The sequence below is a fragment of the Mucilaginibacter sp. genome (assembly GCF_039925265.1).
Classification (GTDB): Bacteria; Bacteroidota; Bacteroidia; order Sphingobacteriales; family Sphingobacteriaceae; genus Mucilaginibacter.
Map to the genome: position 1 here is coordinate 1 of NZ_JBDSZG010000013.1, position 57,671 is coordinate 57,671.

Sequence of the window (57,671 nt, forward strand, 5' to 3'; positions counted from 1 at the left end):
TCAGCTCTTCCCGTAAACCCTTCGGGAAATGAACCCCTGCGAAGAGCCGACCCGATCTTATTAAATCTTCATCCTCTATTTTCATACACCTTTTTTTAGTGTATAGTTATTTCAGGACGGGTCACAAGCCGGTCGCGGCTACCGATTTTCGTCGGTGTAACAGGGGAAGGAGTGTCCTGGAAAAATTTGGCAAAGTAATTGCATAGCCATTGGTGCTATGAAGAACATTACATTCCAAAACATATCCGATTCTTACCAGCTGGTAAGCGGCGCAAAAATAAAAAGCAAAAATTACGATGAAGTATACGAGTTGGGTGAGTATGACGGCAACAAACGCGGTTATACCCTGTTCGCTTTTGAAGATGGCCTCCGTTTTGAAGATTTCAGCGTGATCATATCCGAATACGAACTGATGAACAACTACATGATAGAGGTTGTGAAAGTAAACCGGATGGCGGCGTAATGCATACCTTTCCCGCGTCATCCCGAACTTGTTTCGAGACCCCACGAGGCAGGTAACCACAATGCATGGTGATTAGCATAGCTCGCTACTTTGCGTATGGGCGCCGAAATAAACGGTATGACGGATTGGTTGCATCCGTCATTTGAAACCGTGTATCCTTCGCCCTCTTATATTTGATATTTATCGTGTTAATCTTCAAATCCTTTAATCGTGTAAAATTGGATTTGCTTATATCCTTCATCTTCTGTACTTTCGCCACAAATAATAAAAGATGCTATTAAATAAAGTTTACTCCACCACCTATATGCGGCCCCTGGGCACGCAGCAGGAGAGCTTTGCATCAAGGATACATTTCTCTTCATAGTTATTCGGACCTACTACCGAAACAATAATTAATTTTTATCGAACACAACACCTGAAGGCCTATGCCCTCGGAATACATATTTCATTTTTATGAACACATATTATACTATCGAAGAGAAGTATTTACATGCGGTTGATAAGCTATACTTCAACACGCCGAAGGGGCTTAAGATGCTTAGCGCCATTATTGCCGACGACCCATTTTATGCACGTGCACATTACCAAATAGGTAAAATATACTATCGCGACCTAAAGGACTACCAAAGCGCAGGTTACCATTTTAAAACCTGTATGGAACTGGAGCCCTTATTCCCTGATAATTATTTTGAATACCTAAGCCTGGTGGTATTTCTTAACATGGCCATGCAGGTGGAGGTGGTTTCTGCAAAGGCATTAACAACACCCGGTGTACACATTTCGGAGATTCACGAATTATTGGGGCTCTACGCCGAAAAAAGCCGCCAGTACGCCAAAGCATTGGAAGCTTACCGTAGCGCTTATATGGAAGCAACTACAAAAGAACAGCGCGATAACAGCGAAGAAGCGGTCGACCGTGTTAAGGAGAAGATGCAACAAAGCTTCGCATATCAATATACGCTGAGCGGATAAAAGGAGAGGGGCGGACTTATTTAAGTCAGCCCCTCTTGCTTATATGGCATAGCTACTGTTATTGCAACCGTTACTTCCCTTATTTTTTATAGCTTATCTTATAAATATTTCCTTTTACATCATCCGTTACATATAGCGAGCCATCGGGGCCCTGGGCGAGGCCGCAGGGGCGATGTGTAGCGCTGCCTTTGGCGGTGTTTTCTGCCGAACCTGAAAAACCATCAGCAAATACTTCCATTGGACCATCTGCTTTGCCGTTTTTCAAGGGTTGGAAAACTACAAAATAACCTGCCTGTGGCTCCGGTGCGCGGTTCCATGAACCGTGGAAAGCGATGAATGCACCGTTCTTATATTTCTCGGGAAACTGGCTGCCGGTATAAAATAACAAGCCGTTAGGGGCAAGGTGGCCCGGGAATGCTGCAGCCGGTTCCAGGTATTTGCTGTCGCCTTCTTTCTTGCCATCTCCACCATACTCTGGCATTACAATTTTTTTCTTTTGTTCCTGGTCGTAATATACGTACGGCCATCCGGCGTTGTCTCCTTTGTTGATAGCAAACATACACTCTGCAGGTAATATGGCTGACTGTTTTTCGGTATACATATCGGGGAAAATGTCGTGCAATTGGTCGCGGCCGTGCTGCATTACAAATAGTAGGTTGCTGATTTTATTCCAGTCCATACCCACAACGTTGCGCAGGCCGGTAGCATAGCGAATGCCATCTTTATAAGTTTGGTTTAGCTTATCGGCCTTAAATTGCCATATACCGCCCGCCGAATCTAAAATAGGGCAACCGGGCTGGCCCATCGAACCCTTTTCGCGGTCTTTTACCTGGCAGGAGTTTGAGTAAGCGCCAATGTTTACGTATAAATTGCCGGCATCATCCAGTAAGATTGCCTTTGCTTCATGCTCGTTACGTGATATTAAGCCCGTTACAATTTTCTCAGGCTTATCCGGGCTTTCTACCTCGTTATTGGCATTCAGTTTAAAACGGAAAACCTCCTCATCCGAGGAAGCGTACAGGTAGCCGTTCTTTACATAGATCCCCGTACCATCAAAAGTGCCGAAAGATGTTTTTACCGTAGCGGTGCCATTAGCTTCGGTTAAATACAAAATGCCCGCGTTGCCACCAGCGCTTTTATGTTTTACATAGATGCCTCCCTGCGGCGTAATGGAAATGTGCCTAACGCTGCCCAGATCTTTAGCGATAACCGCCGCGCTGAAGCCCGCGGGAAGAGTTAAGCCTGCACCCGAAGAATCGGTAGCGGTGCTATCGGTTTGGGCCGTTTTGGTTTTATCGCTGTTGCAAGCCGTAAATAAAAAGCCAAGGCAAGCCATGGCGAGCATAGGCAAAATGTGTAGTTGTCTTATATTCTTCATGGTGAATGTGTTGATGCTCAAATTAACTGATAATACCCTACATACGGAAATCTGTTTGGCTTCAGCAGGGAATAATCACCATACTTTTACCGAATTGGGCAGAATATTTTTTATCGCGTAGAAAGAAATCTTTATTTGCTAAACCGTTATTAACTTTGATTAATAAAAATATAGTTCTTATTTTTTATTATTTAAAAGAATTATATTCTGTTTTAATATTGTGCTGTGATATTATTGCTATCGCGCATTAAACTTTCGTTTACAGAAGTCGTCATAGATGTATAAAATTTGAAACGAAATGAAAAAGATATATTTATTGTCCGCAATGGTTTTAGCCGGGTTGTTTGCTAACAAAGCCCAGGCACAAATATCGGTACATATTGGCTTTAACGTCCCCGTAAGGCATGTATATGTGCCTGCGCCACAGCCCGAAGTTATTTATAACGACGACTTCGACGACAGCGACGATTACTATTACTTACCCGAGGTAGAAGCCTACTACAGCATACCTTTACAATGCTACTTTTATAACGATGGTGGCCGCTGGATAAGGGCACAATATTTACCGGGCGCTTACCGCAACTACGACTGGCGCAATGCCCGCAGGTTTGAAGTACGTGGCCGCAGGCCGTATATGAACCACGATGTTTACCGTGGCCGTTGGGGAGGTAATGCTAACCGTGGCGACTGGAACAGAAGAGATAATACTTATGCCAACCGAGGCAATAGCAACAACGGCCAATGGGGCCGGAACAATAACCAAGGAAGCTACGGCCAACGTGATAGAGATGACCGTGGCCGTGGTGGCTATAGCCAGCCAAACAGAAACCAAGGCGGTGGCCGTGGCGGATGGGGTGGTCAAAATGGTGGCGGGCAACAACCACAGCAACCATCTAATGGCGGTAGAAACCAGGGCGGTGGCCGTGGGGGCTGGGGTGGTCAAAATGGTGGCGGGCAACAGCCACAGCAACCATCTAACAGTGGTGGAAACCAGGGAGGTGGCCGTGGTGGCTGGGGTGGTCAAAATGGTGGCGGGCAACAACCACAGCAGCCATCTAACGGTGGTGGAAACCAGGGCGGCCAACACAGCGGCTGGGGTGGACAAAACGGTGGTGGCCAGCAGCAACAGCCTTCGCAACCTACCAACAACGGTGGCCAACACGGAAACGGCGGTGGTAACCAAAATGGCGGTGGACGCGACAGAGGTAACGGTGGCGGCGGACAAGACAGGGGTAACGGTGGTAGCGGGCAGGTAGCCCAAAACAACGGTGGCCACATGGTAAGGCAAAGCGGCTTTATGCGCCCGGCCAGATTCTAAGCAATTACATCCCCAATATATATAAATGCAGAAGCCTCCCGATATCCGGGAGGCTTCTTTTTTTGTTTTATTTTTTAGTAGCTGCTGGCAGTGGTGAGCAGTTCAATCGCATCGGGGCTGAGGGTAAGTTCGGCGGCTTTCGCAATTTCCTTTAACTGCAGTATGCTGGTTGCGCTGGCAATTGGCCCGGTAATGCCCGGCCTTGCCATAACCCATGCAATTGCCACAGCAGCAGGGTTGGCGTTGTATTCGCCGGCAACTTTGTCCAGAGCAGCCAAAATCTTATAGCCCCGCCCGTTCAAATACTTTTTAATGCCGCCGCCACGCTGACTTTTATTCAGATCGGCCTCTGAGCGGTATTTGCCGGTGAGGAAGCCGCTGGCCAGCGAAAAGTAGGTGATAACACCGAGGTTGTTTTCTCTGCAAAGCGATTCGTACTGGTGTTCGTAATCTTCCCTGGCGTATAAATTATACTCTGGCTGCAGGCTTTCGTAACGGGCGAAGCCGTTTTCCTTACTCACCTGTAAGGCTTCGCGCAGGCGGACAGCGCCATAGTTAGAGGCACCTATCGCCCTTACTTTTCCCTGTTTGATCAAGTCTGTAAAGGTTGCAAGGGTTTCCTCCAATGGCGTATTGGCGTCGTCTTCGTGCGATTGGTAGAGGTCGATATAGTCGGTTTGAAGTCTCTTAAGGGAATCTTCTACCGCTTTGGTGATGTACGCTTTGGATAACCCGGTTTTACCTTCCCCCATTGGTTTACCCACTTTTGTTGCGAGGATTATCTGATCGCGCTTGCCGCCCTGTTTCAGCCAGTTGCCTATAATGGTTTCCGATTCGCCGCCGGTATGGCCGGGTGCCCATTTGGAGTAAACATCAGCAGTATCTACAAAATTAAAGCCGCTATCTACAAAGGCGTCCAGCAGGCCAAAGGAGGTTTTCTCGTCCGCCGTCCAACCGAAAACGTTACCACCGAAAACAAAAGGGTGTACAATTAACCCCGATCTTCCTAATTCTCTTTTTTCCATATTAAATATCTATAGCGGCAGGAATTTGCTCCGCAAATTCGTCTATCCATCCGCCAAAGTATGGCTCGGTACCCGCAAGGCGCTCCCATTTACCATCGGCATTACGGGCGATGATGAGTTGCAGGCTGCCATCCAGCGAATTAAATTCATAAGCGCCACTATCCAGGCGGGTTGCAATACCGTTCACTTCACTGTCCGAACCGGTAAGCATCGCGTCAAATTGTTGTTGCATAATATGTATGTTTTATTATTCAACAATGGGTAGCAGTTTGTGTTTGAATATGGATTGTGGTTTGAGCTAAGTATTTGGCGGATAGTTTAGTAGAGTTAAGCACTCCGCCGTGTTTATTCCCCCTTACTTACAATCCTTTAAGTCCTTCGCCACATCTTCGGATGTAACCGTGCCCATTTTATTACCGAATGAATTGGTAACGTAGGTGAGAACGCGGGCAATATCCACCGGCGACATATCGTTGGCGGGCATATCGCCCACAAAGCTTTTACCGTGTATCACTTGTATAGCGCCTTTAAGCCCGTTATTTACAATGCAGGCCAGTTGTTTTTTGTTTGTTTTGAGGAATGTGCTATCGGTTAGCGGCGGGATAAGGTTTGATAATCCTTCGCCGTTAGTGCCGTGGCAGTTTTGGCATCTTTGTTTGTAAAGCTGTTCGCCGCCTAAATAGTAGCGCTTAAATTCCATATCCTCCTGGCTGCCGCAAGAGGCAATAATTACCGAAAGCACTAAAACGAGACCGGCAATTATTTTAAACTTCATTGGGCAATTTGGGTGTTGGTTTCGGCACGGAGGATCTTAATATCGCCTATCATCCGGGCAACATCTTTTTCGTCGGTACCATCGTAGCTGCCGCGGATATGTTGTTGCTTGTCTATCAGCACAAAATAACCATCGTGTATAAACAACTCCTTAGCGCTTTCTTCGGGGCGGCGCACCAGGTAACTGCTGGCGAGGTTGTATGTATCGTCTTTTTTGCCTTGTAGCAGCCACCAGCTATTGCCGCTGATACCCAGGCCATCGGCATATTTTTTTAGTACGGGCACACTATCGTGCTTAGGGTCGATACTGTGTGATATGATCTTAAAGTCGCTAACGTTTTTAAACTCGTTATATACCTTCAGCATATTGCGGTGCATAATTGGGCAGATAGAAGGGCAGGTGGTGAAAAAGAAATCGGCTACATAAATATCACCCTTCAGGCTGTTTTGGGTAACGCTATCACCATACTGGTTCACAAACTTAAATGCCGGGATTGTTTGATAGATTGTATCTACCACTTGTTTGCCATCTTTGGTGATAGTTTTGGTGTCCCGGTTGCCGTAAATAGGCAGGGTTGCCTGCTTGTCGTCACTTTTACAAGCCGCATAAAGTAATATCACGCCAATCAGCGTAGCCAGTTTCCTCATTTTTTTATCAGCGATTTTTTATAGTTGTTGGTGGCGGTGATTACCGCGTCAAAATCTTTGTCGATAGCTTCTATCTGTTTTTTCTGGTCGGTCAGGTAGGCCATAATTTCATCATGAGATTTGCCTTTGTTCTCGGCATCAAACTTATGCATCCAATCCTCCATTTTTTCCATGGTTTCCTCCTGTCCTTTTATCAATTTGGTTGCAGTGCTGTCGTTATTAGCCAGGACCTCCGTTTTAAGCAGGGTATCCAATTGAATCTTCGCCCTCTCCACCTGCTCGTTTTTTGCCATTACGCTATCATGTTTGGCTATCACCTGGTCAAGCAGTTCCTTTTCTTGTTTTTGAGGATCGGCGCAGCTAAAAAATAGCATGGTTAAAATTGCTGCGGCAAATAATTTTTTCATGATGTGGTTTTTTCTAAATCTCGTACGTATAGTATATAATCGGTAGCAGGCAGGGTGGCCCCGGCTTGCTTTAGGTGTTGCCCAATTTGCGCGCGGTGATGCGTACCATGGTTAATCACATGAGCCAGTATATCGCTCAGCGTGTTTTCAAAATTATCGCCTTTTAAGGTTTTATAAGTGATAATACGGTCGAAGTCGTCGGGCTGCAAGGTTTCCAGGTAGCTGAGCCAATCAGCATGGTTGGCTGTAATAAAGCCAGCCATTTCTTCGGTGCTGTTATCTGGCCAGAGCGGGCCGCCGGGTGCGGGCAGGTTTTTACAGCGCAGAAGCCAAATTTGTTGTGCGGCTAACAAATGCGCCATCCATCCGCGGGATTTTTCCAGATCGCCAAACTGCGTTATCAGCCCGTTCATCTGCCGGTTTGCATGGGCATCGTAATTAAACAGGCGGATAAAATAGTTTTTCATCTGGGCAAAAATACATAACGGTTAGTGGAAATTTTAACAGGGGAGGGTAAATATTACAGAGAAATAAAGAAAGTAAAGGATAATAACACGTAATGTATTTTGAACGCGGGATGTAGGTTTTTAATTCCTCATTCCATAATACCCATTCGATATTGGATGTTTTGGAGTATTTGCCTCTTAACCTAATCATAACATAAACAACACCTTAAGCACACATACTCCCCATACATTAGCATAAACAATAAAACACCGCGACAATGAAAATCTTCAGCAGACTAACCGCCATCATTAACGATATACGCGAATACCTGTTTTTAAAAAGCATGCGCTCATCTTTCAAGCACTAATTTTTACGAAAGCGTTTCGTTTATACAATTATAATGTACATTTTGGGCCTCGCATTAGCTCAAATTAATGGCATCTGAACAAGCAGGACAAGAACTCGATAAAAAACTTTTTGGCAATGATTTTGCCTGGGGGGTATCTACCGCCGCCCTCCAAATAGAGGGCTCTTGCGGTGCCGACGGAAAAGGAACGTCTATCTGGGACACTTTTACCTCCAAAAAAGGTAAGATACTTAACGGTGATAAACCCACCACCGCCTGCGATTTTTATAATAACTACCGCGAGGATATCGACCTCGTAAAAAAGCTGAACATCCCAAATTTTCGTTTTTCCATCGCCTGGCCGCGCATTTTACCAAAAGGTGAGGGCGAAGTAAACCAGGCGGGGATAGATCACTATAATAAAGTAATAGATTATTGTATTTCGCAGGGTGTTGAACCCTGGCTCACCATTTATCATTGGGACCTGCCGCAGGCTTTAGAAGACAAAGGCGGCTGGACAAACCGCGATATCATTGGCTGGTTTACCAACTATGTACAAATTTGTGCCGATGCTTTTGGCGACCGCGTGAAAAACTGGATGGTGATGAACGAGCCCGCTGTTTTTACAGGTGCCGGCTACTTTTTGGGGATCCACGCCCCCGGGAGAATGGGCCTGCGGAATTTCCTGCCCGCCGTGCACCATGTGGTATTAAGCCTGGTAGCAGGCGCGAAGCTAATGCGTAAGACGCTCCCGGATGTGCATTTGGGTACTACGTTCTCCTGCTCGCATATAGAACCTTATTCGGACAGACCCAAAGATATCGCGGCTGCCAAACGTGCCGACGCGTTGATAAACAGATTATTCCTGGAGCCAATATTGGGTTTGGGCTACCCAATAGAAGTTGCTGCAATAAAGGGAATTCAGAAGTATTTTAAGCCGGGCGATGAGGATAATATGCGTTTCGATTTCGATTTTATAGGGCTGCAGAATTATACCCGCGAAATTGTTAAATACTCCTTTTTTACGCCCTACATTGGCGCGATATTGGTTAAAGCCGAAAAACGCGACGTAGAGCTCACCGATATGAAATGGGAGGTGCACCCGCCTGCCATTTACCACATGCTGAAAAAGTATGATAGCTATCCGCAGATAAAAAAGATCATCGTTACCGAAAATGGCGCGGCCTTCCCGGACGTGGTTACAGGTGACACGGTTGACGACCCCAAACGCGTAACCTACCTGCAAAACCATATCCAACAGGTTTTAAAAGCAAAACAGGAGGGCTGCAAGGTATTTGGCTATTTTGTATGGACCTTAACCGATAATTTTGAATGGGCGGAAGGCTATCACCCAAGATTTGGACTGATACATGTTGATTTCGACACGCAGAAACGCATTGTAAAAGCATCAGGTCAATGGTACGCTAACCTGCTCGGGTAGCTCATTTTTAATGCTCAGATCGGGGGCAGGAAAGCTTACAAAAAACGTAGAGCCGTTAGTTTCGTTGTTCTCAAACCAAATTTTGCCGTTGTGTTTCTCCACTATCTGGCGGCAAATTGATAAACCTAATCCGAAAGATTTTTCACCGTCGGTGCCCGGTCGTTGCGCGCTGGTGAACATATTAAACACCTGGTCTTTAAGTTTATCCGGAATGCCTATTCCGTTGTCTTTTACAGATACTATCACCTCTTCCTCAGTTGTAGCAACCTTTACGTTGATTGACTCGCCGGTTGGGCTGAATTTTATAGCGTTGCTGATAAGGTTGCTAATTACCCGCCAAATCTTCTCCCGGCTTATCACCAGTTCCTGTTGTTTGCTCAGCGTTTCTAATATGATTTTTTGGCCCTTTTCTGCCGCTTTAAACCGTAACAGTTCCACGCTGTTGCTTACCAGCGAGTTTATTTCAACCGGCTCTAAATTTAATTTTACCGAAGCGATGTTGGTAGCCTCCAAGATCTCGTTAATAAGTTCCAGCGAGTTTACCGATGTTTCCTTTACCAGGTTGATCAGCTCTTTCTGATCGTCGGTGTAATCGTCTTCGGCCATCATCGCGGTTAACGAAGCTATGCCGCCGATAGGGTTTCGCAGGTCGTGTGCTACGGTACGTAAAATACGGTCTTTCTCCTGGCTGCTGGTATTCAATTCGTTCAGCGCGTTTTCCAGCACGTGGTTCTGCTCGTTTATTTGCTGGTTGAGGATGTTTACGGTCAGCACATCTTTTTTAGAGCGCCGCCAGTTTCTAAACACCAGGAAAATGATAACGGAAGCCAATATGGCTACCAGGCCTATAACATATAGGTAGATGGCCTGTAGCTTGTTGTCATTACTCAGCGTATCTATCTCGTGCTGCTTTTCGTAATTAGCCAGCTGTTGGTTCACATCGCTTTCCATGAGCAGGCTGGCACGCGCTGTTATCGAATCTTTTAACAAGTTATAGCGCTGTATGTAGGCTATCCCCTTGCGCAGGTCGTTCTTCTTGATGTAGTAATTACCCAATAGGCGGTTGTAATCTGCCTCCGCATCCGCGTTTTTTATGGTATCCAGCTGGTTGCGTAAGTTGCCGAGCAGGATTTTAAGCGAATCCTGCTGATTCATTTTCAAGTATAAATTGCCCAGCTTTACTTCGGTTAGCTCCGCGTCTACATTATCATACCGTGGTTGCAGGTTAATGGCAATACTTTTCCGCAATAAACTCATAGCCGTAGCGGTATCGCCTTTTTGAATATAAACTTCCGCTTTGTTACCATACACCACGCCGCGTGCCATCTCAAGGTGCAGTTTCCTGTCCGGGAAGGCTGGTGCACTGCTGTTGATGAGCGCCAACGCTTTGTCGAAATAAACAATGGCGCTGTCGTTATCGGCATTGTGGCGGTAGCTCAGGCCCACATTATCTAATAATTCCTGCCTGCGGTAAAAGCTTACAAAATCTTTATTAAGGGTATAATTTTCAACTTTATTTTGCTTGTAACTATCTTTAAAATAGTTAGCCGCCAATTTATAATGCCCTTTTTTGTACATGATCATACCCATACGGTAGGTGTAATCGCCAAGGGCCGCTAAATTCAGGTAGTTTTTACCGGTGAGATAGCCCTGATAATAACTTTGATAAGCATCGTTGTATTGTTTCAGTTCAAAATATGCGTCGCCACGGGCAAAGTTAGCCTCGGCGTAGTTCATAGAATATTGCTTTGGGTTTACGCTGTTTTTGGCGATGGCAACCATACTGTCAGCATAAAGCAGGGCGGTATCGTAATTGTGTTTTAATTTTTGGTAATGCACATAATGGAATGCATAAAAGCGGAAACGATCATTATTGGTAGCGTTGGGCAGGCGTCTAAAGGCCGAATCCATAAAATGAACAGCCGCTTCGCTGTTTCTGAGGCCCCAAATTTTGTCGGCTTTGGCTTGTACCGTCAAATATTCTTCAGAATAATTCCCATCATCGACAGCCTTTTTTTCTCCGCACGATACTATCGTAAGCGTTAATAAAAAAAGCCACCAATTACCGTTTAGGAGTTTCCTTGCAGAATACTTTATTTCGTGCATCAATGTTTTTAGGGTAAGTTAAACACTCACCAACAAATATAATATTCGGCACAATATTTTAGCTATCAATCAACCTAAAATAATTAACTAAAAGCGTTTTCTCCGGTAACGTCCATGCCGGTTATCAGCAAATGAATATCATGTGTGCCCTCATACGTAATTACCGATTCTAAATTCATCATGTGGCGCATTATGGGGTACTCGCCGGTAATGCCCATACCACCAAGCATCTGGCGGGCCTCACGGGCAATATTAATGGCAATTTCCACGCTGTTACGCTTAGCCATGGATATTTGGGCGGGGGTAGCACGGTTCTCGTTCTTTAAGAGTGCCAGGCGCCAAACCAATAGTTGCCCTTTGGTTATTTCGGTTATCATTTCGGCTAATTTTTTCTGCTGCAGCTGAAAGCCTGCTATCGGCCGGCCAAATTGCACGCGCTCTTTTGAATAACGCAAAGCGGTGTCATAGCAATCCATAGCCGCGCCAAGCGCCCCCCAGGCAATACCGTAACGCGCCTGGTTAAGGCAGCCAAGCGGACCTTTTAGCCCCGTTACATTCGGTAGCAGGTTTTCCTTTGGAACTTTTACATTATCAAAAACCAGTTCACCGGTGGCTGAAGCCCTTAAACTCCATTTGTTGTGTGTTTCGGGGGTGCTGAAGCCTTCCATACCGCGCTCTACTATCAGTCCGCGGATCTTACCTTCTTCGTCCTTTGCCCATACAATGGCAATATCCGCGAAAGGGGAGTTGGAAATCCACATTTTTGCGCCGTTTAATAAATAATGGTCGCCTTTATCTTTTATATTGGTCACCATGCCACTGGGGTTGCTGCCATGGTCAGGTTCAGTCAAGCCGAAACAGCCCATCAATTCGCCCGAAGCCAGTTTGGGTAGGTACTTTTGTTTTTGTTCTTCAGAGCCATAAGCGTTTATCGGATACATCACCAATGAACCCTGTACCGAGGCCGTAGACCTGATGCCCGAGTCGCCGCGTTCTATCTCCTGCATAATAATGCCGTAGGCCATGTAATCCAGACCCATGCCGCCGTATTCCATCGGGATGGTAGGACCAAAGGCACCGATCTCCGCAAGCCCCTTCAAAAGCTGTTTCGGGAACTCGGCTTTCTGCGCGTAATCCTCAATTATGGGGCTTACTTCTTTCTTCACCCAGTCGCGTACGGTTTGGCGAATGAGTTTATGTTCTTCTGATAAAAACTCGTCAATCTGGTAGTAATCCGGTGCTTCGTACAGGTCGGTTTTGGCCATGGTAGTATGTATTGGTTGGCCAAATATAGGTTTTTGGGGAGGGTTTAAATAACGTAAAATCGTTGTTTTTAATAGGATGAAGGCACTTTATTGCAAAAAGTAGGTTTAGATGGTTTAAACATAGTTTTTGGCTGAAAAATATTTTTGGGAAGCCTCACCTAAATCCTCTCCAAAGGCGAGGACTTGAAAAAACAATGGAACCCTCTCCTTTGGAGAGGGCAGGGTGAGGCTTTACGCGCTTATTGGCGGCTCGTTTTATCAAATAATCCATTACTTTTGGCTTATGGTAAAAGTGGCTTTACAGGGCGCGGAGTTTTTTGCATACCACGGGTTTTACCCACAGGAGCAGCTTTTAGGAACCCGTTTTGTGGTGGATATTGAGGTGGTTTTTGAGAACGCCTACGATTTTAACGATGATAAAATTGCCAATACGGTGAATTACGAGGAGCTATACCTCATTGCCAAAACCGAAATGCAGCATACCCGCAAACTCATAGAAACCGTGGCACAGGGTATTATTGATGGCATAACAGGTAAGTACGACTATGTGAAAATAGCATCCGTCACCATAAAAAAGGCGAACCCGGCTTTGGGTGGCCCGGTTCAAAATTCGGTAGTGAGCATTAGTTATAATAAAGATAAAGCGAAAAATGGCCTTTAATAAGATAAACGCGGAACTGCTTGCCGCCATAACCAATATTGTTGGCGTGGATGCTGTATTAAGCACACCGGCAGCCATCGCGGATTACAGCCACGACGAGACTGAGGACCTGGTGTACTATCCCGAAGTAGTGGCCAAACCAAAGGATACCGCCGAAGTTGCCGCTTTAATGCGGTTTTGTAACCAGAACCTGATCCCGGTTACGCCGCGCGGGGCAGGTACAGGTTTGGCAGGCGGCGCACTGGCGATTCATGGTGGGCTGATGATATCTATGGAGCGTTTTAACCAGATCCTTGATATTGACGAGTTGAACCTGCAGGCAACCGTAGAGCCGGGCGTTATTACCGAGATTTTCATAAATACCGCTGCGGAAAAAGGTTTGCTTTACCCGGTAGATCCGGCCAGTAAAGGCAGCTGTTTTATTGGTGGCAACGTGGCTAATTGCAGCGGTGGCCCCAGGGTGGTGAAGTACGGCACCATCCGCGAATATGTGTTGAATATGGAAGTGGTGCTGCCCACCGGCGAGGTGATCTGGACAGGCGCCAATACGCTCAAATATGCATCGGGTTACAACCTTACCCAATTACTCATCGGCAGCGAAGGTACCTTAGGTATTGTTACTAAAATAGTGACCAAACTGATCCCCAAACCCACTTTGGATGCTTTGATGCTGGCTTCCTTTAATTCTAACGAGGACGCCTGTGCCGCTGTTTCGGCGATATTCAGGGCAGGGGTGGTGCCATCTGCGCTGGAATTTATGGAGCGAAAAGGGATAGAATGGGTGATTGAGCATGATGGACTGGCCTTCGACCTACATGATGGCGCAGAAGCTTTTCTGTTGATAGAAGCCGACGGCACTAACCAGGATGTGATATTTGCCGATTGCGAGAAGATAAACGAAGTTTTAGAGGCTCATAATTGCCGCGATGTGCTGTTTGCCGATACCTCGGCACAAAAAGAAGAGATCTGGCGGATCCGCCGCACTATGGCGGTTTCGGTAAAATCAAACTCGATATATAAGGAGGAAGATACCGTAGTGCCGCGTGCAGCCTTGCCAAAACTTATCAACGGGATTAAAGAAATAGGCAGTAAATATGGCTTTGCTTCGGTTTGCTATGGCCACTGCGGCGATGGTAACCTGCACGTGAACATTATTAAAGCCGGCATGAGTGATGAGGACTGGAATAATAAATTAAAAGACGGCATCACCGAAATATTTGAACTTACCGTTAGCCTCGGCGGCACCATCTCCGGCGAGCATGGCATCGGTGTGGTACAAAAAGAATTTATGCCGCTGAAGTACACGCCAGTACATTTCGCTATCTGGAAAGGTATTAAGTCTGTTTTTGACCCTAATGGGATATTGAACCCGGGGAAGATTTTTTAGATATGCAGATGTGCAAATTTCAGATGTGTAGATGAAGCTCAACACATCGCAGTCGCTCCGCTCCAGCCGAGTGACTGCGGAAAGATATTTTAGATTTTAAATGTGCAAATGAAGCGCATTATTTGGATGGTTTGTTTTTTTAATCAACCTTTTCCAGTTCTCCTTTTACAAAAGTGATTCTGTAAACTTGTTTGGTGTCTATCGGGATATTGTTGGATTTTAAAAATGCAATTATTTTGTTGAAAAGCGTTGGATCTTTTTGCTTTATCAATTCATTGGTAAATGAATTATTGATAATAAAAATGTCTGTTATTAAGTTATTGCCCTCATGAAAAATGTTGACATTTACCCTTACGACATCTTTTGCAGGGCCGATGGTTTTAAATTTTGGATAATAGACTTTAGAGTTTCCTGTCTGGACGATTTCTCCATTATGCCCATACGAGGTCCAGTCGCCCTCGGGAACCCCATGGTTAAAAGCGGTTTTGCCGGATAATTCGCCGGAGTCATAATAGCCTTTTGCCACACCGTCATAAAGGGCTCCGTCTTTGTCGACATATAAGTTGTTAACCAGCCGCAAATTCTCAATAAGTTCTGTGTGGCAGGAGCAAAGACTTAAAATCAAAATTGTTAGCAGCAGTTTACATTTGTTCATCAATTTATAAATCATCTGCACATCTGAAAGCTGCACATCCGCAGCTTAGTTCGTATTCAAAATCAGCCTCGGCTCATCATAATCTATCATCTTCTGCCGGCCATCCCTTGGGATAGCTATCGACTTGCCTGCCGTATAATCATAACTGATACAAACCGTTTTGCAGGTGGTGCAAATCTCTTCGCCTTTTTCGGTTTGCTTGGTTAGTACGTGCATCACATCAAAACTGCTGTTGCCTATGCGGATAACGCGTACGTAGCAGATCAGTTTATCTTCAATAGTAACGGGTTTGAGATAATTGATCTCCGAGCGGCCCACTATAATCCATGTTTCCTTTAAATTCCAATGGGCAACATCGCGCCAGTAGTTAAAACGAGCAACTTCAAAATAGGTGAGGTACACCGCGTTGTTTACGTGACCAACGCTATCGATATCCGAAAAGCGGATGGCTATATCAGTTTTATACTTGTAATCGGTTAATTTTTCAGCCATTATTAGTGGTCTCTTCTTTCTCTTTATTATTATTTATAACCTGTTGTAGTAGCCCAATCATGCGTTGCTTGTTAAAGCGTTGATCGAAGAAATAAGAAACTACAAAACCAAATACCCAAATGCTTAACGCACTAATGTCAGAAATATTTAAAAGCGCGGAAAGAAATCCACTAAGAATGAAAAAAACAAATCCCGCGAGTGAATAATAGTTCGCTTGTTTTAGCTTCAGTAAATAGCCATCCTGCCTCAAATTCATTTTGAACGCAAAGTTCAAAATCGGGAACCATAAAAAGTAAAACAGGTTCTTTTGCAAAAAGGATAGTTCATCATAAAGTATTTTCTGAACAAATATTTCTGCTTTCTCTAATTGCTCTTCCTCATAGAGTGCTTTTTCAGTATCGCCCACATTACGCTTAGTAAGTTCAGCGGTTGCAACCATAATAGCCAACTCGGTATAATTCGCCGGGCTATCCATTATTGCCAGTAATTTGTTTGTAGGCAAAGAGCTGTAAGTTGTTTCAAGCTGTTCTTTGCTAATCATTTGTCAGTACTTTACTTGGTTTTATTCCTTTATAAGACACTTTGTCTGTTAGGTTTTTATTTTACAGACATTCTGTCTTGTAAACGCTTGGTTTTTACTGTTGGTATAACAGTTGATAAATCATCAACGAAGTTAACAAAAACAAAAACTCAGGAGGATATAAAAATGACATTAGTAAAATTTAACAACGGACTAAAAGCTAACGCTACCCCATTCTTTAACGATGTATTCGATTCTATCGTAAACGATTCGTTTTTGAGCGACAAATTGGTTGCCCGCGTGCCTGCCGTTAATATAGCAGAAAACGACAGCGAGTTTCATATAGAATTAGCGATACCCGGCTTAAAGAAAGAAGATTTTAAAATTAACCTGGATAAAAATGTATTGAGCATTTCGGCAGAAAAGAAAACCGAAAACGGCCAGGAAGTAAAAAAATACAGCAAACGCGAATATAGCTACAACTCGTTTGTACGCTCGTTCACCTTGCCAGACAGCGCCGACTACGCAAAAATCGAAGCTGATTATACCGATGGGGTATTGAAATTAACCGTTGCAAAAAGAGAAGAAGCTAAATTTCAATCAAGAGAGATAGCTGTAAAATAATTGAAGAGTTAGTAGCCTCACCAGCCCTCTCCGAAGAAGAGGGAGCTAAAATTTTAAAGTCCTCTCCTTTGGAGAGGATTTAGGTGAGGCATTTTGAAGAGTGTTTTCATAAGTTTGGTTTAGTTAAAAGGCCAGTCCGCAAGGGCTGGTCTTTTTTTATTTCCAATTTCGAAATTGAACATTCGAAATCCAAACTAAGCTCTCATATTAATATACTGCATCGGCTGGCCGAAATCTTCGGTGCGGCAAAGGCTGATCACGGCTTGCAGGTCGTCTATTTTTTTGGCGGTAACACGTACCTGGTCGTTCATAATAGCAGCTTCAACCTTTAGTTTGCTGTCTTTTATCTTCTTTACAACTTTCTTGGCAACCTCTTTATCAATGCCTTCCTTTATCTTTATCTCCTTGCGGATCATATTGCCGGATGCATATTGTTCTTTCCCAAAATCGAGCGCGCTGGAATCTAAGCCTTGTTTAGACATACGGCTGATGATGGCATCCTGTATGGCTTTAACGCGCATATCATTCTCAGTAACAATGGTTATCTCGTTGGTTTTTTTGTCGAGGTCGATGGTGCTTTTGCTGCCGTTGAAATCGTAACGGTTCAGAATCTCTTTTTTTGCGGTGTTGATAGCGTTATCCAGCGTTTGGCCGTCTATCTTGCTTACAATATCAAATGAAGGCATAATTTATGGTTTTGTGTTGCAAAGCTAATGTAAGATTTGCATAAGCTATAAACTATAATACAGATATTTGGTTTACATGCTTTACATACATTACAATAATTTAATATTATCTTAACAAATAAAAAGGCAGATTTGTGCTTTATGGATACTAAAAACATTCCGTTAGTTAACAGGGAAATAAGCTGGCTATATTTTAACGACAGGGTTTTGCAGGAAGCTGCCGACCCAACCGTACCGCTTATAGAACGTGTAAAGTTTTTAGCCATCTTTAGCAGTAATCTGGATGAGTTTTACCGGGTACGCGTAGCCACCCTCAGCCGACTGGCCAACCTCAACGAAAAGGCAAAGGAAATACTGGGTTACAACCCAAAAAAGCTGCTGAGCCAGATCAAGAATATCGTAATAAAGCAGGAAAAGAAATTCCATAACCTTTACGAGAACATCCTGGTAAAGGAACTTGCCGAGGAGAAGATCTTTTTGCTGAACGATAAGCAGTTGAACGTTACCAGGGGGGCTTTTGTAAAAAGCTTTTTCAGGGAGCGGTTGCTCTCAACCCTGGTGCCCATTATGCTGGATGACGACTTGCCGTTACCGCAACTGCGCGATAGGGCCATTTACTTTTTTGTGCGGCTTACCAAAGGGAAAAAATCGCGCCTGGCGCTGATTGAGTTCCCGGATAACCTTTCGCGGTTTTTAGTGCTGCCGGATACCAATAACCTCAAGTTCATCATCCTGCTTGATGATATCATCCGCTACAACCTCGAGGATATCTTTTTCATTTTTGACCATGACAGCATCGACGCATACTCTATACAGCTCACACGTGACGCGGAACTTGATCTGGACAAGGAGGTAAGCGAGAAATTTATCGATTCGCTGGCGAAAAGCATCCAAAAGAGGAGCAAGGGTAAGCCCATGCGCCTGGTTTTTGACAGCGAAATGCCGCAGGATATGCTGCATTACCTCGTCAAAAAAATGAAACTGACCGGCGAAAACCTTATCCCCGGCAACAGGGTACAGAATTTTAAGAATTTTATCAGCTTCCCCAATGTGGGCCGGCCTGATCTGGAATATGTAAAAAACCCGGCCCTCCCGGCTCCCGGTTTATCATTCGGTAAGAGCTTAATAGAGCTGATCGCCAAGAAAGATTATCTCATCAGCACGCCATACCAATCGTTCGATTATGTGATCCATTTTTTACGTGAGGCGGCCATCGATCCGAAGGTAAAGGAGATCAGCATAACTGTTTATCGCCTGGCCGAGAACTCTAAAATTATATACGCGCTCATTAACGCCGCCAAAAACGGTAAAAAGGTGAATTGTTTGGTAGAGTTACGCGCCCGTTTTGATGAGCAGAACAATATCTATTGGAGCAACAGGCTGGAGGAAGAGGGGGTAAACGTACTTTATGGCATCGACGGCTACAAAGTGCACTCAAAAATTTGCCTCGTATCGCGTACCGAAAAAGGTAGCCTGGCTTATTATGGTTGTTTATCTACCGGTAACTTTAATGAGAAAACAGCTACCATTTACGCCGACCACACCCTGCTTACGGCAAATAAAAAAATAACGGCCGATATGGTGAGCATCTTTAAGGCGCTCAACAAGCTCACCCTGCCTAAAGATCTGAAAAGCCTGATTGTATCACCTATAGATTCGCGCCCGGCTATTTACAAGCTCATTGATAACGAGATGAGGCTGGCCAAAGCCGGTAAAAAGGCCTATATGATATTTAAAATGAACAGCCTGGCCGATGAGCAGATGATTACCAAGCTATACCAGGCAAGTAATGCCGGGGTGAAGATAAAAATGATCATCCGCGGGATGTGTTGCCTTATACCAGGCGTAAAAGGCTATAGCGAGAATATTGAGGTGATCAGCATTGTAGATAAGTATTTAGAGCACGCGCGCGTGCATATTTACGGCAACGGCGGGCAGGAGCTGATGTACCTGACCTCCGCTGATTTCATGACGCGTAACATTGATAACCGGGTGGAAGTTGGTTTCCCTATATACGATGAAGCGTTGCGTAAAGAGGTGAGGGATATTATAGATATCCAACTGCGCGATAACACCAAGGCCCGCGAAATAAGCGGCGATGCCACCAATAAATACCACAAAACAAAAGCCGATACGCTTACCCGTGCGCAGATAGATATTTATACATACCTGAAAACTAAAAACATAACAAATTGAGATACGCTGCAATTGATGTTGGCTCCAACGCCGTAAGGCTGCTGATAGCTAATATTATAGAAAATAACGGTTCGATTTCCTTTAAAAAAAATACACTGGTACGGGTACCCGTACGCCTTGGCGACGACGCGTTTCTCAACAAACATATCTCTGATAAAAAGGCCGACGACCTGGTAAAATCTATGCAGGCATTTAAAAACCTGATGGATGTTTTTAAGGTGACCGAGTATATGGCCTGCGCCACATCTGCCATGCGCGAGGCTGATAACGGGCAAGAGGTAGCCGAGCGTATCAAAACCGAAGCAGGTATAGACCTGCAAATTGTACACGGCCAAAGCGAGGCGGAGATCATTTACGCCAGCCATGCCGAGATCAATATTGACAAGGATAAGAACTACCTGTATATCGACGTAGGTGGCGGTAGTACCGAGCTTTCGCTGTTTTCGCAGGGCGAGTTGCAGGCTTCGCAGTCGTTCAATTTAGGTACCATCCGTATTTTAGACAACCAGGATAAAGAAGAAACCTGGAACGAGATGAAGGATTTTATTCGCGAACATACGCGCCATCATAAAAACATTTTCGGCATTGGTACGGGCGGTAATATCAATAAATTGTACAAGCTTTCTAACGAGAAGGATGGTGCCCCGTTGACGTACGTCAAACTAAAAGCGCTGTATAACTACCTCGATTCATTTTCGATGAAAGAACGTATCAATGTTTTGGGGTTGAACCAGGACAGGGCCGACGTAATTATACCTGCCTGCGAGATATATTTGACCGTATTAAAGTGCGCCAATATCAAAAGCATGTACGTACCAACAGTGGGTATGGTTGATGGTATCATCCAAACACTTATCGATAAAAATATTAACTTATAAGATTAAATTTATTTTAAGAAATTGTATACAAATTATAAAACTCTTGTTATATTTGTAATGCCCGTTCAAAGGGCATGTTTTTCATAGGTAGATGTAGGGTCGAGAACTTGTTTTCGACCCTTTTTTTGTGCCCTGACATTTGTTGCTTAAGTTTGTTGCCAGGATGACGAAGAGAAAAATTGTAGTGGCCGTAACCGGCGCAAGCGGAGCGATCTATGCTAAACTTTTACTGGGCAAATTGCAATCTCTGCAAACGCAGGTGGCAGAAGTTGCCGTTGTAATGTCTGATAACGCCAAAAAGGTTTGGGAATTTGAACTGGACGACACCGATCATCAAACCTATCCATTTAAATTTTACGCCAAGAACGATTTCATGGCGCCCTTTGCATCCGGCTCGGCAAAGTTCGATACCATGGTTATTGTACCCTGCTCTATGGGTACGCTGGGCAGAATAGCCTCCGGGGTGTCCGACGACCTGATAACCCGCGCCGCGGATGTGATATTAAAGGAACGCCGTAAGTTGATATTGGTAGCGCGCGATACGCCGCTCAATCTCATCCATATCCGTAATATGCAAACGGTAACCGAGGCGGGTGGCATCATTTGCCCGGCCATACCGTCGTACTACAGCAAACCAAAAACCATCGAAGAGCTGGCCATGACGGTAGTAAACCGCGTGATAGACCTTATTGGGCTGGAGGATGAAAGCTACAGGTGGGAGGGGATTTAATCAACCTATTTGCACCGTTCCATTTTATTTAAGAAATTAGTGTACTGATAAAGCATGAAAAAGATCTGCGCGCTTGTTTTAACCATCGTATTCTCAAGCTGTAAATATCACGCCCCAACCGTCAACCCCGAGGAATCACCGAATGCTAAGGCTGCTAAGGCTTTACTGGCCACTACGCAGACACCTTTGCGGATACCCGGTAAAGCTTATTTTTTTGGCGATAGTATTACACAGGGTTACGATGGGCAAATTGTGAACCCGCGTAACTGGGTTGGGCTTGTGGCTGCTTTCATAGGCTGGGATGGCTACAATTTTGGCGTAGGTGGTACCACTCTCGAAAAAAACATTAACGGTGTCAGCGCGCCGCAAAGCATGGTAAACCGTGTTGGCGAGATCCCTGTAAAAGGCGCTGCCGATAAATACCTCTTTTTTGCCTATGGCTTAAACGATGTTGGATTTAACACCACCGATTTAACCACCACCCAGTTCACGGCAGATTATCAGTACGTGCTGGGTAAGGCTTTGGCACTGGGCTGGCAAGCAAAAGATATTGTTTTGGTGAACATTTATTACTGCAACGAACAACTGCTGTTAAAAGAAACCGGCCCCGGCGGCAGCGCTACCGGCAGGCTGGCAGCGTTTAACAATGCGCTAAGTGCTATTGCCGAAAAAAACGGTACTCACTTCATAAATATCAACACCTTTATGAAAAGCAACGGCGCCGATTACCTGTTATCTAACGATGGTGTGCACCCCAACGAAACCGGCTACGCGGTAATAGCACACGGGATAGAAGAGGAGATAAGAGGCTTTCAATAATTTTCTTTTTTCTTGATGATGTATGCTCAAATAATTAAATTTGAGTTTAAACACCTACCTCATCTTATGAAAAAGATCTACTGTCTCCTTTTATTATTATCGGCACTAAACTACCGCACGGCCTTCGCGCAGATAGATACGGTTGCCAATATCTCTACCGAAGATAAGTTGTACGGGCTGAGTAAATTCTGGTCGGAAGTGAGCGCTAACTTTGCTTATTTCGACCATGCCAAGGTAAATTGGGACAGTACATACCGCGCTTATATTCCAAAAGTTATCGCCACCAAAAACACCTGGGAATATTACATGCTGATGCAACGCTTTTGCGCGCTGCTTAAGGACGGGCACACCGGCGTGGGTTTCCCCGAGAAATTGCTTACCCACAAATCGCGGTACAAGTGGATCTACATCGAAAATTTTAACAAAAAATTCATCATAACCGATATCCCGGTTCAGTATAAAGACCAGGTGCCGCTGGGCTCGGAAGTGCTGAGCGTTGACGGTGTCCCCGCAAAAGAATATGCCGAGAAGGAACTGATACCGTATATCAGCTCATCAACCGAGCATGTGCTTTGGAACAGCGCCGCCGCCATGATGTTTTATGGAACGGATTCCACCAAATTATTTCACCTCAAGCTTAAAACCCCTCAGGGCAAGGTGATCCCTTACGACTATCAGTTTCATACCTATGGTACTAAATGGGTGCGGCGCAATGGCAATACTCCTTGGAAAATGCTCGATTTTAAGGTTATTGATGGAATTGGTTACGTTAAGCTGAACAGCTTTGGCGATGAAGCAATCGACACCGCGTTTAAAAAGATAGTACCGCAACTGTATGCCTGCAAAGGTGTGATTTTAGATCTCAGGGATAACGGGGGAGGCGATACCGGCGTAGGCGCGGAGATCTTAAAGTATTTTACCGATAAAAAATTGCTGGTTGGCTCTGCCTGGAAAACCCGCGATAACCTCTCGTCGTTTAAGGCATGGGGTTATTATCAATCAAAAGATACGTCTAAAAAAGCGCTTACCGCCTGGCAAAAAAAGGCTCTGGATTCTTACAAAGGTAATTACTGGTACCAGGGCGATACCATGACGTTTAATAACGATGTAAAAGAACAGAAAATAACCACACCTTTAATTGTGCTCACCGGTAATAACACCGCCTCGGCCGCCGAAGACTTTTTAATTATTTTAGATGGCTTAAAAGGCCGGGCTACTACCATGGGGCAACGGACTTACGGCAGCACCGGGCAGCCGCTGCCCATAAGCTTACCAGGCTTAAGCGATGGGCGCATCTGCACCAAACGCGATACTTACCCCGACGGGCGCGACTTTGTTGGCATAGGCGTGATACCTGATGTTGAGATTTCGCGCAACCCAAGCGACGTAATAGCAGGTACTGATACGGTATTGCAGGCAGCACTTAAAGAGATGAGCAAGAAGGTGAAATAGAACGGAGGGAGATAGTTTTTACATTCCAATTAACAACTACTCACCACTTCCCAATCAACTAATCTCTAAAAACCTTATCTTTGCGGCTTCAAAATGAATAAAAAAGTCGCATTTTATACGCTTGGCTGTAAGCTTAATTACTCGGAAACGTCTTCGATCGGTCGCCTGTTTACACAGGCCGGTTTCAATACGGTGGAGTTTAGCGATACGCCGGATGTTTTTGTAATAAACACCTGCTCGGTAACCGAGAACGCGGATAAAAAATGCAAAAAGATAGTAAAGGAAGCGCTTAAAATTTCTCCGAACGCCTATGTGACCATCGTAGGTTGCTATGCGCAGCTGAAACCAAAAGAAATTGCCGAAATACCCGGCGTTGATATGGTTTTGGGCGCGGCAGAGAAGTTTCGGATAGTGGAGTACCTTACCGACCTGACAAAGAATCCCAAAACATTAGTATATAACCAGCCGGTATCTGAAGCTAACGAGTTTGTACCCTCATTCTCTTTTGGCGACCGTACCCGTACCTTCCTTAAAGTTCAGGATGGCTGCGATTATTCCTGCACATTTTGTACTATCCCATTGGCACGTGGCGCAAGCCGCAGCGATACTATTGAGAACGCGGTGGCACAAGCTGTACAGATAGCTGAATCGGGCGTGAAAGAAATTGTGCTGACCGGTGTGAACCTCGGCGATTTCGGCATCCGCAACGGCAACCGCGAAGATAAATTCTTCGACCTGGTAAAAGCGCTGGATGAAGTAGAAGGCATCGAACGCATCCGCATTTCATCTATCGAACCAAACCTGCTCAGCGATGAGATCATTGAATTTGTAAGCACATCCAAAAGGTTTGTGCCGCATTTCCATATTCCCTTGCAATCAGGTTCAGATAAAATATTGGGCCTGATGCGCCGCCGTTACAGGAGCGACCTGTACGCCAGCCGCGTAGCAAAAATAAAAGAGGTAATGCCCAATTGCTGCATTGGCGTGGATGTTATTGTAGGTTTTCCAGGCGAAACACGGGAGGATTTTGTGGATACCTACAATTTCTTGAATGATTTAAATGTTTCTTACCTGCATGTGTTCACTTATTCGGAAAGGGAAAATACCCCTGCTGCCGAAATGCCGGGAACTGTTCCCGGCTCTGCCCGTGCAGACAGGAGCAAGATGCTGCATATCTTATCGGACAAAAAACGCCGTGCATTTTACCAAACGCAACTGGGCAAAGCCGATGAGGTTTTGTTTGAAGGCGATATAAAAGATGGCTTTATGCACGGCTTTACCCGCAATTACGTTAAGGTAAAAGCCAAGTACGATCCTGTGCTGGTTAACGAAATAAAGACTGTGCATTTAACCGCAATTTCACCGGATGGTGATGTGGAAATAACAGAAAGCGCAGAAGTTTTGGTACATTAAACCTATATTCGCCCTCACAAATACCACCCAATGTTTCCAACTATATCCTCGCTTTTACAATATCTTTTTGGGATCAATATCCCTTTACCCATACAAACTTTTGGCTTTTTTGTAGCACTGGCTTTTATGGCCGCTTATTGGGCCTTTACAAAAGAATTTCAGCGTAAAGAGAAAGCTGGCTACATCAAATCTTTCCAAAAAGATGTGATGGTTGGCGAACCCGTTTCAACCGGAGAATTAGTGGGTAATGCTGTTTTTGGCTTTATATTCGGCTTTAAAGTGGTTGATGCGGCAATGAATTATTCCGCCTTGATCGATAGTCCGCAGGATTTTCTTTTATCGTTGCGTGGCAGCTGGGTAGGTGGCATTGTATTCGCTACCGGTTTTGCATACTGGGCATATTACGAAGCTAAAAAGCAACAATTACCAAAACCCGAAAAACGCCGGGTAACGGTACACCCTTACGAAATGATGGGCAGCATACTGCTTTGGGCAGCTATTTTCGGCTTTGCCGGTGCAAAAATATTTAACGCGCTCGAAAATTGGGGCGAGTTTATGAAAGACCCGGTAGGGATGCTCATCGGCTTTAGCGGTTTAACTTTTTATGGTGGGCTAATATGTGGTGGCGCTGCGGTGCTATACATCGCCAATAAACACGACGTGAAACCATTGGATATGCTGGATATTGGTGCAGCAGGCATGATGCTCGCTTATGCGCTGGGTAGGGTAGGCTGCCAAATGTCGGGCGATGGAGACTGGGGAATACCCAGCCTTGCTGCAAAACCGGGCTGGTTAAGCTGGGCTCCCGATTGGATGTGGAGTTTTAAATTTCCGCATAACGTGAACGAAGTAGACCCGGGCAACCGTATCGCCGATTGCGTTGGCAAGTTTTGTAATGAATTAAGGCTGCCGGTTTACCCCACATCGTTTTACGAATCGGTAATCTGTATGCTGTTGTTCGCGTTTATTTGGAGTATCCGCAAACGCGTAAAGGCGCCGGGTGTACTTTTTGGGATTTATATGATCCTTGCCGGTGTAGAGCGTTTTACTATCGAGTTGATTCGCGTAAATACCAAATACAATGTTGCGGGCATCCCTTTTACCCAAGCCGAGCTGATCTCCCTTATTATGGTTTTAGGCGGTTCTACATTGATATACGTGGGTATGGCCCGTTATAAAAAGTCGCCGGTTGCTCATGGCTAAACGGCTTTGTGCACAAAGTTTTTTCGTTCAGCTTATCATTACGCCAACACCAACCAAATGAAGCTTAATTCCATCATTAATGAGGTAACCGAGGTTGCCAAAATTGCAGGTCAGTTCATCCGCAATGAAAGAATAACTTTTGATGCCGATAAGGTGGAATACAAAGGACTTAACGACATGGTGTCCTATGTAGATAAAACCGCCGAACAAAAGATAGTTGCCGGTTTAGGAAAAATATTGCCCGAAGCTGGCTTTATCACCGAAGAAAAAACGACCACCAAAATTGGTAATACCTACAACTGGATCATCGACCCATTGGATGGTACCACTAATTTTATACACGGGCTGCCCGTGTATTCGGTAAGCATCGGTCTGCAAAAAAATGATGAACTGGTTTTAGGCGTGGTATATGAAATCTGCCAGGACGAATGCTTTTACGCTCACAGCGATTCGCCCGCGTACCTTAACGGCAAGGAAATAAAAGTAAGCAACAAGCCAACCGTTGCCGATAGTCTTATCGCCACAGGTTTCCCGTACTATGATTTTAGCAAGCAAGTAGCATATATCGAACTCTTTACCGAACTCATGCGCAATTGCCACGGTCTGCGACGCTTAGGCTCTGCCGCGGTAGATCTGGCTTACACCGCCTGTGGCCGTTTCGAAGGTTATTACGAATACAACCTTAACGCCTGGGACGTAGCCGGCGGCATCGTCATTGTTAAACAAGCCGGTGGCCATGTTGTAAACTTTAAAGGCGGTGATGAGGTATTGAATACAAGGGAGTTATTGGCAACTAACGGGGAAATAACAGAGGAGATGCTGGATTATATTCAGAAGTATTTTATTTAGTCTTCACCGATTGCACAGATTTTTTTGATTGCACCGATAATAGGAAATAAAAATGCCGATTTGAATCATCTTCAAATCGGCATCGTTTTATTTAGAAAATCACAAAATCATCTGTGAAATCGTAAAAATCTGCTTAATCCCGGTTACAACGCTTCAGAAACTACTTCGGTAACCTCGGGAACCATGCGTTTCAACAAGTTTTCTATACCTGATTTAAGCGTAACGGTTGATGATGGGCAACCACTGCAGGAGCCGCGAAGCTCAACAGTAACCACGCCTGCATCAAACGAGCGGTAGCTGATGGCGCCGCCATCCTGCTCAACAGCCGGGCGAACATAATCGTTCAGAATCTGCTGAATTTTGATCTCGGTTTCTGTTCCTTCAAATTCAACATCGGTTGCTTGTTCAACTTCCTGTACTTTCAGTTCAGATTCTACAGCGCCTTTTACAAACTCTTTCAATATAGGTTCGATATCGGGCCATTCACTACCTTCTGTTTTGGTAACGGTAACAAAGTTGCTGGCGAAAAATACGCCGTTAACAAATGAAAATTTATATAATTCTTTAGCGAAAGGAGATTTCTCCGCGCTTTCCCTGGTAGCATAATCCGTGCTTCCGTTTATCAGCAACTTGTTCACAATAAACTTCATGGTTGCCGGGTTCGGGGTAGATTCGGTATATACGTTGATATTCATGGATGTACTATTTTAATGAGATAACAAATGTAATCAGCTTTTTGATTTATGCATCAACGGCCAATTGTTTTGACGGGGGTATGACGTTGGCATTTTCCACAGCGTCATTGCGAGGCACGAAGCAATCTCCCGATAAGTAAATCGGTTATGCATAGTTCAGAGATTGCTTCGTTCCTCGCAATGACGGCCTTATTAGCCTATATCCCCGTATAGTTTTGCGGTGTTATCGCCTTTAACTCTTCTTTAACGCTTGCGCTCACGTCCAAAGTATCCACAAACTCGGCTATAGTATCGGCATTAACTGTCGTATTGGTACGGGTAAGTTCTTTCAATGCTTCATATGGGTTTGGATATCCTTCGCGGCGCAGGATGGTTTGTATAGCTTCTGCAACCACCGCCCAGTTTGCCTCAAGGTGCGCATTGATAGCGGTTTCGTTCAGCAATAACTTGTTTAAACCTTTGATGGTAGATTTAAAAGCGATGAGCGTATGCGCTACGGGTACACCAATGTTGCGAAGTACGGTAGAATCTGTCAGATCGCGCTGCAAGCGGGAGATAGGCAGCTTGGCTGCCAAATGTTCAAACATCGCGTTAGCAATACCCAGGTTACCTTCGCTGTTCTCAAAATCTATCGGGTTTACTTTATGCGGCATCGCTGAGGAACCTACTTCGCCTGCTTTAATTTTTTGCTTAAAGTAATTCATGGAGATGTAGGTCCATACGTCGCGGTCAAGGTCTATCAGGATATTGTTGATGCGTTTTAAGGCATCACACTGCGCAGCAAAATTATCGTAATGCTCTATCTGCGTGGTGAATTGCGAACGGTATAAACCCAAAACGTCGTTTACAAAATGATTACCAAAGGCTTTCCAATCGGTAGCAGGGTAGGCCACTTTATGCGCGTTGAAATTGCCGGTTGCCCCGCCAAACTTGGCCGAGTAAGGCACATCGCGCAGCAAGTGCAACTGGTTTATCAAACGCTCTACAAAAACTTCTATCTCCTTGCCTAAACGGGTTGGCGATGCAGGTTGGCCGTGCGTATGTGCCAGCATAGGAATATGCGCCCATTCGGCAGCATAGTGCCTTAAAATATCGATCAGGCTGTGCAGGGCCGGGATGTACACATCATGGATAGCTGCCTTAAATGAATAAGGAATAGCGGTGTTGTTGATGTCCTGCGAGGTGAGCCCAAAATGGATAAACTCCTTAAATTCCTGTAAGCCCAGTTCATCAAACTTTTTCTTGATGAAGTATTCAACCGCCTTTACATCGTGATTGGTGGTTTTTTCTATCTCTTTTATAGCTGCGGCATCGGCTTCGCTAAAATTACGGTAGATGTCGCGTAACTTTTCGCTTTGTGTGCCGTCAAAAAGTTCTAACTGCTTTACCGGCAGCGCGTGCAGGGCCAGGAAATATTCAATTTCTACAAGTACCCGGTATTTTATTAGGGCGAACTCTGAAAAATAAGCGGCTAATTCTGCTGTGGCATTACGGTAACGCCCGTCGATAGGGGATATGGCGGTAAGGGAATTTAATTCCATGTTGTAATTTTTTTCAAAGATAGCAATTTGAAATTTAGGTGAGAATTCAGGCTATTGTCAGGCTAACGTAATTTGAAATGGAAACTTTGAAATCTAAAAATGTTTCCATAGTTTTGACTCCGAAAGTCAATGAGTCAGGAAGAAAGAATAATAAAAGGCGCGCTCGACCTGTTTTTACAGGCTGGCATCAAGAGCGTAACCATGGATGATATAGCCCGGCATTTGGGCATGTCCAAAAAAACTATTTACCAGTATTTTGGCGACAAGAACGAACTGGTTGTTGCCCTGGTAAAAAGTAGGTTGCAGGAAGACGAGCGCGAGATGAACGCTATAATGGAGAGTTCTGCTAACGTGATAGAAGAGATGATCAAAATGATGAAATGCTCGGAGGACATCCTGTCGAGGGTGAACCCTATCGTATTTCACGATATGCAAAAATATCATCCCGAGGCCTGGCAGGAATTTCAACGGTTTAAGGCCGAGGTGATCATCAGTAAATTGGAGGAACTTTTATTAAAAGGCATAAGCCAGGGTTTCATCCGTGATGATATTGATGTGAAGATACTGGCTACGATGCGCGTAAACCAGGTAGAAATGGGTTTTAATACCCAGATATTCCCGATAGCGAATTTTAACAGCTGGAAGGTGCAGGTGCAGTTGCTGGAGCATTTTAATTATGGTATTTGTACCATAAAGGGGCACGAGCTATTGGATAATTATAAACAACAAAACGCTAACTAAATAAAAAACACTGCTGACATAGGGCTGTCAATCAAAAGAATTTCTTTGTAACGTAATAATAACAGAACATAACAAACCTATCATATATATGAATACTAAAATGAAAAGATTACTACTTATATTGCTTTGCACTGCAGCAAGCCTCAGGGGCTTTGGGCAGGCGCAACCGGCACCAAACCAAATCTATAGCTTTACCTTACAGGATGCTGTCAATTACGCTTACGAGCACCGCGATTCGGTTATAAACGCCGCGCTGGATGTTAAAAGTGCCGACTATAAGGTAAAGGAAACAATTGGTCAGGGCTTCCCGCAAATAGACGGTACCGCATCTATCCAGGATTATTTAAAAATACCTACTACGTTGTTACCCGGCGAAGTTTTTGGCGCACCTGCAGGTACATTTATTCCGGTAAAGTTTGGGGTGAAATACTCGTCAAACCTGGGCGTTACCGCCAGCCAGTTACTGTTCGATCCGAGTTACATCGTAGGCTTACAAGGCCGTAAAACTTATAAAGAGCTTTACAACAGGGCATACAACCGCAGTAAAATTGAGATGAACGTAGCGGTTACCAAGGCTTACTACCAGTTATTGGTAAGCCAGGAGCAAATAAAACTTTTGGATGCTAACATCGCCCAGCTTAAACAGCAAATGGATCAAACAGTAGCTCAAAATAAGCAGGGTTTTGTAGAGAAGATAGATGTTGACCGTATTACGGTTCAGTACAATAACCTCGTAACCACCCGCGAAAATACGGTTCGTTTACTGGCACTCAGCTACCAGGTTTTAAAGTTTCAGATAGGGATGCCTATAGAATATACTTTAACGGTAAAGAACGGCTTACAGGATGTTAAACTGGATGAGGGTGTTGCCGAGATAGTTACCGATACCGCGGCTTATAAAAACAGGGCAGAATATGGTTTATTGGAAACCAATCTGCAATTGAACAGGTTCGACCTTAAGCGTACCAGGGCACAGTTTTTACCAACTTTAACCGCTAACGCGGCTTATACTTATTCGTACCAAAATAACAGCTTTGGCGATCTTTATAGCAGTAGCTTTCCATCAAGCTATATAGGGGTTACTTTAAAGGTGCCAATTTTTAGTGGGTTTCAGCGTGTAAATCGTGTTAAACAATCGCAAATAACCGTGCAGAAAGCAGAGAACAGCCTTGTGCAGGCAAAGAACGGGTTTAACCTGCAGGCAGAAAGAGCTAAAACTACGTACTTTAACGGTTTGCAAACGCTTAATAACCAAAAACGCAGCCAGGAGCTGGCGCGCGAAGTATTGCGTGTTTCCAAAATTAAATACCAGCAAGGGGTGGGCAGCAGCATTGAAGTTACCCAGGCACAAACAGAACTGGAAAAGGCAGATAATGAATACATAAAGGGCTTGTACGATGCGCTGGTAAGCAAAGTAGACCTGGACAGAGCATACGGACGAATTCAATAACAAAACTTAAACAAACTCATATATACTCCATATAACATGAAAAAACTATTATACATACCGGCCATACTGTTTTTAGCAGCATGCTCAAACAAACCAAAAGATAAAAAGGCAGAACTGGCCGACCTGCAAAAACAACAGCAGGAGATCAACGCTAAAATAACCAAACTGCAAAGCGAAGTAGGCACCGTTGATTCAACAAAAGCCGTTGAGGTTGGGGCCATAGATGTTAAAACCGGCACGTTTGTAAACTATGTACAGATCCAGGGTAAAATTGATGCGCAGGATAATGTGACCGCTTATCCGCAATCGCCCGGTACCATCACCGCGCTTTATGTAAAACCAGGCCAGCATGTAAGCAGGGGACAGATACTTGCCCAATTGGATGCCAGTGTATTACATCAGCAAATTGCCCAAACCGAGGCAAATGTTGATCTGCAAAAAACAATATATCAGCGCCAGAAAAACCTTTGGGATCAAAAAATTGGTACCGAAGTGCAGTTTTTACAGGCACAAACAAATTACCAGGCAGGTTTAAAATCTATCGCGGCGTTGCGTTCGCAGGCTAACCTTTACCGTATTGTATCGCCAATAAGCGGCACTGTTGATCAAATGGACCTTAAACTTGGCCAGTCGCTACAGCCAGGGCAGCCCGGTAATGGAATCCGTATTGTAAATGCCGATATATTGAAGGTAAAGGCCGATGTGCCTGAGTCGTACGCCGGTAGTGTAAACACAGGTAACCGGGTACTCATATTGGTGCCTGATGCAAAGGACTCGTTAACTACTACGGTTACGTTCGCATCTAAAGCTATCGACGCAACATCACGCAGCTTTGCGGTTGAAATAAAATTACCCGAGCGTAAATCGCTTCGCCCTAACATGACGGCTCTCTTAAAAATTGCCAATTACACCAATGCAGCGGCTATTACTATCCCGGTGAAATCCATTCAAAGGTCAGAGTCGGGCGATTACGTTTACCTTAATGCAAACGGTATTGCAAAGCGTACCACTGTTAAAATTGGCGCTACTTACGGCGGGCAATCAGAAATATTATCGGGCCTCAAAGTTGGCGACCAGGTAATTACCGATGGCGTTACCGATATTGAAGATGGCGATAAAGTGAAAGTTACGCAGATAGCTAATTAATTAACCTGATCTATTACATATTATGAAAGATCTGAAAAAAGAATTTGGCCCCTCAAGTTGGGCCATTGATAACAAAACCGCCATTTATGTGCTCATATTTTTGATCACGGTAATGGGACTTATCAGCTACAACAATTTGCCGAAGGAGAATTTTCCGGATATTGATGTGCCTAAGATATTTATAACAACGCAATTTATAGGGCAATCGCCGCAAAACGTGGAGAATTTGGTTACCCGACAAATAGAAAAGCAGTTAAAATCGCTTAAAGGCTTAAAAAAGGTAACATCCAATTCGGTACAAAACGTATCCATCATTACAGCCGAGTTTAATACCAATGTAGAAATTAAGGATGCTAAAGTGGAGGTAAAGGACGCCGTTGATAAAGCAAAAAGAGATTTACCGCAAACCAGCGACCAAAATTACCATGAGCCTACCGTATCAGACGTAAACATTGCTGACCTACCTATCCTCTACGTTAACGTGTCTGGCGATTATGACCTTAAGAAGCTTAAGGAATATGCTGATATACTAAAGGATGAAATAGAAGGTTACAAACAAATATCACAAGTAGTTGAGATAGGTGCGTTAACGCCCGAGATACAAATTAATGTGGATATGAACAAAATGGCGGCGGCACAGGTAAGCCTCGCTGATATTATCCAGGCTGTTGGTAACGAAAACGTCCTTTCATCGGCAGGTAATATACCCATGGATGGCTTTAGGCGCACGGTAGATATAAAAAAGGATTTTAAAAATGCGGATGAGGTAGCCGCGATGGCCATCCGTAACCCTAAAGGGCAGGCTGTTTACCTTAGAGATATTGCCGAGATAAAAGACTCGTTTTTAGAACAGGAAAGCTTTGCGCGGTTGAAAACCCCGGCAGGCAAAGTCTTCAAAAACGTTATCACCCTGGCTATCAGCAAAAGGGCGGGCGAAAACCTGATCGAATCCTCAGACAAAATAAACGCGCTGATAAAAGAAAAGCAAAAAACAACTTTCCCTAAAGGGTTGAACATCACCGTAACCGGCGATCAAAGTAATAAAACACGTACCACGCTTAACGATTTGATAAACACCATTATTATTGGTTTTATACTGGTAACGGTTATCCTGATGTTTTTTATGGGTACCACCAACGCTATATTTGTAGCGCTCTCGGTACCGCTATCCTGCTTTGTCGCTTTCCTGATAATGCCGTGGATAGGGTTTACATTCAACATGATCGTACTGTTCTCCTTCCTGCTTGCCCTGGGTATAGTGGTGGATGATGCTATTGTGGTAATTGAGAACACGCACCGTATTTTTGCCAACGGTCGTATCCCTATTAAGGAGGCTGCTAAAATGGCTGCAGGCGAAGTGTTTTTGCCGGTATTTTCTGGCACCATGACAACCCTTGCGCCGTTTGTCCCGCTGGCGTTTTGGAATAGCATCATCGGGGAGTTTATGTTCTTTCTGCCAATAACGCTGATTATTACTTTACTGGCATCATTGGTTGTGGCCTATATCATGAACCCCGTTTTCGCGGTTGATTTTATGAAGCCTCATCATGATGGCGAACACGATAACCCTAAGTTTGATAAAGCGACCAAACGTGCCATGATCTATTTGGGTATTGCTACAGTTGTTGCTTACCTTATCAATTTCGGTTTTGGCAACTTTATGGTGGTTATCATCATACTTTACCTACTCAACCACTTCGTGTTCCTTCGTTGGATAGATAAGTTTCAGAAAAATGGCTGGCCACGGTTTCAGGATTGGTATGCCCGTGTGTTAGAGCGTGCTGTTAAACGCCCGGTTACAATGTTGATGGGTACATTTATGCTGTTTATTGTAGCTGTTGTAGCGACTGCAATGTTTGGTAAAACCCCGGAATTTTTCCCGGCGGGCGACCCTAACTTTGCCTACGTGTATGTAACCATGCCCATAGGTACCGACCAGGCCACGACAGATTCGATCACAAAAAAAATTGAGCAACGTGTTGCCAATGTGGTAGAACCCGATAAAGATATTGTTACCTCCATTATATCAAACGTAACCAAAAGTGTAACCGATCCGCAGGATGAAGACCAGGGCGATTACCCGAACAAAGGTAAAGTTACAGTTGCATTTGAAGAATTTGGAAAGCGGAACGGTAAGGATACCAAAGCCATTTTAACCAATATCCGTAACGCTGTACAGGGGTTCCCAGGGGTTAAAATAGCTGTATCTCAGGAAGCCAGTGGCCCACCCGTACAAAAAGACATCAGCCTGGAAATTGCAGGCGATAACCTGGATACACTGGTACACACGGCAACAAGGCTGAAAGCTTACCTGGCCAAGCAAAATATTGCCGGCATAGAGAATTTGGTTGCCGATGTGGAGAGCGACAAGCCCGAGATCGTGTTCGATATAGACCGCGAACGAGCGAACCGTGAAGGTGTTAGTACCAAAACCATCACAGATAATTTACAGTGGGCTATATTTGGTGCCCCGGCAGCTAACTTCAGGAACACCAAAGAAGATGATTACAAAATACAGGTTAGGGCAATGCAAAGCCAGCGCCGCGATATAGATGAGATACGCAACTTAAAAATAACCTATCGCGATATGGCAACAGGTGGTGCAATACGCCAGGTGCCTATTTCATCCTTTACAGATGTGCGGTTTACCAATACTTTCAGTAATATTAAACGTAAGCAGTCGAGGCGTGTTTTAACTCTATCATCAAGCGTAATAAAACCTTATAATGCTAATGATGTAAATGCCAACATCCTGAAATCTATAGCTAACTTTAAACACGACGACACCATTACCATTAGACAGGGTGGTGGGCAGGAAGACCAGTTGGATGCAGTGAAATTCTTAGGCAGCGCTTTATTAACCTCGTTCGGTTTGATATTGATCATCCTGATGATACAATTTAACTCGATAGGTAAAACACTTATCATCATCAGCGAGATCTTCTTTAGCATCATTGGCGTACTGCTGGGCTGCACTATCTTCGGGATGACGATGGCCATTGTTATGACCGGTGTGGGTATCATTGCCCTTGCGGGTGTGGTGGTACGTAACGGGATCTTGCTGGTAGAGTTTACCGATATGTTGATAGAGCAGGGCACCAGCCTGCACGATGCCGTAGTAGAGGCGGGGCACACACGTATGACGCCGGTATTGTTAACCGCAACAGCCGCCATCTTAGGTTTAATACCGCTGGCCGTTGGTTTCAATATCGATTTCGTGGGATTGTTCACTCATTTCGAACCGCATATCCACTTCGGTGGCGATAACGTTGCCTTCTGGGGGCCATTAGCCTGGACAATGATCTTTGGTTTGGCATTTGCAACCACCATTACATTGATCTTGGTACCATGTATGTACATCATCCGTGTAAATATGAAGAACTACTTCTTCGGTAACCAGGATGAGAAAAAAGCTAAAGAAAAACGCAAGTTAGAAGTAGCAGACGCGTCAAATTAAGCTGATTTATCTAAAATATCCAGGGCCGCGCAGATCAACTGCGCGGCCCTTTTTGCTGGCGTTCGATTGACCTGATTTGTTTGATAAATTAACTGTAAGCGCAATAGATAGGGTTGTGCATTTCGGGAATGATTATTGCAATGCATTCTGGTAAAACAAAATACTTATGGCAGCCATCCTAAAAACACCCGCCGGCAAAGCCGCGGCATTAGGCTTAATAGCAGGTATGCGCACATTTTACGCGCCGGCTGTGTTAACGCATCTTTATAGCCGTCATCCCGAGGAGCGTTTGGCGAAATCGCCGTTGGAGTTTATGCAAAGCATAACCGCATCTAAAGTTTTTAAAGTACTTGCCGCCGGTGAATTAATTGGCGATAAGTTGCCGAACACACCTAACCGTACCGCCATTCCCGGCTTACTGGGCAGGGCATTATCCGGTATATTGTGCGGCGCGGTTGTTTATAAGGCAGAAGGCAATTCTCCCTTAGTAGGTGGCGTAATTGGCGGCATTGCATCCATTGCCTCTACATTCGGTTGCTTCTTTTTGCGCAGGGGAATTGGGAAAAGTACTAAAATCCCCGACCCATTTATAGGCGCCATTGAAGATGCCCTTGTTATAGGCGCCGGGATCGCCCTCGTACGCACGGCTGATTTTAACATTTGAATATCATCTTTTAATGTCGGATGTACAGTTACCCTTGATTATTTGATACTTTTGTTAAATAAGTCAGGAAACGTACATTTAAAACACCCGGATACGACAGAAATGAGTGCAGGTATAGATCAGCAGGATATAAAACGAGAAAAAATTCTGGAGGCATCGCATCAGCGCTTTTTGCATTATGGTTACTCTAAAACCACGATGAACGAAATTGCTGGCGACCTATCCATGTCCAAGGCGTTGCTGTATTACTATTTCCCCGATAAAAGTGAGTTGTATATGGCCGTTATGCGCAAGCTGGCTAATGATTATTTGCAGCTGCTTGAAGATAAGATAGGCCATTTTACCAATCTGCGCGATGCATTCCTGTTCCAGGTGAACACTCATCACGACTTTATTGTGACCAATTACAATTTCTTTGATTTTGTAAGACTAAACGAACAAAACCTTCCCGATACCATTTGGACTATTGTAAACCAGATACGCGATGCCGAAACCAGGCTGCTTAGCCAGGCTATTCAAACAGAAGCGCAAAAAGGAACCATCCGGCCTATAGATAATCCCGCCGAAATTGTTGATGTGTTTTTAGATGCCTTACATGGTATTAAAGTAGGGGCGATGCAGAAAAAGGTAAATTTCCCCAAAAAAGAACACCTCGACGAGATCCATAACAAACGCCTGCTGCTGATAGATATTTTTGTAAAGGGGCTGAAATAGGGAGTTGTAAGTAGTGAGTTGTGAATTGACCAGTACGTTAAACCACTCAAACCTCACTACTCACTCACTCAGGTTTGTATTGATCACAATATTTCCCACCAAAATTTTATGAATAGGGCAGGCATCCGCAATGGTTATTAGCCGTTTCTTTTGCTCCGGGGTAACTTCGCCTTTAAACTTTAGCCTGCTTTCAATAAATATCCCGGTTTCGGTTCGGTACATTTCCAGGTCTACCTTTATCTCATCTATTGCCCACATTTTACGGTTGATATACATGCGCAGGGTAATAGCGGTACAGCTTGCCAAACTGGCCATCAACAGGTTATAGGGCGACATGCCTGTATCGGTGCCACCATCATCTACGGGTTCGTCTGCAATTAGGGTGTGGTTGCCACTTTTAACAACGGTTTGATATTGCGCCCGGCCAATTACCGCCGAGCCATCAATAATAAACTCTTTTTGAGTCGTGTCCATTTAGGTGGGTTAAGGGCTATTCCTGGTTCAGGTCCAGCATTTTCCAGCTTTCTTCTTTGTTTGCACTGCCCCCCATATATTTTAATGATATGGTGAATTGCGTGGTGGTGCTTTCGCCGCTGGTTTCGCGTGCGGAGTAGGAAGATTTGATAACGTATACCGAATCGGATTTTTTGGCGAATTTATAGCTGTCATCGTGAAAACTAACGTTGGTTGACCTAACCGTTGGCCTGATGTAGAGCTTAGCCATAGCGTAAGCAGCATCGCTATCCGGCAGCCGGCTAAAAACCGACATGGAATTGGAATTTGCTATTTTAACAAGTATAAACACAAACACAATACCGAAGCCCACCAGCAGCCACGCAGCTGTAACTGCCGATTGTTTCTTTATTTGTTTGTCCTTTAAGTAATTTTTTTCCATATATGTAATAAAGCACCCTTATAACGGCTTTAATTTTCAAACTTAATAAAAATCGTAACATCTGCGATTACCATTAAATTTTCTGTACTCGTTACCACTGTAGGGAAGGGTAGTTTCGTAGCCAATGCTGCCTTCTGTGGTGCCGCTGGTATTGCTGTAGTTTAAACCCCTGCCCGATGGTACATCATGGCTTACACCCAAACGCATTTTTTCGCCGCCCTCATGGTTAATAAACACATCAAATATAAACGACACCACTACAGAACTTGGCCCGTTGCTTAAGCCGCCGCTACGGTACCAAAGTCCAGCGTTTATGCTGCGCCGCTTGTATTGAAAGCCTATGCTTAACGATTGCGCCTGCGATTGCTTGTAAAATACCACTGATGGTATCACATACGATTTTTGATCTTCATCTAAATTATCGTCCTGCGTTATGTTATACCTGTAACTGGCATGAAAAACGCCGCGCATAGGTAACTTGGCGGGCACACCGGTGAACGATTCATTTGGGCGGTTTATATGCTGCATGGCACCGCCTAAGTTAAAATTACCGGCGGTGAGGTTTATTCCCGCGCCCGAATCAAAATAGAATTTGTTATTGAATAAAGCCGCATCCGCGCCGGATGTGGAGCCCGGGATATATCCCAAACGGGGATCTATCTGGTCGCTGAAGATGAGTTTAGTATAATCTACCGACCTGTTGGTAACGCCGGCCTGCAAACCAAAAGAAAGCACATAGCTATCCGAGCCAACACTGTAGGAGTATATGCCCGAGATATTGTTTTTGGTAAGATAAGCCGTCCCTTCGCTGGCACGGGTAAACATCAGCCCAAAGCCCCCGCCAAAACGCGGTACATTGTAATCTATAGATGCTGTGAGATATGATAACCCGCCACCTGCAACGGATGAGTACTGGTTACGGTAAATTAAGTTCATACGCAGGTCGCCTTCAAATTGGCCGTTCAAAGCCGGGTTTAAATAATTAGGCGAATTGAAGAACTGCGAATACATATGGTCCTGCGCTGATGCTTTTACACCGCCAAGTATAGCAATAAGCACAAAAACATAAAGTTTGATCTGTCTTTTCATCGCTATCTTATTAAATGTATTACGCCGGTACGTTTTGGTAAGGTTGCTGGCCCGTATTGCATCCCCTTCCACTCGGTACCATTGATGAATTTGGCCGTTGCCTGCCATATATATACCCCTTGCTGCGCCGGCACGCCTTTATAGGTGCCGTCCCAACTTTCAACAGGTTCGCCAGTACTGTTAAGTTTAGTGGTCTCCCAAACCAGTTGCCCCCAGTTATTAAATATCTGCATCCGCCAGTTTTCTATGCCGGAGCCCTTCATTACAAAGGTGCGCAATTCGGCTGTGCTACCGGCTGGCATAAACGCGTTTGGTATATATAGTTGCCCCGGTACGCCGGTAATTTGTACCTTGTGCACTACGGTGCTATCGCAGCCATCCCGGTTAATTACACGTAAAGTAACCTTATAAGTGCCTGTATCTGTATAAGTATGCCCGGGGTTTTGCTGGGTAGATGTGTTGTTGTCGCCAAAGTCCCAGGCCCAACTTACGGGATTGCCCGATGTTTTATCGTCGAATGCAAAGTGGTAATTAGGGATCTTGGTGATAAAACCCGGGCTGGCAGCAAAATCTACATTTGGCGCCGCGTTAACTTTAATAAAGTTAGCTTTTACAATTACATCAGTACAGCTGGTAGAAAGGTTAGTAACCTTCAAGGTAACAGTATATGGCGAATTTTTAGCGGTATACAGGTGCGGTACTGGTGTATAGCCAAAAAAGTGGGCCGTGCCATCGCCAAAATCCCATTCGTAGCTTAAGGATTGCGCGGGAGTAGCGCCGTTAGCAGCAGTAGTATTTGCAAAGTTTACCCTGATAGCTTTACAACCGCTGGTGATATCGGAAGTAAAATCGGGCAGGGGTTTTGGATATGCCTCAAATTTTATCCTTTCGGTAGATTCAAAGGTGGCGCAGTCGTTTTGTGCAACAATGCTTACAAAGTATGTACCCGGGGCTGTAAAAGTGTACGGTTGTTCGGTTTTACTGCCCTGTATCTCATCAAGCATTACTCCGGCCGGGTTGTATATGCGGTAAAAGAATTTAGTTCCACCCGATGAGATATTTACAAACGTGGCGGTAAACGGATAACAGCCTTCGCTTTTATTGTCCTTAGCAAAAAATAATGGCACAAAGGTGGCAGGATAGATATTGATAGGCGTAGGCACACTCTGGCTGGTATTGCCGCAAAGATCGGTTGCTACCATATAAATGGTATAAAACGCATCGTTAAGTGGCGGCCCTAACGGCGCGAAGGTTGCGTCCGATTTATCTGTTTTCCTTATTGTGGGTAGTACCTGTGTGTTGCCATCGAATACAAAAAAATCGTAGTATTGATTATTGCCGGGCGATGTGTTTTTTAGTCTAATAGCTAAAGAGCCGCAGGCGGAAAGCTTTTCGGGTTGCACCACTGCGGTTGGAGCCGAGGGTCTCACAAGAATATCCATCTTAAAAGGCTCGCGCGCCACGCAGTTGTTAATGATGGTTAATGATACCGTGTACACGATGTCCTGCCCGTCGGTGCCCGGCTGAAAAGTGTGCTGTGGGTTAACGGCATTGGTGTTGCCGGTTCCATCCCCAAAATCCCACAAGTAAACGGTGCTTGCAAAGTTAGGTGATGACTGATTGGTAAAGTTAACTGTAACCGGCCCGCAAACTGTGGTGTTATAATCGTTTATGAATTTTGGTGTAACGTCCGGGTTGTTTACAATAGTTATTTCGTTTTGGCTATCGGGGCAGGGGGCGGCCCCCTTTATGGTCCAGGTGAATTTGTAGGTGTTGCCGCCAATTAAGCCGGTAATTTGTGTTTTAGGATCAGTTGCATCGGCAAAAATTACGGGCGGGCCGCCTGTTTGTGTCCATATCCCGGCAAACGGTGCAGGGTCGTTACCGCTTAATGTATAGGTTGTGGCGTTACATAAAGTGGTTAATGGTATACCGCCACTTGCCGGTATTACCGGTAGATTTACGGTAATGGTAGCAATTGCCGAGTGTTCGATAGCACAGGTATTGTTTTGTACCACGGCCCTAAACTGGGTGGTTTGCGTAAGGTTGGTGTATTCGTATTGATTGGTAACATCAAGCAACGTAACCCAGTTAACGCCATCTGTCGACGATTCCCAGTTTAAAACCTTGCCCACGTTGCCCGATAGCACCAGGAAATCGTGATTAGCATCCGCGCATACTGGCATCGAACCCGCTATTACGCCGCCAATAGTAGGGGCATCTACGGTGATGGCTACCTCATCAGTACTGGGTGTACAACCCGGCGAGGTGTTTATGCTCCATACAAACTGGTAAACGTTGCCAGGTTTTAAGCCGTTAACCACCGAGGTGGGGCTTGCGCTGTTTGCAAAGGTTACGCCCGCTTGGCCCGATGTTAGCGTCCATTGCCCTGTACCGGGCGATGGGTTGTTACCCTGCAGGGTATAAGTTGGGCCGTTACAAATAGCTTCATCAGGGCCTGCCAGTGCGGCAATAGGCGGTGGTGCAATAAACACTTCAACAGGTACCGCCTGGCCTGCACACGCGCCGTGGTGTGGTGTAATCATGTACGTCACTTTACCATATACGGTGCCGGTATTGGTCAACAGATCGGGTATGGTAGTAACGGCTACGGGTGTAGCTTGTTCCGAGTTGAAGTGGATGTCGGCATCGGCCACACTGGTCCAGGTGTAGGTTGTATTTGGTATAGAATTGAATACAATGCCGGTGGGTTGCCCACTGCATATTGGCGCTGTGGCTGCCGTCGCAGTTAAAACCGGGATACGGTTTACCGTTAGAGTTAGTGGGAAAGGAACGCCCGGGCAGCCATTGGTGGTAGGGGTTATCATGTAAACGATGGTAGCATCGCCAACACCAGTATCGTTGATCACATCGTTAATGGTATTACCGCTGCCTGTTGCGCCAAAGCCGGTGGCACTGCCCGATGTTACGCTGGCCGTCCAGCTATAGGTTGATACGGGATTTGCCGAGGTGATGGTATACGTAAAATTAGAACCGGTACAAACCTCTGCGGCATTTACGCTGGTAATGTTATCCTTACGGGTAATGGTGATCACCGCAGGGATGCTGATGACATTACAAGGTGCCGCAAGGTTGGTGGTAACTTCCAGGCTGATAGTTGCCGTGCCGGCGGATATTTCGGCTGCAGACGGCGTGTAAGTAGGGTTCCTCACATTTCTGCCCGGGCTGAAAGTTCCTGTGCCGCCCACCCATCTAAAGCTGTTATAAACCCCGGTAATATTGGCTGCGGCTAAACTCACCGTGTTACCCTCGCAAACGGTTTGGTCGCCACCGGCGTTAACCAGTGGCGCTTCCTCGAAGGTGAGTACCTGCGAATCGGAAGCTACATTGCAATTATTGGTATGGGTTACGGTGATGGTGTAGGTATTATAGTCGGTGAATTTTATCTGTGGGTATTGGCTGTTGGCGGTTGTGCCATTCTCAAAACTAAAGGCACCGCCGGTAATTGTCCACACGTAGGTGGTAGGCAGGGTTTTGGCCGTTCCCGTAAGCGTCGTTTTCGTAGTAATGGCATTAGGGCCGAAGGTGAGCACCTGGTCTTTACCGCATACCAGCGCGTCTGCAGATAATTGTGCCACCGGGTTTAAGTTGATCACTACTTCCTGTGGCTCGGATGATACCAGGCCGCAGCTGAGGGTGGTGATATCTAAGGTTAAGGTATATAAACCTGGTACAGTGAAATTATACCCTGGCGCTTTGCTGTTAGCGTTTGTGCCACCTAAAAAGCCCGGTTGGGCGGGGCCCGCTACCCGCCAGGTGTAGGTAGTATTTACATCGCAGTTTTCATCAACAACCGAAGTGTTTACCGGCGTAACAGGGCCGGATGTGCATATGGTTGGATTTGCCAGTGTAAAAGAAGGCTTTGGGGGATCTTGTATGCAGATATTAACTACTACGTCCTCTACATCGCATATAGCATTCCCGTTTTGTAAGTGCAGCCCCACAAAATGCTGCCCCTTGGTGGTAAAGGTATATTCGAGTGATTTTTCGAGCGGGTAGTTTACGGCAACAACAACGCCATCTACCACCCAGGTGTATAAGGCGGCGGCATTGGAGCAATCAAACGTGGTGCTGTTAGGGTCCTGGCCGGGAATAGATGTATTGCCAAAAATTACAACCGCATTTGTACAGGCGGTGGCGTCGTTTTTGATCTTGTTTTTGGGTGCTTCTATTACCCTTGCATAGCCGGTAACAGGGGTACCCAGCTTACCACAATAAGGGCTGGTGGGTTGCAGGTCAATCTGGAAAACGTTTTGCAGCCCGTTTGCTACGTTACCGCAGGATGCCTTTTTGTAAGTATGGGTAATAACCCCGCCAGCTGCAACAATTTCGCATAGTGTATAATTGGTGCTTAAGCCATCTCCCCAGGTAACACTGTAAATTAAACCGGGATAATTTTTTTGGATACCGTTAGCCGAATTGATATCTACACTATAGGTTAGTGTACTTTGGCCGTCTAAACATACCTGATTACTGCCCGATGCGCCAAAACTATTATTCACAAGGTTATTAATAAGTGCATAAGCCTTTGTACCCACTATGCCTGCCTCGGTTGCCCTTACAATAACAGTATAGTTGGCGGCCTTGGCAATAAAGGGTGCTGCGGGGAAGGTAATGGTACCTTCATCGGTTTGCGAAAGTTCGTTAAAGAAAGTTGCAGATGCCGCCGCACCGGCCGATGAAGCGTTTACAAAAGCGTACGATGTATTATCAGAGCCTATACAGGAGCCAAATATCTCGGGGTCTGCTGTATTGATAGCCTGCGATGATGTACCTGCTGTAACCCCCGGCGAAGCACTAATGGTAAAAGGCCCGGAAGTTACCGGGAGGATGGCAGGATCGCTACATTGTATCCTGATCCTGTAATTTGGGCTGGCGGCGGTTCCGTTCGGGATAATGCCGTTTACAAAGGTGCCATAAAACCCCGTGTATTTACCAATTAATGTTTGTGTGCCAAAGTTGCCGCTGGCGTCAGAGAGATACAGGTTGAAATCATTGGTAGAGCTTGCGCACGCGGTTGATGTATTGAGGTGAAAGGGGACGGCAATAGTTGATTGCTGGCCATAGGGGCCAGGATCGATATTGCCAATAATAACTGTTTGCGCGCAGGCACCTGTTATGATGAAGCAGCAAAAAGTAAAAACAAACAGTAAACTCCTTGTAAAAATTCTCTCCATCAAATCTCTTGCATAGCTTTGCAATAACGCACGCTAAAATAACAAAATTGTTACAAATTGCACACGGTTTTTAAAACCAAAACCGCAATACATTGTGTACGAAAACCGATACCCGGGGGTTGCTAAAGATGCAAGAATTTCACATAACGTAAATTACCCATCGTTTTTTGATAAGAAATTATGAATTAGCTAATTATAGCCGCATTTTCTTATCCAAAAAACAGGTAGGATATAAAAATGGCAGCAATAACGCCGGCCAGATCGGCTATTAATCCCGCAGGGATAGCATACCTTGATCGTTTAATACCTACCGAGCCAAAATAAAGTGCCACAATGTAGAAGGTGGTATCTGCCGAGCCGTTAAAAACCGAACCGAGGCGCCCAGCAAAACTATCTGGCCCGTAAGTTTGCATAGTGCTTATCATCATCGCTTTAGAGCCGGAGCCGCTTAAGGGTTTCATATAAGCTACAGGCAGCGCGTCTACAAAGCGGGTATCTAAATTTGCCTGGCTTACCACCCAGCGTACGCCGTCGTTAAGGTAGGTAAGCGCGCCGCTGTTACGAAACACGCTGATAGCCACCAGCATGGCCACCAGATAGGGGATGATCTTTACCGATACACCAAAACCATCTTTAGCGCCATCTATAAAGGCTTCGAATACATTGATTCGTTTGCGCATGGCACCTAATATAAATACAACCGGGATACAGTAAATGAGTGTGTTGCTGATGACTTTGGATACGAGGGTGATCTGGTCATGATTTAATTGGGTGGTGAAGGTCCAAACCAGTAACGTGACAAAGGCCGTCATACCACCCAGCCAGGCGATGATAACCCTATCCCACAGGTTTATTTTTTGTTTGATGGACACTGCCAGCAACCCAACAACCGTAGCAACATAAGTGGCGATGATGCAGGGGATAAATACATCGGCTGGGTCTTTAGCGTGGAGGATATACCGCTGCGCGATAATAGTAACGGGTAGCAATTGTAAACCGGAAGTATGCAGCACCAAAAACATGATCTGCGAGTTGGAGGCGGTTTCTTTATCGGGGTTAAGTTCCTGCAAACTGCCCATTGCTTTTAAGCCAAGCGGGGTGGCGGCATTATCGAGACCCAGCAGGTTTGCCGAAAAATTCATCATCATTTGGCCGTTGGCAGGGTGGTTCTTTGGCACCTCCGGGAATAGTCTGCCCAGGAACGGGCCAACTATGCGGGCCAGAAAGTTCATGGCACCGGCGCGCTCGCCAATATTCATAATACCCAGCCATAGAACCATATTACCCGCAAGCGGAAGGGCGATATCCATTACAGATGACTTCGACATATCGAACATGCCATCTACCAATAATTTAAAGGCATCTACATCGCCCAAAAAAATGAGCTTGCAAAGCGCGATAACAAAGGCGATAAGGAAAAACGCTATCCAGATGTAGTTAAGGGCCATAAATATGTTTAAAGCCTTGAAGTTAATTTTTTTTGAATAATTTATTCAGAATACAGATATTTAAAATGAAATTTATACTTAAGCCCAACCAATAATGGACAATATAGCCCGACAATTAGATAATGCTATAAACGAATTTTTAAATAATAAGTGGGGTTATATGGATTGGGAAAACACAGCTTTGCCCGGTAAATGGAACAATAAGGAAATTATGGGCCATTTAATTGATAGCGCCCAAATCAACTTACAGCGTTTTATACGCTGCACCTACGAAGAGAACTTTAAGCTGATATACCATCAGGAAGAATGGGTGAAAGCCCAGCATTATGCAGAAGCTGGCACCGAAGAGGTACTTACGCTTTGGGAACTCTTTAACAGGCATATAGTACACGTGCTGGCCAATTACCCGGCCGACCGCTGGCAAATAACCTGCGATAACAACAGGGGCGAGCCGGTTTATAATACCGTTGAATTTATTGCCAGTGATTATATAGCACACATGGTACATCATTTAAACCAATTAAAATAAATGCAAACGGCAGGCTATTCGGTTACGCCATTGGCAAAAAAGCTGGGTATCAGATCCGGCTTTAACGTCCGGCTCATCAATCAGCCTGCGCATTATTTTGACCTGTTTGCAGACATGCCGCCGGATATTGTGTTAGTGGATGATAATGAAACTACGGTCAATCTTATTCATTTTTTCACAAAGGAATACAGCGAACTGGTTAGCATTCTGCCAATATTAAGGCAACAGATCACACAGGACGGCATCATCTGGGTATCCTGGCCAAAAAAAGCATCAAAAGTTATTACTGATGTTACCGAAGATAAGATCCGAGATCTTGCGCTGCAAACCGGGCTGGTAGATGTTAAAGTTTGCGCTGTGGATGAGGTATGGTCGGGTTTGAAACTGGTAATACGGGTGAAGGACAGGGTGTAACGACAGATCAATATCGAATGATGAATTTCGAATATCCAACATCGAAAGTTTTTTCCCTCATTATTCTACATTCGCTATTCGATATTTTCTCAATTAATTATACGCTGTTATAGCTTTATCTGATACGATCTGTATATCATACACCCGTCGTAACGGGTTGTAAGGGACAGCGTCATTCACCATCACGTAAATGCTGCCAAGGTCTTTTACGGTGTAGGCCTGCACATCGGCGGTGCTGGTGGCTTTGTTCAGGTAATCGGCAATGGAGTTATAAAGGAGGTTGTACTGCTGTAACTCGTTGGTTTCTATCTCTAAAAATAAGCGTCTGCCATCTATACGCACATTTACATTGCTGTACGTACCGCCGGGGATGGCCAGTGTATATTTCCGGGTGTTTTTCTTGATGTTCTTTTCGGCCAGCGTGTACCCTTTTGAAGTGAAAAAGGTATCAGCCTTATTAATGTTATTATGCAGCAGGTAGCTGAGGTCGTCGTACGAAATCAGCTTGCTTTGGGCAAGGCAGGCTACTCCAGAGCAGAACAGGATAGCAGTAATTAAGAGTAGTTTTTTCATAAACAGGAATTTAAAGACAAAACGAATTTCACCAATTAAAAGTGAAGTTGTCTGTTTACCACAGTAATATTACGAAGTGGCGCATATACCCACTTATTTACCTCTATTAGTGTTAATTAAGCTCATTCCGAGCATCGCGTTGAGTCAATTCGTGTCATTACCATTTCAGCTTTTTAGCAAATTTGCTAAAATTGACCAGATTGGTAGAATTAATATTATATCATTATTACCTTAGCAAAATTAATTAAACACCATGCCTACTATAAAACTTGCACGCGTAAGCGGCGAATACGGCTTTGAGGCCCACGATGAATACGGGCACACCGTACGGATGGACAGCAGCCCCGAAAGTGGCGGCGAAAACTTTGGGGTACGCCCCATGCAAATGCTTTTGATGGGTTTGGGCGGATGCTCGGCCATTGATGTGATCGCTATCCTGCGCAAGCAGCGCCAGAATGTTACCGATTATGAGATGGTGATTAGCGGCGAACGCGAAGCTGGTATAGAGCCGTCGTTATGGCAAACCATCAATTTAGAATTTCACTTATACGGAACCATCGATGAGGAAAAGGCCAATAAAGCCGTTGAACTATCGCTTGGTAAATACTGTTCGGTTGCAGCCACACTTTACAAAGCTGAAGCCGAGATAACATGGCAGGTAATATTACACCCTGCTAAATAATAATATACTACAAAAACAAAATGTCACAAGAATTAGATCCCATAACCAAGGCCATACGTATCCGCGCCCCCAAAACCCTTCAGAACGAGCACTCATCGCCCTTATATTTAACCAGCAGCTTTACCTTTGATGAGGCCGAAACCATGCGCGCCGCATTTGCTGATGAGAACGATGAAAATATTTACAGCCGTTTCAGCAACCCAACCGTTGATGAATTTGTGGCCAAAATGTGTGCTTTAGAAGGCTGCGACGATGGCTTTGCTACTTCAACCGGGATGAGTGCTATCTTCTCTACCTTTATGGGTCTGCTGAAAAGCGGTGACCACCTGCTGTGCTGCAGCTCGGTTTTCGGGAGTACTTTTACCATCGTGAATAAATATTTGCCGCGTTGGGGTATCACCTGCACGCTTATCCCTGCTAACGATAAAGAAGCCTGGGAAGCAGCCGTGCAGCCAAATACCAAAATGCTTTACCTCGAAACGCCAACCAACCCGCAGTTAGAAGTTATCGATCTGGAATGGGCAGGGCAGTTCACCAAGAAGCATAACCTGATATTTAACGTAGATAATTGCTTTGCCACACCTTTGCTGCAAAGGCCGGTAGATTTTGGTGCCGATATTATTGTACACTCGGCCACCAAATGGATAGACGGACAGGGCAGGGTACTGGGCGGCGTAATTGTTGGCCGTAAGGACCTCATCAAAGAGATATACCTGTTTTGCCGTAACACCGGGCCGGCCATGTCGCCGTTTAACGCATGGGTGTTGAGCAAAAGCCTGGAAACTTTAGATGTACGCATGGAGCGCCATTGTGCAAACGCCCTTAAAATTGCCGAAACGCTACAGAGCAACCCTAACGTAAGTTGGGTTAAGTACCCGTTCCTGAAAGGGCACCCGCAGTACGATATCGCCATAAAGCAAATGAAGGCCGGTGGCGGTGTTTTATGTTTCGAGATAAAAGGCGGTGTTGTTGCCGGTCGTAAGTTTTTGGATGCTTTGGAACTGCTTTCGGTAACGGCCAATCTGGGCGATAGCCGCAGCATTGCATCGCACCCGGCAAGCACCACGCACTCTAAACTAACGGACGAGGAACGCGCATCGGTAGGCATCACACCAGGGCTGATCCGCATATCGGCCGGTTTGGAGAAAGCCGAGGATGTGATAAACGATATAACACAGGCTTTAGAAAAAAGCATGGCATAGATAAATATGGAGCAAGTAATTCCCGTACAAACCCTGCACCTTTTCCCTGTACTGGATAAGTTACTGCTGGAATTACTTGCCTCCTTATCTCCCGAAGACTGGCACAAACCCACCGTTGCCAGGCTATGGAACGTAAAAGATGTTGCCGCCCACCTGCTGGATGTAAGCGTACGCAATATAGCGTCCCTGCATCACTACCAAAACAACGAACCACCACCGCAGATCAATAGCTACCAGGACCTTGTTGCTTTTCTGAACGAGCTGAACGCCGTTTGGATAAAGGCCATGAAAAGGGTAAGTCCGCAATTGCTTACTAATCAATTGGAAAGCGCCCTGCCGCAACATCTCGCCTACTTGCAATCGCTCGATCCATGGGCACCATCCATGTTTTCTGTTGCCTGGGCAGGGGAGGATACCTCGCTCAACTGGTTCCACATTGCCCGTGAGTACACCGAAAAATGGCACCATCAGCAGCAGATCCGCGATGCGGTGGGCAAGCCGGGCCTAATAACCAAAGAACTTTATTACCCGCTGATAGACACCTTTATGTATGCTCTGCCGCATACTTACCGCAACACACCCGCAAGGGTAGGCACGGTTATTAAATTCACCGTTAGCACCGACGCAGGTGGCGATTGGTTTTTGAAACGGGCAGCAAATAAATGGGAATTGGCGAAAGGCTTATCTCTCGAAAAAATAGACGCCTCGGTGATTCTCGACCCGGATACCGCCTGGAAACTTTTCACCAAAGCTATTTCGCCCGAAGTGGCATTGATCGCTTCTGGTACAACAGGCGATATCATCCTTGTTAACCCCATGTTTAATATGGTGGCGGTGATGGCGTAAAGTTTTGTCGCGAAGCTACAGTTGATAGCAAACCGGTGCTTCAAAAATTCAACGTGAAATTCGTTTTTAGTCAGGATATGTACCAGTTCAGTTACGAGCTTTTACAGATCGAGGTGAAATAAAAACGCAAAACCGTATGTTTTTAGGTCCACTTTTTCCGATTTTACCATAATTGTATGCCTTTAACTACCGGCAGCAGGCTGTTTTGCGCCTGCTCATATAAATTCCTTACTAATAGTACCTTAGCTAAAAGGTTTAGCATCTCTATGTGTTTGAACAGTCATTTAAGGCTTACTTGATCTTAACTGGCATTAATGTTGTTTGTCTGGGGTACGTCTGTTATAGATTATAACGGGCGATACCAAAATCATTCAACATGAAAACAAATCTAAAAAAAGCAACATTGCTGTTAACCGGCCTGATGGTTGGTAGTAAGTTGTTCGCACAATCCCCCGATTCTACAGCTACTAAAAATTATGTACAGCCATTTTCAGACGGCGGCGCTTTCCGCACCTGGTCTATAGGTATTCACGGTGGTGTTTTAACACCTTACACCATTTTCGGTACAAACGGTAAACAAGATTTTACCACCCCACAAGCCGAATTAGGTTACGGTGGTTACATTAAAAAACAAATCCTGCCATCATTCGGCTTACAGGCTGATTTCCTGGCAGGTAAAGTAAAAGGCAAAGATGCCCAGCCAAACGGCACAGGTCTTAACAGCTTCCAAACAAAAGTACAATGGTCGGCAGCCTTAAGCGGTAACCTTACATTGGCTAACATTAACTGGCGCCACAAAAAAGGCGCAATACAGCCTTATGTTACCTTTGGTGGTGGTGTAATTAATTACAAACCTGTATTAACAACTACTGCAGGCGTATCTACAAACTTTAAAGCGAACGACGAAAGCATCCGCGAAGTATTTATCCCCGTTGGTGCCGGTTTAAAATTCAACCTGGGTTCGGGTGTTAATTTAGACATGGGTTACCAGGTGAACTTTGTTGCTACCGATAACTTCGACGGTTACAACGCTGGAGGCGGAAGCGATAAATTCTCTTACGCGCACATTGGTTTAGAATTTGCTTTGGGCAAAAGTTCGAAGCCACAGTTAGCTACACATAACCCGGTAAACAGTATGCGTACCGAATACTTGTGGGAAAACCAAAAAACCAAAGACGCTTTACAGGCACAAATAGATGCTGAAAAAGCAGCTAACGATAAATTGCGCGCAGACCTTGACGCGACCAACGCCAACTTAGCCAAATTTACGGTTGATAGCGATGCTGACGGTGTGCCTGATTTTTACGATAAATGCCCTAACACACCTGCCGGTACCAAGGTAGATGGTTCCGGTTGCCCGCTTGCAAAAGCTGAGGTTAAAGTTTACGTAACCGAAGAAGACAAACGTGTGGTTAAAGACGCGATAAATAACCTGGAATTTGATTTGGGTAAGGCTACTATCCGCCCTAAATCATTCCCAAGCTTAGACAGGGTTGCTAAATTACTGACTGATAAAAACTTCAGCCTAAAATTAGCCGGCCATACAGATAACACCGGTTCGGATGCCTTAAACCTAAGGTTATCTAAAGACCGTGCAGAATCTATCAAAGCCTACTTAGTAAGCAAAGGTGCCAATGCATCGCGTATAGAAGCTACAGGTTACGGTGAAAGCCAGCCAATAGCTACCAATGCAACTGCTGCTGGTCGCCAGGCTAACCGTAGGGTAGAGTTTACGTTATACTAAGGGTTAAGAATCAAGATTCAAGACATATTGAACAGAAGCGTGCCGGTCATTTGATCGGGGCGCTTTGTTTGTTTAAGGGGTATGGAATACTTCTTCCATATCACTCCAGATCTTTCCTTTGGCCGCGGCGTCGGGGAGGGGTAGTTGCGTAGGATTGGTCTCTTTCCACCATTTTTGCGTGTTGGTGTCGGTGGCCATTTTTTGCATATCGGCAGTAAAATTATTGCCGGTGTATTCAAAGTAGCTAAACAAATAGGGTTTGCCGTCGATGTTTTTCAGGTAGATAGAATAATTGCGGATGTTGCATTCCTTTATCTTTTTAAGCACTGCTGGCCAGGCATGGGCGTGCAGGTACTTATAGCGGGCAACTTTATCCGGTTTTAACCCGGTAATGCTGGCGTAACGTTTCACAATAAGCTGCTCTTTTGCCGGTTTATGGATGTAAGCCGCAGCACAGATGATGAGCAGGATCAAAACGATAAAAAAAACCTTCATCTTTTCCATATTAAGCTTTTATAACCGGCAGTTTTTCTGCATCCTGATTTATGTCAAGTATTACCACATTATCGTTATCATCGGGTAATTTATCTGGCAGGGTTAATTGGATAGTTTTCCCGCTTTGTTTCACTTCAACTTTTTCACCGTTGAACAATGTGGCCTTATTAATAACCACATTAGGCAGGGTAGGGATCGTTAGTGTGTTGCCGGCGCTTTTAAATACATGGATATAGATCTTGCTGCCTTTGCGGGTGCTGGCAAGATTATCGTTCGGTACAAATGGGCCGCCTTTGGTATTGTAAATGCTGCTGCCGTATGTTTTCATCCAGTCGCCAATTTTCTTCAGGCGGGTAACCTGCCTGCCTTCTATGCGGCCGTCCATCATCGGCCCAACGTTAAACAGTAGGTTGCCGTTACCTGCAGCAGTTTTTACAAGGGTTTGGATACATTCTTTAAGCGATTTCATCTGGTCGTTTGGTTTCCAGGCCCATTGCTGGCAAATGGTAATGCAGCTTTCCCAGGGTTCGTTCATGTTCAACTGCCCAATACGCTGTTCAGGCGTCAGGTAATCCCCAACAGATTCATTGCTCAACACCTCACTTACCTTACCAAGGCGATTGTTCACCAGTATATTCGGATTGATTGATTTGATATAATAGTAGATCTCGCGGCCATCGGCGTTTGTCCAGGGTTTCTCCCAGTAGCCATCAAACCAAAGCAGGTAGGGGTCGTATTTGGTGATAAGTTCTTTTAGCTCGCCTTTCATCGTGGCTTTAAATGCCGTGATATCTCCTTTTACATTTTTGGTAGAATCGTATGGATTTTGGATAGGGTAATTTTTGTCGTGCCAATCCAATACTGTGCAGTAAATGCCAAATATCATCCCCTGTTTTTTGCAGGCCTTTGCCAGCTCGCCAACAATATCCCGCTTAAAGGGACTATTCATAATATTATAGTCGGATAATTTGGTTGGCCACAAGCAAAAGCCATCGTGGTGTTTGGCCGTGATCACCAGGTATTTGATGCCGGCATCTTTGGCGGCTTTTACCCAGTTATCGGCATTAAACAAAACCGGGTTAAACTCTTTATAAAGACTGTCGTAATCGGCCTGGGCTACTTCTTTATTACGGCTCCAGCCAATTTCGGTGCCTCTTAAGGTAATTGGCCCAAAGTGCACAAACATGCCGAAACGCTGATCCATAAATTCGGGCATCCGGGCCTTTTGTGTTTGCTGGGCAAAGCTTTGTGCCGAAATAATAAGCAGCAAACAGGTAATCAAATATCTTTTAGCAACCATCTCGGGTAGATTTATAATGATGAAAATTGGTTGGCCTAAAAGTAATGAGGCTGTTTGCCGCTGTAAATGGATAATTCGAATAAGATAATGGATTATACTTTGGGAGATGGTTTTTGCTTAAAGAAAAACATGTAGCCCGACCCTGCGTAGGGTTACTTTAAAAGATAATATTTGCGAGCGTGATGGTCACGCCAGCTGAAGATTTAATTTGGATAGACATCTTATGCCCGCAGACGACCGTAGGCTCTTAAAATGCCTCGTTTAGGCCCAAAAAGAACCCTCTCGCGCCATATTTTCCCCAAGCATAATCGAGGCACAAGTTGGTGCGGGTTGCTTTGTTAAACAGTACACGTAATCCGCCGCCATAACCCGGCTGCCATACCTGGAACAGTTTGGTGCCTGCTTCATCATTAGCGGTTTGCAGGTTAAAGAAGGCTACGCCGCTTAAAAACTTGTTGTTGGTTATCGGGAAGCGGTATTCCGCCTCGGAGTAGTTGTATTTGGTACCTTTAAAATATTGCGATACATATCCGCGCCCGCTCCGGAAACTGCCATCTTTAGCCGTACCGGGCAGTTCGAGGTAGGGGATATTGCCGGTGATGAGGTACGAACCCCAGTTCCAGAATGCGATCACATGCTCCGGGTGTGTGCTGGAAAGGCGGATGTACTTGCGGAAATCGGTAGTGAATTGCACCGCGTTCTTAGAGCTCCCCATCCATTCCTGGTTTACACGGAAACCTGCATCAATGTAAAAACCCTTATAAGCTCGGTTCTGGTTATCACGGGTGGTGTACTGCACGTTAAACAGTAGACCGTTTGCCTGGTAGCTGCCATTGCTAAAGCCATGGCGTTCGTTATAAATACCATAAGGCGTTAGCCCGGTAGATTTTTGGTCCTCAATATTGCTGCGGATATCAAACGATACTCCGGCACCAACAAACAGGTTCTTTTGCACCTCTTTGTACACTTTCTCGCGAATGTTGAAGTATATAGAGTGGAGCGCACGCCCTTTACGGCCCGCGTTTGCAAGTACCTGGTCTTCCTCGCTGCCGTTATTGGCTTGCGCTATGCCCAGCCCATAATCTGGCGATACGGTTTTAGCAATAACCAGGTTTCCCTGGAAGTTCCAATCGTTACCCGGGGTGTAAATATTATGATTCACATAAAAGTAAATAATACCCTTCGTGGTGATAGACGCCGATGTGGCCGCTACGGAGAGCAGTGTACTCGGGTCGTTACCCAGTTTGCGGCCGGCCACAGCCTTGATACCAATCTGCGAACCGATACTTGGGTTAGACGCGATATTGGGTATAATAGTGATACCCGATGGCTTTTTAAAAACGCTGTCGGGCTTGCGGTTGGGGTGGAATATCGCCTTAAATGCATCGCCAATATCGTATTGGTTGGCAAAATCGCTGCTTTGTTTATTCTGTTGCTTTAATTCTATACGTTGCGCTTTTGCGCCTTTCACGGTATCGGCAGGGGTGGGCTGAACCTGCGCATACGCACAGTAGGTAGTTCCAAAAAAGCACATTAAAAATAATGCAGCTAAGTTTTTGTAGTTGGGCTGGTTATGTTGGTTATTCAAAGCGGCTGTTTTAAATCCCCATTTTAAAGTAACAGGGTAATTTAAAAACCCAAAAGGTCGGGGAAATGTTTGTACTTGTAGTGCTTGTTACTTAAGCATGACCAAAAAAAACAGTAAACAATAAAGCCTCTTCTTTCGAAGAGGCTTTGTTAAAGTTTCAAAACGCAGGCGAATTTTATTCCCCTCGTTTCAGCCCGAATTTTTCAATTTTGCTGTATAAGTGGCTACGTTGGATATCAATATCGTCGGCAGTTTTTGATACGTTCCAGTTGTTTTTTTCGAGTTTGAACTTGATGTACTCACGCTCGGCAAAATCCTTGTATTCCTGGAAGTTTGTAAACTGGTCGAAATCTGTTTGCGGCGCGGCAGCTACAGCTGTAGTAGCTGCAACAGGGGCGCTTGGGTTTGCAAATGCTTTTACATCGCCATCGGTAATGGTTTTATCACTCAGGATGATGAGGCGCTCCACCATGTTGCGCAACTCGCGGATGTTACCCGTCCATGGGAGTGCTTTAAGGGCATCCAGCGCTGCATCCGAGATCTTTTTGGTAGGCATACCGTACTCATTGCAGATCTCGTCCAAAAAGGCCTGCGTAAGCAGGGCGATATCATCGCGACGCTCTGTAAGTGGCGGTACGTGGATGAGGATAACACTGAGGCGGTGGTACAAGTCCATCCGGAAGTTACCGGCCTCAATTTCTTTTAACAGGTCTTTGTTGGTTGCCGCCACTACGCGTACATCCACATCTATTTCTTTTTCGCCGCCTACGCGGGTAATTTTGCTTTCCTGCAGGGCACGCAGCACTTTAGCCTGTGCGCTCTGGCTCATATCGCCAATCTCATCTAAAAACAGCGTACCGCCGTTTGCCGATTCGAATTTACCGATACGTTGTTTTATAGCCGAAGTAAACGAGCCCTTTTCGTGTCCAAATAGTTCGCTTTCAATGAGTTCCGATGGAATGGCCGCGCAGTTCACCTCAATGATAGGGCCGTTGCTGCGGTTAGATTTTTCGTGCAGCCAGCGGGCAACCAGCTCTTTACCGCTACCGTTGGCGCCGGTAACCAGCACACGGGCATCCGTAGGGCCAACACGCTCAATAGTTTCTTTTATTTTGATGATGGCCTGCGATTCGCCTAAAATAGGGCGTACTTTGGATGCCTTACGTTTTAATACTTTTGTCTCAACAACCAAACTCCCGCGGTCCAGCGCGTTGCGTACGGTTATCAGCAGGCGGTTAAGATCGGGCGGTTTGGAGATGAAATCGAACGCCCCTTTTTTACTGGCCTCTACAGCGGTTTCTACCGTGCCGTGGCCCGATATCATGATAAAAGGCAGGTCGGGTTTTAGGTTCAACCCTTCGGTAAGCACTTCCATGCCGTCCATGCGGTTCATTTTTATATCGCACAGTACCAAGTCATAATCGTTTTTGCGGATAAGCTCAAGCCCGTCTACACCGTTATCAATATCATCAACGTTATAATCTTCGTATTCTAAAATTTCGCGCAGCGTATTGCGGATAGACCGCTCATCATCAATTATTAAAATTTTTGCCATGTGTCTCTAAAACGGAAATAAGGTTGATATGTTTGGGTGCAAGATAGAAAAATGTATAGAAAAATACACAATTTTTGGTAAGTAGAGAATGGTGAGTTGTGAGTAGTTAGTTAATTTTGTATTTCGGATGTTCAATTTCGGATTTAAGGTTAGGAATACAGTTTGCTTATTGTAGAGACGCGATACTTCGCGTCTCCCGGTAGCAAATCTTTCAAAGGAATAAGGCGCGAAGTATTGCGCCTCTAAAAATCTCCAATGTACAAAAAATCCCCTCCGAAGAGGGGATTTTTTAACAGCTGCAAACCTGTAAGCCGGGTTCTGTGTTCCTTTGCAGGAATTTCTATCATTAATCTGGCCCTGCCGTTGCCGGCAGGTTCAATCAACCTACCCATTCTGACGTCCCCGTAGGGAGGCGGGAGCGAGCAGCTCCACTTTCAGAACCTATTTGGTTTTTCAACTCCTGAGGTTTACCGCGATCCCGGTCGCCCGGAAAAGCCGTGAGCTCTTACCTCACGTTTTCACCCTTACCCTTGCGGGCGGTATATTCTCT

Annotated in this window: 52 protein-coding genes and 1 other RNA gene (1 of these 53 running past the window's edge); 27 read left to right on the forward strand and 26 right to left on the reverse strand. The window is 45.1% G+C overall.

What is annotated here, in order from left to right; genetic code table 11:
- Nucleotides 1-217: 217 nt before the first annotated feature.
- Entirely contained in the window at nt 218-463 is a 246-nt protein-coding gene (locus tag ABIX36_RS04960; RefSeq protein WP_348081055.1) for a hypothetical protein, read from the forward strand.
- A gap of 453 nt (nt 464-916) precedes the next feature.
- Complete coding sequence (locus ABIX36_RS04965) at nt 917-1,435, forward strand: hypothetical protein (protein ID WP_348081056.1); 519 nt, start codon at nt 917-919, stop codon at nt 1,433-1,435.
- Nucleotides 1,436-1,514: 79 nt separating this feature from the next.
- Here ABIX36_RS04965 and ABIX36_RS04970 read toward each other — a convergent pair whose 3' ends face one another.
- A complete protein-coding gene (locus ABIX36_RS04970; RefSeq protein ID WP_348081057.1) occupies nt 1,515-2,813 on the reverse strand; it encodes a PQQ-dependent sugar dehydrogenase in 1,299 nt (432 codons plus the stop codon).
- Nucleotides 2,814-3,111: 298 nt separating this feature from the next.
- Here ABIX36_RS04970 and ABIX36_RS04975 point away from each other — a divergent pair, with 298 nt between their 5' ends.
- Nucleotides 3,112-4,131, forward strand: coding sequence for a hypothetical protein (locus ABIX36_RS04975; RefSeq protein WP_348081058.1), 1,020 nt, complete (start codon nt 3,112-3,114; stop codon nt 4,129-4,131).
- Nucleotides 4,132-4,205: 74 nt separating this feature from the next.
- Here the strand turns inward: ABIX36_RS04975 and ABIX36_RS04980 are convergent, their stop codons facing one another.
- From ABIX36_RS04980 to ABIX36_RS05005, 6 genes are all read right to left on the reverse strand, one after another.
- The gene (locus tag ABIX36_RS04980; protein ID WP_348081059.1) at nt 4,206-5,156 is read right to left on the reverse strand and encodes an aldo/keto reductase; all 951 of its coding nucleotides are present in this window, start codon (nt 5,154-5,156) and stop codon (nt 4,206-4,208) included.
- A 1-nt stretch (nt 5,157) separates the two neighbouring features.
- Nucleotides 5,158-5,388 (reverse strand): hypothetical protein, encoded by a 231-nt coding sequence (locus ABIX36_RS04985; RefSeq protein WP_348081060.1) that lies wholly within the window; start codon nt 5,386-5,388, stop codon nt 5,158-5,160.
- A gap of 123 nt (nt 5,389-5,511) precedes the next feature.
- Nucleotides 5,512-5,931, reverse strand: a complete 420-nt coding sequence (locus ABIX36_RS04990; protein ID WP_348081061.1) for a cytochrome c — start codon at nt 5,929-5,931, stop codon at nt 5,512-5,514.
- The gene (locus ABIX36_RS04995) at nt 5,928-6,578 is read right to left on the reverse strand and encodes an SCO family protein (protein ID WP_348081062.1); all 651 of its coding nucleotides are present in this window, start codon (nt 6,576-6,578) and stop codon (nt 5,928-5,930) included. The genes ABIX36_RS04990 and ABIX36_RS04995 overlap by 4 nt, the downstream gene beginning before the upstream one ends.
- Nucleotides 6,575-6,985: a hypothetical protein gene (locus ABIX36_RS05000; RefSeq protein ID WP_348081063.1), complete on the reverse strand. Its 411-nt coding sequence runs from the start codon at nt 6,983-6,985 to the stop codon at nt 6,575-6,577. Before ABIX36_RS05000 ends, ABIX36_RS04995 begins: the two co-directional genes overlap by 4 nt.
- Nucleotides 6,982-7,452: a DinB family protein gene (locus ABIX36_RS05005; RefSeq protein ID WP_348081064.1), complete on the reverse strand. Its 471-nt coding sequence runs from the start codon at nt 7,450-7,452 to the stop codon at nt 6,982-6,984. Before ABIX36_RS05005 ends, ABIX36_RS05000 begins: the two co-directional genes overlap by 4 nt.
- A 414-nt stretch (nt 7,453-7,866) precedes the next feature.
- Here ABIX36_RS05005 and ABIX36_RS05010 point away from each other — a divergent pair, with 414 nt between their 5' ends.
- Entirely contained in the window at nt 7,867-9,219 is a 1,353-nt protein-coding gene (locus ABIX36_RS05010; protein ID WP_348081065.1) for a GH1 family beta-glucosidase, read from the forward strand.
- On the opposite strand, the gene ABIX36_RS05015 is transcribed toward ABIX36_RS05010, so the two are convergent.
- Nucleotides 9,187-11,325: a tetratricopeptide repeat-containing sensor histidine kinase gene (locus ABIX36_RS05015; protein ID WP_348081066.1), complete on the reverse strand. Its 2,139-nt coding sequence runs from the start codon at nt 11,323-11,325 to the stop codon at nt 9,187-9,189. The two genes, ABIX36_RS05010 and ABIX36_RS05015, sit on opposite strands and share 33 nt — an antisense overlap.
- A gap of 83 nt (nt 11,326-11,408) precedes the next feature.
- Nucleotides 11,409-12,590: an acyl-CoA dehydrogenase family protein gene (locus ABIX36_RS05020; protein WP_348081067.1), complete on the reverse strand. Its 1,182-nt coding sequence runs from the start codon at nt 12,588-12,590 to the stop codon at nt 11,409-11,411.
- Nucleotides 12,591-12,873: 283 nt separating this feature from the next.
- On the opposite strand from ABIX36_RS05020, the gene folB reads away from it, so the two are divergent.
- Nucleotides 12,874-13,251 (forward strand): dihydroneopterin aldolase, encoded by a 378-nt coding sequence (gene folB, locus ABIX36_RS05025; RefSeq protein WP_348081068.1) that lies wholly within the window; start codon nt 12,874-12,876, stop codon nt 13,249-13,251.
- The gene (locus ABIX36_RS05030; RefSeq protein WP_348081069.1) at nt 13,241-14,638 is read left to right on the forward strand and encodes an FAD-linked oxidase C-terminal domain-containing protein; all 1,398 of its coding nucleotides are present in this window, start codon (nt 13,241-13,243) and stop codon (nt 14,636-14,638) included. The genes folB and ABIX36_RS05030 overlap by 11 nt, the downstream gene beginning before the upstream one ends.
- A 139-nt stretch (nt 14,639-14,777) precedes the next feature.
- Here ABIX36_RS05030 and ABIX36_RS05035 read toward each other — a convergent pair whose 3' ends face one another.
- Genes ABIX36_RS05035 through ABIX36_RS05045 form a run of 3 tightly spaced genes read right to left on the reverse strand, consistent with a single transcriptional unit; the run spans nt 14,778 to nt 16,326 of the window.
- The gene (locus tag ABIX36_RS05035; RefSeq protein WP_348081070.1) at nt 14,778-15,293 is read right to left on the reverse strand and encodes a hypothetical protein; all 516 of its coding nucleotides are present in this window, start codon (nt 15,291-15,293) and stop codon (nt 14,778-14,780) included.
- A 45-nt stretch (nt 15,294-15,338) separates the two neighbouring features.
- Complete coding sequence (locus tag ABIX36_RS05040; RefSeq protein ID WP_348081071.1) at nt 15,339-15,785, reverse strand: thioesterase family protein; 447 nt, start codon at nt 15,783-15,785, stop codon at nt 15,339-15,341.
- Nucleotides 15,778-16,326, reverse strand: coding sequence for a hypothetical protein (locus tag ABIX36_RS05045; protein ID WP_348081072.1), 549 nt, complete (start codon nt 16,324-16,326; stop codon nt 15,778-15,780). Before ABIX36_RS05045 ends, ABIX36_RS05040 begins: the two co-directional genes overlap by 8 nt.
- Nucleotides 16,327-16,491: 165 nt before the next feature.
- Here ABIX36_RS05045 and ABIX36_RS05050 point away from each other — a divergent pair, with 165 nt between their 5' ends.
- Nucleotides 16,492-16,929 (forward strand): Hsp20/alpha crystallin family protein, encoded by a 438-nt coding sequence (locus ABIX36_RS05050; protein WP_348081073.1) that lies wholly within the window; start codon nt 16,492-16,494, stop codon nt 16,927-16,929.
- 194 nt (nt 16,930-17,123) lie between these two features.
- Here the strand turns inward: ABIX36_RS05050 and ABIX36_RS05055 are convergent, their stop codons facing one another.
- Nucleotides 17,124-17,615, reverse strand: a complete 492-nt coding sequence (locus ABIX36_RS05055; RefSeq protein ID WP_128533613.1) for a YajQ family cyclic di-GMP-binding protein — start codon at nt 17,613-17,615, stop codon at nt 17,124-17,126.
- A gap of 141 nt (nt 17,616-17,756) precedes the next feature.
- Between ABIX36_RS05055 and ppk1 the strand changes: the two genes are divergently transcribed.
- From ppk1 to ABIX36_RS05095, 8 genes are all read left to right on the forward strand, one after another.
- Nucleotides 17,757-19,811: a polyphosphate kinase 1 gene (ppk1, locus tag ABIX36_RS05060; protein ID WP_348081074.1), complete on the forward strand. Its 2,055-nt coding sequence runs from the start codon at nt 17,757-17,759 to the stop codon at nt 19,809-19,811.
- Nucleotides 19,808-20,689 carry an exopolyphosphatase gene (locus tag ABIX36_RS05065; RefSeq protein WP_348081075.1) on the forward strand — a complete coding sequence of 294 codons (882 nt, stop codon included), beginning with the start codon at nt 19,808-19,810 and terminating at the stop codon, nt 20,687-20,689. The genes ppk1 and ABIX36_RS05065 overlap by 4 nt, the downstream gene beginning before the upstream one ends.
- Nucleotides 20,690-20,852: 163 nt before the next feature.
- Entirely contained in the window at nt 20,853-21,419 is a 567-nt protein-coding gene (locus ABIX36_RS05070; protein ID WP_348081076.1) for a UbiX family flavin prenyltransferase, read from the forward strand.
- 54 nt (nt 21,420-21,473) lie between these two features.
- Nucleotides 21,474-22,238: an SGNH/GDSL hydrolase family protein gene (locus ABIX36_RS05075; protein ID WP_348081077.1), complete on the forward strand. Its 765-nt coding sequence runs from the start codon at nt 21,474-21,476 to the stop codon at nt 22,236-22,238.
- A gap of 66 nt (nt 22,239-22,304) precedes the next feature.
- On the forward strand, nt 22,305-23,690 hold the full coding sequence (locus ABIX36_RS05080; protein ID WP_348081078.1) for a S41 family peptidase: 1,386 nt from the start codon (nt 22,305-22,307) through the stop codon (nt 23,688-23,690).
- 93 nt (nt 23,691-23,783) lie between these two features.
- Entirely contained in the window at nt 23,784-25,103 is a 1,320-nt protein-coding gene (gene mtaB / locus ABIX36_RS05085) for a tRNA (N(6)-L-threonylcarbamoyladenosine(37)-C(2))-methylthiotransferase MtaB (protein WP_348081079.1), read from the forward strand.
- Nucleotides 25,104-25,133: 30 nt separating this feature from the next.
- Entirely contained in the window at nt 25,134-26,306 is a 1,173-nt protein-coding gene (locus ABIX36_RS05090) for a prolipoprotein diacylglyceryl transferase family protein (protein WP_348081080.1), read from the forward strand.
- A gap of 57 nt (nt 26,307-26,363) precedes the next feature.
- The gene (locus ABIX36_RS05095) at nt 26,364-27,155 is read left to right on the forward strand and encodes an inositol monophosphatase family protein (RefSeq protein WP_348081081.1); all 792 of its coding nucleotides are present in this window, start codon (nt 26,364-26,366) and stop codon (nt 27,153-27,155) included.
- 143 nt (nt 27,156-27,298) lie between these two features.
- On the opposite strand, the gene ABIX36_RS05100 is transcribed toward ABIX36_RS05095, so the two are convergent.
- Nucleotides 27,299-27,850, reverse strand: a complete 552-nt coding sequence (locus ABIX36_RS05100; protein WP_348081082.1) for a NifU family protein — start codon at nt 27,848-27,850, stop codon at nt 27,299-27,301.
- Between the two features lie 197 nt (nt 27,851-28,047).
- Entirely contained in the window at nt 28,048-29,391 is a 1,344-nt protein-coding gene (gene purB, locus ABIX36_RS05105; RefSeq protein ID WP_348081083.1) for an adenylosuccinate lyase, read from the reverse strand.
- Nucleotides 29,392-29,520: 129 nt separating this feature from the next.
- On the opposite strand from purB, the gene ABIX36_RS05110 reads away from it, so the two are divergent.
- The 6 genes from ABIX36_RS05110 (at nt 29,521) to ABIX36_RS05135 (ending at nt 37,563) form a co-directional block, all read left to right on the forward strand.
- On the forward strand, nt 29,521-30,132 hold the full coding sequence (locus ABIX36_RS05110) for a TetR/AcrR family transcriptional regulator (RefSeq protein WP_348081084.1): 612 nt from the start codon (nt 29,521-29,523) through the stop codon (nt 30,130-30,132).
- Nucleotides 30,133-30,232: 100 nt separating this feature from the next.
- Nucleotides 30,233-31,582 (forward strand): TolC family protein, encoded by a 1,350-nt coding sequence (locus ABIX36_RS05115; protein ID WP_348081085.1) that lies wholly within the window; start codon nt 30,233-30,235, stop codon nt 31,580-31,582.
- A gap of 36 nt (nt 31,583-31,618) precedes the next feature.
- Nucleotides 31,619-32,728 (forward strand): efflux RND transporter periplasmic adaptor subunit, encoded by a 1,110-nt coding sequence (locus ABIX36_RS05120; protein ID WP_348081086.1) that lies wholly within the window; start codon nt 31,619-31,621, stop codon nt 32,726-32,728.
- A 22-nt stretch (nt 32,729-32,750) separates the two neighbouring features.
- Nucleotides 32,751-36,185: an efflux RND transporter permease subunit gene (locus ABIX36_RS05125; protein WP_348081087.1), complete on the forward strand. Its 3,435-nt coding sequence runs from the start codon at nt 32,751-32,753 to the stop codon at nt 36,183-36,185.
- Between the two features lie 166 nt (nt 36,186-36,351).
- Nucleotides 36,352-36,849, forward strand: a complete 498-nt coding sequence (locus ABIX36_RS05130; RefSeq protein ID WP_348081088.1) for a DUF4126 family protein — start codon at nt 36,352-36,354, stop codon at nt 36,847-36,849.
- Nucleotides 36,850-36,951: 102 nt separating this feature from the next.
- The gene (locus ABIX36_RS05135; protein ID WP_348081089.1) at nt 36,952-37,563 is read left to right on the forward strand and encodes a TetR/AcrR family transcriptional regulator; all 612 of its coding nucleotides are present in this window, start codon (nt 36,952-36,954) and stop codon (nt 37,561-37,563) included.
- A 60-nt stretch (nt 37,564-37,623) separates the two neighbouring features.
- Here the strand turns inward: ABIX36_RS05135 and ABIX36_RS05140 are convergent, their stop codons facing one another.
- The 5 genes from ABIX36_RS05140 to ABIX36_RS05160 form a co-directional block, all read right to left on the reverse strand.
- Nucleotides 37,624-38,037, reverse strand: coding sequence for an OsmC family protein (locus tag ABIX36_RS05140; RefSeq protein ID WP_348081090.1), 414 nt, complete (start codon nt 38,035-38,037; stop codon nt 37,624-37,626).
- Between the two features lie 16 nt (nt 38,038-38,053).
- Nucleotides 38,054-38,458, reverse strand: a complete 405-nt coding sequence (locus ABIX36_RS05145; RefSeq protein WP_348081091.1) for a hypothetical protein — start codon at nt 38,456-38,458, stop codon at nt 38,054-38,056.
- A gap of 42 nt (nt 38,459-38,500) precedes the next feature.
- Nucleotides 38,501-39,547 (reverse strand): PorP/SprF family type IX secretion system membrane protein, encoded by a 1,047-nt coding sequence (locus ABIX36_RS05150; RefSeq protein ID WP_348081092.1) that lies wholly within the window; start codon nt 39,545-39,547, stop codon nt 38,501-38,503.
- Between the two features lie 2 nt (nt 39,548-39,549).
- Entirely contained in the window at nt 39,550-44,745 is a 5,196-nt protein-coding gene (locus ABIX36_RS05155; protein WP_348081093.1) for a PKD domain-containing protein, read from the reverse strand.
- Between the two features lie 209 nt (nt 44,746-44,954).
- The gene (locus tag ABIX36_RS05160; protein ID WP_348081094.1) at nt 44,955-46,193 is read right to left on the reverse strand and encodes a nucleoside recognition domain-containing protein; all 1,239 of its coding nucleotides are present in this window, start codon (nt 46,191-46,193) and stop codon (nt 44,955-44,957) included.
- A 94-nt stretch (nt 46,194-46,287) separates the two neighbouring features.
- Here ABIX36_RS05160 and ABIX36_RS05165 point away from each other — a divergent pair, with 94 nt between their 5' ends.
- Both ABIX36_RS05165 and ABIX36_RS05170 read left to right on the forward strand, forming a co-directional pair.
- On the forward strand, nt 46,288-46,722 hold the full coding sequence (locus ABIX36_RS05165) for a DinB family protein (protein ID WP_348081095.1): 435 nt from the start codon (nt 46,288-46,290) through the stop codon (nt 46,720-46,722).
- On the forward strand, nt 46,723-47,136 hold the full coding sequence (locus ABIX36_RS05170; RefSeq protein ID WP_348081096.1) for a DUF3052 family protein: 414 nt from the start codon (nt 46,723-46,725) through the stop codon (nt 47,134-47,136).
- A 93-nt stretch (nt 47,137-47,229) separates the two neighbouring features.
- Here the strand turns inward: ABIX36_RS05170 and ABIX36_RS05175 are convergent, their stop codons facing one another.
- A complete protein-coding gene (locus tag ABIX36_RS05175; RefSeq protein ID WP_348081097.1) occupies nt 47,230-47,709 on the reverse strand; it encodes a hypothetical protein in 480 nt (159 codons plus the stop codon).
- A gap of 253 nt (nt 47,710-47,962) precedes the next feature.
- Here ABIX36_RS05175 and ABIX36_RS05180 point away from each other — a divergent pair, with 253 nt between their 5' ends.
- The 4 genes from ABIX36_RS05180 (at nt 47,963) to ABIX36_RS05195 (ending at nt 52,183) form a co-directional block, all read left to right on the forward strand.
- Nucleotides 47,963-48,391, forward strand: coding sequence for an OsmC family protein (locus tag ABIX36_RS05180; RefSeq protein WP_348081098.1), 429 nt, complete (start codon nt 47,963-47,965; stop codon nt 48,389-48,391).
- Nucleotides 48,392-48,411: 20 nt separating this feature from the next.
- Nucleotides 48,412-49,593, forward strand: coding sequence for a PLP-dependent transferase (locus ABIX36_RS05185; RefSeq protein WP_348081099.1), 1,182 nt, complete (start codon nt 48,412-48,414; stop codon nt 49,591-49,593).
- A gap of 6 nt (nt 49,594-49,599) precedes the next feature.
- Nucleotides 49,600-50,439 carry a maleylpyruvate isomerase N-terminal domain-containing protein gene (locus tag ABIX36_RS05190; RefSeq protein ID WP_348081100.1) on the forward strand — a complete coding sequence of 280 codons (840 nt, stop codon included), beginning with the start codon at nt 49,600-49,602 and terminating at the stop codon, nt 50,437-50,439.
- Nucleotides 50,440-50,815: 376 nt separating this feature from the next.
- Nucleotides 50,816-52,183 (forward strand): OmpA family protein, encoded by a 1,368-nt coding sequence (locus ABIX36_RS05195; protein ID WP_348081101.1) that lies wholly within the window; start codon nt 50,816-50,818, stop codon nt 52,181-52,183.
- A 72-nt stretch (nt 52,184-52,255) separates the two neighbouring features.
- Here the strand turns inward: ABIX36_RS05195 and ABIX36_RS05200 are convergent, their stop codons facing one another.
- From ABIX36_RS05200 to rnpB, 5 genes are all read right to left on the reverse strand, one after another.
- Nucleotides 52,256-52,678 carry an L-rhamnose mutarotase gene (locus ABIX36_RS05200; protein ID WP_348081102.1) on the reverse strand — a complete coding sequence of 141 codons (423 nt, stop codon included), beginning with the start codon at nt 52,676-52,678 and terminating at the stop codon, nt 52,256-52,258.
- A gap of 10 nt (nt 52,679-52,688) precedes the next feature.
- Nucleotides 52,689-53,978: an alpha-L-fucosidase gene (locus tag ABIX36_RS05205; RefSeq protein ID WP_348081103.1), complete on the reverse strand. Its 1,290-nt coding sequence runs from the start codon at nt 53,976-53,978 to the stop codon at nt 52,689-52,691.
- A 247-nt stretch (nt 53,979-54,225) separates the two neighbouring features.
- Complete coding sequence (locus tag ABIX36_RS05210) at nt 54,226-55,566, reverse strand: BamA/TamA family outer membrane protein (protein ID WP_348081104.1); 1,341 nt, start codon at nt 55,564-55,566, stop codon at nt 54,226-54,228.
- Nucleotides 55,567-55,741: 175 nt separating this feature from the next.
- Nucleotides 55,742-57,121 (reverse strand): sigma-54 dependent transcriptional regulator, encoded by a 1,380-nt coding sequence (locus ABIX36_RS05215; protein ID WP_348081105.1) that lies wholly within the window; start codon nt 57,119-57,121, stop codon nt 55,742-55,744.
- Between the two features lie 291 nt (nt 57,122-57,412).
- Nucleotides 57,413-57,671, reverse strand: an RNA gene (rnpB, locus tag ABIX36_RS05220) — RNase P RNA component class A (it continues 115 nt past the right edge of the window).

What these genes read in the sequence shown, in the direction of transcription:
- ABIX36_RS05150 (WP_348081092.1), bottom strand. Translation starts at nt 39,547, where the DNA reads ATGAAAAGACAGATCAAACTTTATGTTTTTGTGCTTATTGCTATACTT.
- ABIX36_RS04985 (WP_348081060.1), bottom strand. Translation starts at nt 5,388, where the DNA reads ATGCAACAACAATTTGACGCGATGCTTACCGGTTCGGACAGTGAAGTG.
- ABIX36_RS05000 (WP_348081063.1), bottom strand. Translation starts at nt 6,985, where the DNA reads ATGAAAAAATTATTTGCCGCAGCAATTTTAACCATGCTATTTTTTAGC.
- ABIX36_RS05030 (WP_348081069.1), top strand. Translation starts at nt 13,241, where the DNA reads ATGGCCTTTAATAAGATAAACGCGGAACTGCTTGCCGCCATAACCAAT.
- ppk1 (WP_348081074.1), top strand. Translation starts at nt 17,757, where the DNA reads ATGGATACTAAAAACATTCCGTTAGTTAACAGGGAAATAAGCTGGCTA.
- ABIX36_RS05180 (WP_348081098.1), top strand. Translation starts at nt 47,963, where the DNA reads ATGCCTACTATAAAACTTGCACGCGTAAGCGGCGAATACGGCTTTGAG.
- ABIX36_RS04980 (WP_348081059.1), bottom strand. Translation starts at nt 5,156, where the DNA reads ATGGAAAAAAGAGAATTAGGAAGATCGGGGTTAATTGTACACCCTTTT.
- ABIX36_RS05070 (WP_348081076.1), top strand. Translation starts at nt 20,853, where the DNA reads ATGACGAAGAGAAAAATTGTAGTGGCCGTAACCGGCGCAAGCGGAGCG.
- ABIX36_RS05075 (WP_348081077.1), top strand. Translation starts at nt 21,474, where the DNA reads ATGAAAAAGATCTGCGCGCTTGTTTTAACCATCGTATTCTCAAGCTGT.
- ABIX36_RS05125 (WP_348081087.1), top strand. Translation starts at nt 32,751, where the DNA reads ATGAAAGATCTGAAAAAAGAATTTGGCCCCTCAAGTTGGGCCATTGAT.
- ABIX36_RS04960 (WP_348081055.1), top strand. Translation starts at nt 218, where the DNA reads ATGAAGAACATTACATTCCAAAACATATCCGATTCTTACCAGCTGGTA.
- ABIX36_RS05200 (WP_348081102.1), bottom strand. Translation starts at nt 52,678, where the DNA reads ATGAAGGTTTTTTTTATCGTTTTGATCCTGCTCATCATCTGTGCTGCG.
- ABIX36_RS04965 (WP_348081056.1), top strand. Translation starts at nt 917, where the DNA reads ATGAACACATATTATACTATCGAAGAGAAGTATTTACATGCGGTTGAT.
- ABIX36_RS05100 (WP_348081082.1), bottom strand. Translation starts at nt 27,850, where the DNA reads ATGAATATCAACGTATATACCGAATCTACCCCGAACCCGGCAACCATG.
- ABIX36_RS05170 (WP_348081096.1), top strand. Translation starts at nt 46,723, where the DNA reads ATGCAAACGGCAGGCTATTCGGTTACGCCATTGGCAAAAAAGCTGGGT.
- ABIX36_RS05090 (WP_348081080.1), top strand. Translation starts at nt 25,134, where the DNA reads ATGTTTCCAACTATATCCTCGCTTTTACAATATCTTTTTGGGATCAAT.
- ABIX36_RS05130 (WP_348081088.1), top strand. Translation starts at nt 36,352, where the DNA reads ATGGCAGCCATCCTAAAAACACCCGCCGGCAAAGCCGCGGCATTAGGC.
- ABIX36_RS05185 (WP_348081099.1), top strand. Translation starts at nt 48,412, where the DNA reads ATGTCACAAGAATTAGATCCCATAACCAAGGCCATACGTATCCGCGCC.
- ABIX36_RS05045 (WP_348081072.1), bottom strand. Translation starts at nt 16,326, where the DNA reads ATGATTAGCAAAGAACAGCTTGAAACAACTTACAGCTCTTTGCCTACA.
- ABIX36_RS05095 (WP_348081081.1), top strand. Translation starts at nt 26,364, where the DNA reads ATGAAGCTTAATTCCATCATTAATGAGGTAACCGAGGTTGCCAAAATT.
- ABIX36_RS05140 (WP_348081090.1), bottom strand. Translation starts at nt 38,037, where the DNA reads ATGGACACGACTCAAAAAGAGTTTATTATTGATGGCTCGGCGGTAATT.
- ABIX36_RS05055 (WP_128533613.1), bottom strand. Translation starts at nt 17,615, where the DNA reads ATGCCTTCATTTGATATTGTAAGCAAGATAGACGGCCAAACGCTGGAT.
- ABIX36_RS05115 (WP_348081085.1), top strand. Translation starts at nt 30,233, where the DNA reads ATGAAAAGATTACTACTTATATTGCTTTGCACTGCAGCAAGCCTCAGG.
- ABIX36_RS05005 (WP_348081064.1), bottom strand. Translation starts at nt 7,452, where the DNA reads ATGAAAAACTATTTTATCCGCCTGTTTAATTACGATGCCCATGCAAAC.
- ABIX36_RS05020 (WP_348081067.1), bottom strand. Translation starts at nt 12,590, where the DNA reads ATGGCCAAAACCGACCTGTACGAAGCACCGGATTACTACCAGATTGAC.
- purB (WP_348081083.1), bottom strand. Translation starts at nt 29,391, where the DNA reads ATGGAATTAAATTCCCTTACCGCCATATCCCCTATCGACGGGCGTTAC.
- ABIX36_RS04990 (WP_348081061.1), bottom strand. Translation starts at nt 5,931, where the DNA reads ATGAAGTTTAAAATAATTGCCGGTCTCGTTTTAGTGCTTTCGGTAATT.
- ABIX36_RS04970 (WP_348081057.1), bottom strand. Translation starts at nt 2,813, where the DNA reads ATGAAGAATATAAGACAACTACACATTTTGCCTATGCTCGCCATGGCT.
- ABIX36_RS04995 (WP_348081062.1), bottom strand. Translation starts at nt 6,578, where the DNA reads ATGAGGAAACTGGCTACGCTGATTGGCGTGATATTACTTTATGCGGCT.
- ABIX36_RS05160 (WP_348081094.1), bottom strand. Translation starts at nt 46,193, where the DNA reads ATGGCCCTTAACTACATCTGGATAGCGTTTTTCCTTATCGCCTTTGTT.
- ABIX36_RS05145 (WP_348081091.1), bottom strand. Translation starts at nt 38,458, where the DNA reads ATGGAAAAAAATTACTTAAAGGACAAACAAATAAAGAAACAATCGGCA.
- mtaB (WP_348081079.1), top strand. Translation starts at nt 23,784, where the DNA reads ATGAATAAAAAAGTCGCATTTTATACGCTTGGCTGTAAGCTTAATTAC.
- ABIX36_RS05155 (WP_348081093.1), bottom strand. Translation starts at nt 44,745, where the DNA reads ATGGAGAGAATTTTTACAAGGAGTTTACTGTTTGTTTTTACTTTTTGC.
- ABIX36_RS05050 (WP_348081073.1), top strand. Translation starts at nt 16,492, where the DNA reads ATGACATTAGTAAAATTTAACAACGGACTAAAAGCTAACGCTACCCCA.
- folB (WP_348081068.1), top strand. Translation starts at nt 12,874, where the DNA reads ATGGTAAAAGTGGCTTTACAGGGCGCGGAGTTTTTTGCATACCACGGG.
- ABIX36_RS05120 (WP_348081086.1), top strand. Translation starts at nt 31,619, where the DNA reads ATGAAAAAACTATTATACATACCGGCCATACTGTTTTTAGCAGCATGC.
- ABIX36_RS05040 (WP_348081071.1), bottom strand. Translation starts at nt 15,785, where the DNA reads ATGGCTGAAAAATTAACCGATTACAAGTATAAAACTGATATAGCCATC.
- ABIX36_RS05175 (WP_348081097.1), bottom strand. Translation starts at nt 47,709, where the DNA reads ATGAAAAAACTACTCTTAATTACTGCTATCCTGTTCTGCTCTGGAGTA.
- ABIX36_RS05110 (WP_348081084.1), top strand. Translation starts at nt 29,521, where the DNA reads ATGAGTCAGGAAGAAAGAATAATAAAAGGCGCGCTCGACCTGTTTTTA.
- ABIX36_RS05205 (WP_348081103.1), bottom strand. Translation starts at nt 53,978, where the DNA reads ATGGTTGCTAAAAGATATTTGATTACCTGTTTGCTGCTTATTATTTCG.
- ABIX36_RS05135 (WP_348081089.1), top strand. Translation starts at nt 36,952, where the DNA reads ATGAGTGCAGGTATAGATCAGCAGGATATAAAACGAGAAAAAATTCTG.
- ABIX36_RS04975 (WP_348081058.1), top strand. Translation starts at nt 3,112, where the DNA reads ATGAAAAAGATATATTTATTGTCCGCAATGGTTTTAGCCGGGTTGTTT.
- ABIX36_RS05080 (WP_348081078.1), top strand. Translation starts at nt 22,305, where the DNA reads ATGAAAAAGATCTACTGTCTCCTTTTATTATTATCGGCACTAAACTAC.
- ABIX36_RS05015 (WP_348081066.1), bottom strand. Translation starts at nt 11,325, where the DNA reads ATGCACGAAATAAAGTATTCTGCAAGGAAACTCCTAAACGGTAATTGG.
- ABIX36_RS05165 (WP_348081095.1), top strand. Translation starts at nt 46,288, where the DNA reads ATGGACAATATAGCCCGACAATTAGATAATGCTATAAACGAATTTTTA.
- ABIX36_RS05190 (WP_348081100.1), top strand. Translation starts at nt 49,600, where the DNA reads ATGGAGCAAGTAATTCCCGTACAAACCCTGCACCTTTTCCCTGTACTG.
- ABIX36_RS05010 (WP_348081065.1), top strand. Translation starts at nt 7,867, where the DNA reads ATGGCATCTGAACAAGCAGGACAAGAACTCGATAAAAAACTTTTTGGC.
- ABIX36_RS05195 (WP_348081101.1), top strand. Translation starts at nt 50,816, where the DNA reads ATGAAAACAAATCTAAAAAAAGCAACATTGCTGTTAACCGGCCTGATG.
- ABIX36_RS05035 (WP_348081070.1), bottom strand. Translation starts at nt 15,293, where the DNA reads ATGAACAAATGTAAACTGCTGCTAACAATTTTGATTTTAAGTCTTTGC.
- ABIX36_RS05215 (WP_348081105.1), bottom strand. Translation starts at nt 57,121, where the DNA reads ATGGCAAAAATTTTAATAATTGATGATGAGCGGTCTATCCGCAATACG.